The sequence below is a fragment of the Bradyrhizobium sp. USDA 4510 genome, from assembly GCF_054059095.1.
Map to the genome: position 1 here is coordinate 4,932,903 of NZ_JBSSBT010000001.1, position 57,671 is coordinate 4,990,573.

41 protein-coding genes and 3 pseudogenes (2 of these 44 cut by a window edge) are annotated in these 57,671 nt (G+C 63.3%); 20 read left to right on the top strand and 24 right to left on the bottom strand.

Annotated elements, in window-relative coordinates; all coding sequences use genetic code 11:
• The 3 genes in view from ACVMDN_RS23015 to ACVMDN_RS23025 are tightly spaced (at most 25 nt apart) and all read left to right on the top strand, a layout consistent with a single transcriptional unit that may run on beyond the window.
• Nucleotides 1-1,216, top strand: the 3' portion of a protein-coding gene (locus tag ACVMDN_RS23015) for a DUF3604 domain-containing protein (RefSeq protein WP_456834969.1). The gene continues 713 nt to the left of window position 1, outside the view; 1,216 of the gene's 1,929 nt are visible here — the last part of the coding sequence; its start codon lies off the left edge, out of view; its stop codon occupies nt 1,214-1,216.
• Between the two features lie 25 nt (nt 1,217-1,241).
• Nucleotides 1,242-1,790, top strand: coding sequence for a hypothetical protein (locus ACVMDN_RS23020; RefSeq protein WP_141340719.1), 549 nt, complete (start codon nt 1,242-1,244; stop codon nt 1,788-1,790).
• The gene (locus tag ACVMDN_RS23025; protein WP_199805218.1) at nt 1,791-2,120 is read left to right on the top strand and encodes a hypothetical protein; all 330 of its coding nucleotides are present in this window, start codon (nt 1,791-1,793) and stop codon (nt 2,118-2,120) included.
• Here the strand turns inward: ACVMDN_RS23025 and ACVMDN_RS23030 are convergent.
• On the bottom strand, nt 2,066-3,157 hold the full coding sequence (locus tag ACVMDN_RS23030; RefSeq protein ID WP_456834968.1) for a SphA family protein: 1,092 nt from the start codon (nt 3,155-3,157) through the stop codon (nt 2,066-2,068). The genes ACVMDN_RS23025 and ACVMDN_RS23030 overlap by 55 nt on opposite strands.
• Before the next feature lie 460 nt (nt 3,158-3,617).
• Here ACVMDN_RS23030 and ACVMDN_RS23035 point away from each other — a divergent pair, with 460 nt between their 5' ends.
• From ACVMDN_RS23035 to ACVMDN_RS23045, 3 genes are all read left to right on the top strand, one after another.
• A complete protein-coding gene (locus ACVMDN_RS23035; protein ID WP_456834967.1) occupies nt 3,618-4,532 on the top strand; it encodes a formylglycine-generating enzyme family protein in 915 nt (304 codons plus the stop codon).
• Between the two features lie 32 nt (nt 4,533-4,564).
• Complete coding sequence (locus ACVMDN_RS23040) at nt 4,565-6,205, top strand: arylsulfatase (protein WP_456835863.1); 1,641 nt, start codon at nt 4,565-4,567, stop codon at nt 6,203-6,205.
• 494 nt (nt 6,206-6,699) lie between these two features.
• On the top strand, nt 6,700-9,126 hold the full coding sequence (locus ACVMDN_RS23045) for an arylsulfatase (protein WP_456834966.1): 2,427 nt from the start codon (nt 6,700-6,702) through the stop codon (nt 9,124-9,126).
• Nucleotides 9,127-9,362: 236 nt separating this feature from the next.
• Here the strand turns inward: ACVMDN_RS23045 and ACVMDN_RS23050 are convergent, their stop codons facing one another.
• Both ACVMDN_RS23050 and ACVMDN_RS23055 read right to left on the bottom strand, forming a co-directional pair.
• Complete coding sequence (locus tag ACVMDN_RS23050) at nt 9,363-11,903, bottom strand: sensor domain-containing protein (protein WP_456834965.1); 2,541 nt, start codon at nt 11,901-11,903, stop codon at nt 9,363-9,365.
• Between the two features lie 294 nt (nt 11,904-12,197).
• Nucleotides 12,198-12,359, bottom strand: a complete 162-nt coding sequence (locus ACVMDN_RS23055) for a DUF1127 domain-containing protein (protein ID WP_080583391.1) — start codon at nt 12,357-12,359, stop codon at nt 12,198-12,200.
• Nucleotides 12,360-12,617: 258 nt separating this feature from the next.
• Here ACVMDN_RS23055 and ACVMDN_RS23060 point away from each other — a divergent pair, with 258 nt between their 5' ends.
• On the top strand, nt 12,618-13,961 hold the full coding sequence (locus tag ACVMDN_RS23060; RefSeq protein WP_456814620.1) for an aminotransferase-like domain-containing protein: 1,344 nt from the start codon (nt 12,618-12,620) through the stop codon (nt 13,959-13,961).
• Between the two features lie 90 nt (nt 13,962-14,051).
• Here ACVMDN_RS23060 and ACVMDN_RS23065 read toward each other — a convergent pair whose 3' ends face one another.
• Nucleotides 14,052-14,408 carry a hypothetical protein gene (locus tag ACVMDN_RS23065; protein ID WP_456834964.1) on the bottom strand — a complete coding sequence of 119 codons (357 nt, stop codon included), beginning with the start codon at nt 14,406-14,408 and terminating at the stop codon, nt 14,052-14,054.
• Nucleotides 14,409-14,494: 86 nt separating this feature from the next.
• Nucleotides 14,495-15,115 (bottom strand): hypothetical protein, encoded by a 621-nt coding sequence (locus ACVMDN_RS23070; RefSeq protein ID WP_456834963.1) that lies wholly within the window; start codon nt 15,113-15,115, stop codon nt 14,495-14,497.
• A 70-nt stretch (nt 15,116-15,185) separates the two neighbouring features.
• Between ACVMDN_RS23070 and ACVMDN_RS23075 the strand changes: the two genes are divergently transcribed.
• Complete coding sequence (locus ACVMDN_RS23075; protein WP_016840859.1) at nt 15,186-15,620, top strand: hypothetical protein; 435 nt, start codon at nt 15,186-15,188, stop codon at nt 15,618-15,620.
• Between the two features lie 14 nt (nt 15,621-15,634).
• On the opposite strand, the gene ACVMDN_RS23080 is transcribed toward ACVMDN_RS23075, so the two are convergent.
• A complete protein-coding gene (locus ACVMDN_RS23080; RefSeq protein WP_456834962.1) occupies nt 15,635-18,037 on the bottom strand; it encodes an EAL domain-containing protein in 2,403 nt (800 codons plus the stop codon).
• Nucleotides 18,038-18,184: 147 nt separating this feature from the next.
• Nucleotides 18,185-19,572: pseudogene (locus ACVMDN_RS23085) on the bottom strand (MFS transporter).
• A 617-nt stretch (nt 19,573-20,189) separates the two neighbouring features.
• Between ACVMDN_RS23085 and ACVMDN_RS23090 the strand changes: the two are divergent.
• A complete protein-coding gene (locus tag ACVMDN_RS23090) occupies nt 20,190-21,266 on the top strand; it encodes a lysylphosphatidylglycerol synthase transmembrane domain-containing protein (RefSeq protein WP_456834961.1) in 1,077 nt (358 codons plus the stop codon).
• Nucleotides 21,267-21,369: 103 nt separating this feature from the next.
• Nucleotides 21,370-23,337 (top strand): hypothetical protein, encoded by a 1,968-nt coding sequence (locus ACVMDN_RS23095; protein WP_456834960.1) that lies wholly within the window; start codon nt 21,370-21,372, stop codon nt 23,335-23,337.
• Nucleotides 23,338-23,415: 78 nt separating this feature from the next.
• On the opposite strand, the gene ACVMDN_RS23100 is transcribed toward ACVMDN_RS23095, so the two are convergent.
• A complete protein-coding gene (locus tag ACVMDN_RS23100) occupies nt 23,416-23,982 on the bottom strand; it encodes a DUF2147 domain-containing protein (RefSeq protein WP_057016746.1) in 567 nt (188 codons plus the stop codon).
• A 138-nt stretch (nt 23,983-24,120) separates the two neighbouring features.
• Nucleotides 24,121-25,149 (bottom strand): NAD(P)/FAD-dependent oxidoreductase, encoded by a 1,029-nt coding sequence (locus ACVMDN_RS23105; protein ID WP_057016688.1) that lies wholly within the window; start codon nt 25,147-25,149, stop codon nt 24,121-24,123.
• 164 nt (nt 25,150-25,313) lie between these two features.
• Between ACVMDN_RS23105 and ACVMDN_RS23110 the strand changes: the two genes are divergently transcribed.
• The gene (locus tag ACVMDN_RS23110) at nt 25,314-25,775 is read left to right on the top strand and encodes an acyl-CoA thioesterase (protein WP_092085034.1); all 462 of its coding nucleotides are present in this window, start codon (nt 25,314-25,316) and stop codon (nt 25,773-25,775) included.
• Nucleotides 25,776-25,781: 6 nt separating this feature from the next.
• On the opposite strand, the gene ACVMDN_RS23115 is transcribed toward ACVMDN_RS23110, so the two are convergent.
• A complete protein-coding gene (locus ACVMDN_RS23115) occupies nt 25,782-26,102 on the bottom strand; it encodes a 2Fe-2S iron-sulfur cluster-binding protein (protein WP_016841525.1) in 321 nt (106 codons plus the stop codon).
• Nucleotides 26,103-26,263: 161 nt separating this feature from the next.
• On the bottom strand, nt 26,264-26,641 hold the full coding sequence (locus ACVMDN_RS23120) for an Hpt domain-containing protein (protein WP_076825720.1): 378 nt from the start codon (nt 26,639-26,641) through the stop codon (nt 26,264-26,266).
• Nucleotides 26,642-27,022: 381 nt separating this feature from the next.
• On the opposite strand from ACVMDN_RS23120, the gene ACVMDN_RS23125 reads away from it, so the two are divergent.
• Nucleotides 27,023-33,040: an apolipoprotein A-IV repeat region-like domain-containing protein gene (locus ACVMDN_RS23125; RefSeq protein ID WP_456834959.1), complete on the top strand. Its 6,018-nt coding sequence runs from the start codon at nt 27,023-27,025 to the stop codon at nt 33,038-33,040.
• 220 nt (nt 33,041-33,260) lie between these two features.
• Here the strand turns inward: ACVMDN_RS23125 and ACVMDN_RS23130 are convergent, their stop codons facing one another.
• The 3 genes from ACVMDN_RS23130 to ACVMDN_RS23140 form a co-directional block, all read right to left on the bottom strand.
• Nucleotides 33,261-34,130 carry an MlaD family protein gene (locus ACVMDN_RS23130; RefSeq protein ID WP_028341638.1) on the bottom strand — a complete coding sequence of 290 codons (870 nt, stop codon included), beginning with the start codon at nt 34,128-34,130 and terminating at the stop codon, nt 33,261-33,263.
• A 118-nt stretch (nt 34,131-34,248) separates the two neighbouring features.
• Nucleotides 34,249-35,019 (bottom strand): ABC transporter ATP-binding protein, encoded by a 771-nt coding sequence (locus ACVMDN_RS23135; protein WP_028338275.1) that lies wholly within the window; start codon nt 35,017-35,019, stop codon nt 34,249-34,251.
• A gap of 2 nt (nt 35,020-35,021) precedes the next feature.
• Entirely contained in the window at nt 35,022-36,155 is a 1,134-nt protein-coding gene (locus ACVMDN_RS23140; protein WP_168855022.1) for an MlaE family lipid ABC transporter permease subunit, read from the bottom strand.
• A gap of 141 nt (nt 36,156-36,296) precedes the next feature.
• Here ACVMDN_RS23140 and dgcA point away from each other — a divergent pair, with 141 nt between their 5' ends.
• Nucleotides 36,297-37,298, top strand: a complete 1,002-nt coding sequence (gene dgcA, locus ACVMDN_RS23145; RefSeq protein WP_456834958.1) for an N-acetyl-D-Glu racemase DgcA — start codon at nt 36,297-36,299, stop codon at nt 37,296-37,298.
• Here dgcA and ACVMDN_RS23150 read toward each other — a convergent pair.
• Entirely contained in the window at nt 37,295-38,467 is a 1,173-nt protein-coding gene (locus ACVMDN_RS23150; protein WP_456834957.1) for an MFS transporter, read from the bottom strand. The two genes, dgcA and ACVMDN_RS23150, sit on opposite strands and share 4 nt — an antisense overlap.
• Nucleotides 38,468-38,542: 75 nt before the next feature.
• Between ACVMDN_RS23150 and ACVMDN_RS23155 the strand changes: the two genes are divergently transcribed.
• The 4 genes and pseudogenes from ACVMDN_RS23155 to ACVMDN_RS23170 all read left to right on the top strand — a co-directional run bounded on the left by ACVMDN_RS23155 (nt 38,543) and on the right by ACVMDN_RS23170 (nt 42,154).
• Nucleotides 38,543-39,805: a hypothetical protein gene (locus tag ACVMDN_RS23155; protein ID WP_456834956.1), complete on the top strand. Its 1,263-nt coding sequence runs from the start codon at nt 38,543-38,545 to the stop codon at nt 39,803-39,805.
• Nucleotides 39,806-40,496: 691 nt separating this feature from the next.
• Nucleotides 40,497-40,945, top strand: a pseudogene (locus ACVMDN_RS23160) (Hsp20 family protein).
• An 82-nt stretch (nt 40,946-41,027) separates the two neighbouring features.
• Nucleotides 41,028-41,525 (top strand): Hsp20/alpha crystallin family protein, encoded by a 498-nt coding sequence (locus ACVMDN_RS23165; RefSeq protein ID WP_200844452.1) that lies wholly within the window; start codon nt 41,028-41,030, stop codon nt 41,523-41,525.
• A gap of 95 nt (nt 41,526-41,620) precedes the next feature.
• A complete protein-coding gene (locus tag ACVMDN_RS23170) occupies nt 41,621-42,154 on the top strand; it encodes a hypothetical protein (RefSeq protein ID WP_456834955.1) in 534 nt (177 codons plus the stop codon).
• 892 nt (nt 42,155-43,046) lie between these two features.
• Here ACVMDN_RS23170 and ACVMDN_RS23175 read toward each other — a convergent pair.
• From ACVMDN_RS23175 to thiD, 4 genes are all read right to left on the bottom strand, one after another.
• A complete protein-coding gene (locus ACVMDN_RS23175) occupies nt 43,047-44,036 on the bottom strand; it encodes a threonine/serine dehydratase (RefSeq protein ID WP_456834954.1) in 990 nt (329 codons plus the stop codon).
• Nucleotides 44,037-44,093: 57 nt separating this feature from the next.
• Complete coding sequence (locus tag ACVMDN_RS23180; RefSeq protein WP_456834953.1) at nt 44,094-45,185, bottom strand: glycosyltransferase family 4 protein; 1,092 nt, start codon at nt 45,183-45,185, stop codon at nt 44,094-44,096.
• Nucleotides 45,182-45,994 carry a UDP-2,3-diacylglucosamine diphosphatase gene (locus ACVMDN_RS23185; RefSeq protein WP_026193024.1) on the bottom strand — a complete coding sequence of 271 codons (813 nt, stop codon included), beginning with the start codon at nt 45,992-45,994 and terminating at the stop codon, nt 45,182-45,184. Before ACVMDN_RS23185 ends, ACVMDN_RS23180 begins: the two co-directional genes overlap by 4 nt.
• A 303-nt stretch (nt 45,995-46,297) precedes the next feature.
• Nucleotides 46,298-47,095 (bottom strand): bifunctional hydroxymethylpyrimidine kinase/phosphomethylpyrimidine kinase, encoded by a 798-nt coding sequence (gene thiD, locus ACVMDN_RS23190; protein ID WP_456834952.1) that lies wholly within the window; start codon nt 47,093-47,095, stop codon nt 46,298-46,300.
• A 194-nt stretch (nt 47,096-47,289) separates the two neighbouring features.
• Between thiD and ACVMDN_RS23195 the strand changes: the two genes are divergently transcribed.
• Nucleotides 47,290-47,535, top strand: a complete 246-nt coding sequence (locus ACVMDN_RS23195; RefSeq protein ID WP_016845986.1) for an Lrp/AsnC ligand binding domain-containing protein — start codon at nt 47,290-47,292, stop codon at nt 47,533-47,535.
• Nucleotides 47,536-47,656: 121 nt separating this feature from the next.
• Here ACVMDN_RS23195 and ACVMDN_RS23200 read toward each other — a convergent pair whose 3' ends face one another.
• Entirely contained in the window at nt 47,657-48,592 is a 936-nt protein-coding gene (locus ACVMDN_RS23200; RefSeq protein WP_456834951.1) for a c-type cytochrome, read from the bottom strand.
• Nucleotides 48,593-48,757: 165 nt separating this feature from the next.
• Between ACVMDN_RS23200 and ACVMDN_RS23205 the strand changes: the two genes are divergently transcribed.
• Nucleotides 48,758-49,180, top strand: coding sequence for a CHRD domain-containing protein (locus ACVMDN_RS23205; RefSeq protein WP_456834950.1), 423 nt, complete (start codon nt 48,758-48,760; stop codon nt 49,178-49,180).
• 166 nt (nt 49,181-49,346) lie between these two features.
• Here ACVMDN_RS23205 and ACVMDN_RS23210 read toward each other — a convergent pair whose 3' ends face one another.
• The 3 genes and pseudogenes from ACVMDN_RS23210 to ACVMDN_RS23220 form a co-directional block, all read right to left on the bottom strand.
• Nucleotides 49,347-51,779, bottom strand: a complete 2,433-nt coding sequence (locus ACVMDN_RS23210) for a M10 family metallopeptidase C-terminal domain-containing protein (RefSeq protein WP_456834949.1) — start codon at nt 51,777-51,779, stop codon at nt 49,347-49,349.
• A 45-nt stretch (nt 51,780-51,824) separates the two neighbouring features.
• Nucleotides 51,825-52,979: pseudogene (locus ACVMDN_RS23215) on the bottom strand (IS3 family transposase).
• 1,146 nt (nt 52,980-54,125) lie between these two features.
• Nucleotides 54,126-54,320: a hypothetical protein gene (locus tag ACVMDN_RS23220; RefSeq protein WP_176936988.1), complete on the bottom strand. Its 195-nt coding sequence runs from the start codon at nt 54,318-54,320 to the stop codon at nt 54,126-54,128.
• Between the two features lie 421 nt (nt 54,321-54,741).
• Between ACVMDN_RS23220 and ACVMDN_RS23225 the strand changes: the two genes are divergently transcribed.
• Nucleotides 54,742-55,251, top strand: a complete 510-nt coding sequence (locus tag ACVMDN_RS23225) for a WbuC family cupin fold metalloprotein (RefSeq protein WP_456834948.1) — start codon at nt 54,742-54,744, stop codon at nt 55,249-55,251.
• 1,980 nt (nt 55,252-57,231) lie between these two features.
• Here ACVMDN_RS23225 and ACVMDN_RS23230 read toward each other — a convergent pair.
• Nucleotides 57,232-57,671, bottom strand: the 3' portion of a protein-coding gene (locus ACVMDN_RS23230) for a c-type cytochrome (RefSeq protein WP_456834947.1). 7 nt of this gene lie beyond the right edge of the window; the window shows 440 of its 447 coding nt (coding positions 8-447); the start codon falls outside the window, past its right edge — the gene reads right to left on this strand; it ends in the stop codon at nt 57,232-57,234.

The following is a 57,671-nucleotide window of genomic DNA, read 5'->3' on the forward strand; positions in this document are numbered from 1 at the left end:
CTACGGCAGCGACAATCCGGCCGACCTGTGGAAATGGATGCAAGGCTACGAAGCCAAGACCGGCGGCAGCGTACTGGCGATTGCCCACAACGGCAATTTGAGCAACGGAACGATGTTCCCCGTGGTCGAGGCTTTCGGCAAGGCCCTCGACCGCGACTATGCGGAGCAACGCGCCAAGTGGGAGCGGCTCTACGAGGCCACACAGACCAAGGGCACCGGCGAGTCTCATCCGTATTTGTCGCCGAACGACGAGTTCGCTGCGTTCGAAATCTGGGACAAGGGCAACCTCGACGGCAGTGTTGCCAAGAAGAAGGAAATGCTTGAGTTCGAGTATGTACGTTCAGCCTACAAGAACGGCCTCAAGCTCGAGCAGCGCCTCGGCATCAACCCCTACAAGTTCGGCCTCGTCAGCGGCAGCGATGCGCACACCGCCCTCTCCGCGATGGAGGAGAACAACTTCTTCGGCAAGACCGTTCCGCAAGAGCCGAGCCCGCACCGGATGGGCGCTACCTTCATCGATAACAAGACGACCGGCGTGAAGATCATGGATTGGGAGGTCGGCTCCTCCGGCTATGCCGCCGTGTGGGCTAATGAGAACACCCGCACGTCCATTTGGGATGCCATGCAACGTAAGGAGACCTACTCCACCACCGGCACCCGCGTGATCGTGCGCTTCTTCGGGGGCTGGGATTTCGTGCCCCAGGACGCGGACAATCGCCTGCCGGCCCAGGTCGGCTACAGCAAGGGCGTGCCCATGGGCGGCGACCTGCGCGCAGCGCCGCAGGGAAAGGTACCGACGTTTCTGGTCGCCGCGCTGAAGGACCCGATCGGCGCCAACCTTGATCGCTACCAGATCATCAAGGGCTGGCTCGAAAAGGACGGCAGCGTGAGCGAAAAGGTTTTTGATGTCGTCTGGTCGGGAGATCGCAAGCCCGGCAACGATGGCAAGCTGCCATCAGTTGGCGATACGGTAGACGTAGCGAATGCCACGTGGACCAACACGATCGGCGCGCCCGAGCTCATCACGGTGTGGAAAGATCCCGAATTCGACCCAAGTCGGCCGGCCTTCTACTACGGCCGGGTGATCGAGATTCCGACCCCGCGCTGGACCGCCTACGACGCGAAACGCTACGGCGTCACGCCGTTGCCCGGCACCGCCATGAAGGTCACCGAGCGAGCCTTTACGTCACCCATCTGGTACACGCCGGCGAAGTAGTGCCGGGGCTGAAACGGAGGGCTTCATGCGAAAGCACCGGATTGCCGCAGTTTTCGTGCTCGGCTGGTGCGCTGCCTGGGCGCCGTCCCAAGCCCCGGCTTGCGGTTACCACGATGACGTCACGCTCGCGCGCGGCATGCTGAATTGGACCTACCCCGACGCGCTGCATGTCCTGGGCGCAATGGCGCAGGCGGTGAGCGAGCGGCGGCTTCCGCCCCCGGCGCGTACGCCCGATCTTTGGGCCTATCACCGCACCGTGCGATCGCTCGAACAGTTGGGAGAGCAGCTGCGGATACCGGCGGGTGAGAACGCGCCGATGGCTTTTGCGCTGCTGTTGATAGAGCCGATGTTATGGACTCGCTTCACGCCAGAGGGCGGCGACCTGCATGCGCAAGTTCATGTCTCTGCACCGCCTGTCGGCGAACTCGTCCTCATCAGCGGCGAGGACGTGGTTCGGGAGATAGCCAACCATCGCTTGTCGGTAGGCGACGCCTACCGACACGGCCTCATCCGCCTCTACGGCACGGAAACCGAGGTGTCGCGCTTTCTGCAGTTCTATTGCCGGTGTGCATAAATGCGTTGGGTCAAGTCCAGCAGCAGTCTTGATCCTGCGCTGAACAAAGCGTTGATTTTCGCCGCCATAACCGAAACAGTAACCGGCCTTGCCCTGGTAATCGTTCCGTCACTCGTCGGACATTTGCTGTTCGGTGAAGACCTTTCTGGTATTGCCATTCCGATCGGGCGACTGACCGGTATTGCCCTTATCGCGCTAGGCATTGCTTGCTGGCCCGGTCCGCCGCTAATCGGCATGTCTTCAGCACGGCACCGGTGGCAGCGTCACCGCTATTGCTATTTCGTGAATCTGGGCCTTGTGGATGTCGGCGGCGTTGGCGCCGCGGGCTGAAGATTGAACGTCAGCCAGACGTTCCAGCCTGCTGGCCGATTTTCATTGGCGAATTCGCCGTAGCCCTTCAGGTTCAGATATCCCTGCATGTCTCCGACCGGGAAAATGTAGCCGACCTGCGGGCCGACACCGGCCACGCGCGACCGGAAGCAGCCGACGCGATCGCCGGAGCCGCTGTCGCAGCCGAGCTGCTGATAGAAGTAACCGACGAGGCCGACCTGCCACTGCTTGGTCAGGAACTGCGATGCGCCCCAGTCGAGGTGCATGTCGACGCCGCTTTGATATTGGGTGGAGGGGTTGACGAAGTTGTAGGTGAATCCCAGCACCGTCGAAAATTCATGCCCGGTCTTTGGATCGAAATAGGTGTAGCCGCCGCCCGCGTCGACCGCCCAGTGCCCAATCCCCAAATTCGCCAGGCGGCCCGACTGATAGGCGCCGACCGGAAGGTCGGCGGTGACGTACGTCATGTAATTGTTGACACCGGCATTCCAGCGCAGCGCGAACTGCGGGATCAGGTCGCCGAATGCAATGAGCGAACTGTCGATGCTGTCAAACCGGGAGAAGGGGAACGTGCCGCCGCCTGGTCCCGTCAATGTCCCAACGAGCGATCCCGCCAGCGACGTGGAGTTGGAGCCGTAGGTCGCCAACAGGCTGGCAGAAGCCTGACCGCCCAGCACGGGTGTTGCAAAGGTGTAGGTCCCGGCGACAAGGCCAAGGTTCACATTCGCATTGACGTTCGCGTTGACGTTGGCCGTCAGATTCGCGGGAAAGCGACCAAGCGTGATTTCGCGCGACCGCGCCACGTCGCCGCCAGCGGAAACAGAGGTGTGATAATAAACCGTGGTCACCGACCAGCCCGGCGCCTGCTGGGGAACAGCCGCGAGGCTGCCAAAAAATCCGGGTATCCAAAAGCTGATGCCATTTTCATCGGCCCGAGCCGGTTGGGTGGAAAGCGCCAGCAAAGCGGCAAGCGCCCCAACACTCAAATGCCACTGCGAAAAAAATCTGCGTCCCAAATTCGGTTTAAAGCGCCGCATCGCCGATTCCCCGACTCTCGCGATCCCACCATTGCTCCGGCGGGGTAGAAACTCGGAAAGAATAAGCTGACGCTGCCGTTCGTCCACGCGAATTCGGCACACTTGAGTTCAGCCGGAGGTTTATTGGAAGGTTGTGTCTATGACGCCACAACCCTGGCACTTTTTGCATAGTCATCAGGGCTCTCCACAAGGAACGGGCGACCTGGCTCGATTGATCTAGATCAATGGGAGAAGGTTGTGCCGCTGCGAACGTGCCACCGCTTCAGATGTTCGATTGTCACGTTGACTGACTAAGGTGTAAGCCGCGCTCCTCCCTGGCAGAATCGGCGCTGGAAAGCTGCCGAGAGATTCCTGGAGGCGACGCTCGTAATTTTGAAAACTCGTTCATTGCGAGTAGCCCATGCACGACGTTGGCGTTGCGGCAGACGTACATTTGTCGGATGGGCCCAGTGAGAGGGGCATGGTCTGGATTCCGGGCGGCACGTTCCGCATGGGCTCAGACGGGCGCTATGCCGAAGAGGCGCCGGTCCATCGCGTCTCGATGAGCGGCTTCTGGATGGACCGCACGCCGGTCACCAATCGCGATTTTCGCAAGTTCGTCAACGCAACCGGCTACGTGACGTCAGCGGAGACGCGGCCTGACGCCAGGGACTATCCAGGCGCACTGCCGCACATGCTCAAGGCGGGCTCGCCGGTTTTCACGCCACCGAAGCGTCCGGTCGATTTGCGCGACTGGTCGCAATGGTGGAATTTCAAATTTGGCGCCAACTGGCGCCGGCCATATGGCCCCCGCAGTTCGATCAGCGGCATCGACGATCATCCCGTGGTCCACATTGCCTATCGCGATGTCGAGGCCTATGCGACATGGGCTGGCAAGGACTTGCCGACCGAAGCCGAATGGGCGTTTGCGGCGCGCGGCGGCCTCAACGGAGCCGAGTTCGCCTGGGGCGACGAGCTGATGCCCGGCGGCAGGCCAATGGCGAATACCTGGCAAGGTGTTTTTCCATACCAGAATCTTGGCGACGATGGTCAGGCGCGCACCTCGCCGGTGATGGCGTTCCCACCGAATGGCTACGGCCTTCATGACATGATCGGCAACGTCTGGGAGTGGACCACCGATTGGTGGTCCACCAGGCATGCGCCCGACGCGGCCAAGGCGTGCTGCGTTCCTCAGGATCCACGCGGCGGGCGAGAGCAAGACAGCCACGATCCGTCTCTGCCCAAGATCAAGATTCCCCGCAAGGTTCTCAAAGGCGGCTCGCATCTCTGCGCGCCGAACTACTGCCGTCGCTATCGCCCGGCTGCGCGCCATGCGGACGCGGTGGATACGTCCACGAGCCACGTTGGCTTTCGATGCATCATAAGGAGCAAGTGATGAACGACGACAAGGATAACGCCTCACGCGATATGAGCCGTCGAAATGTTTTGCTCGCGACGACAAGCCTGGCGGCGGCATCCGCATTAGGCGCCGCCGCATCGGTCGAAAAGGCGCTGGCCCAGGCGCAGCAGGCACCGAGCGGCCAGCGGCCCAATATCGTCGTCATCATGGGGGACGATATCGGCATCTGGAATATCGGTGCTTACCATCGTGGCATGATGGCCGGCCGGACGCCGAACCTCGACAAGATCGCCGCAGAAGGCATGCTGTTTACCGATTATTACGCCGAGGCGAGCTGCACCGCAGGCCGCGCCAACTTCATTACCGGCGAGCTGCCGATCCGCACCGGCATGACAACGGTCGGCCAGGCCGGCGCCCCCACAGGCTTGCCGGCGGAGGCTGTGACCATTGCCACCGCGCTCAAGGGCATGGGCTATGCCACCGGCCAATTCGGCAAGAACCACCTTGGCGACAAGAACGAATTTCTGCCGACCGTGCACGGCTTCGACGAGTTCTTCGGTTATTTGTATCACCTCGACGCGATGGAAGATCCGGCCCACCCTGCCTATCCGCAGGAGCTGTTGAACAAGGTCGGCCCGCGCAACATGATCCATTCGTGGGCGACCAATGTGGACGACGCCACCGTGGATCCCCGCTGGGGCAAGGTCGGCAAGCAAAGAATTGAGGACGCCGGAACGCTCTATCCCAAGCGGATGGAAACCGTGGACGATGAAATTCGAGACTTTGCGTTGAGTTTCATTGAAAAGGCCAAGGCCGATAACAAGCCGTTCTTCTTGTGGCTCAATCCGACCCGCATGCACATCGTCACGCATTTGTCGCCGAAGTACGAGGCGATGCGCAACTCCAAGAACGGCTGGTCGATTCATGAAGCCGGCATGGCGCAGCTCGACGACGATGTCGGCCTCGTCATGAAAAAACTCAAGGACATGGGCGTGGATGACAACACCATTGTCATCTTCACCACGGATAACGGCACCGAGGTCTTCACTTGGCCGGATGGCGGACAGACACCCTTCGCGCAGAGCAAAGGTACGGTCATGGAAGGCGGCTTCCGCGCGCCGGCGATGATCCGCTGGCCGGGCAAGGTGCCGGCGGGCAAGGTCGAGAACGGAATCATCTCCGGTCTGGACTGGTTCCCGACCTTGCTGGCGGCTGCCGGCAGCCCGAACATTGCCGAGGAACTGAAGAAGGGCAAGCAGATCGGCGATCGCACCTACAAGTGCCATCTGGATGGCTATAATCAGATGGACATGATCACCGGCAAGGGGCCGTCGAACCGGCACGAAATCTGGTACTTCGGCGAGAGCGAGCTGGGGGCCGTGCGCATCGACGACTACAAGTATCGCTTCATCGACCAGCCCGGGGGTTGGCTGGGCGAAAAAACCAAGGTTGACGTGCCCTACCTGATCAACCTCCGCCTGGATCCGTTCGAGCGAACGGGCTGGCCGGACAGCGGGACCAAATACGGCGCGCAACAATACTTCGACTGGTTCAAATATGAATTCTGGCGCTTCGTGTTCGTTCAACAGGAGGTCGAGAAGCTGGCCATGACCGCAATCGAATTTCCGCCGATGCAGAAGGGCGCGAGCTTCAACCTCGATGCTGTGAAGGCGAAAATCGAGGCCGCCAGGACGGCAATGGCAAAATGAGATTCATGATCGTGTTGGGCGGCGTCCATGCCGCCCAACACCGTCTCGCCTTTCGGCCGGCGTTCGACCAGGCGACTTGACACGTCGGGCAGCTCAGGGACAATCTTCTAATATTCCGAAATTGCGCACGATGCCATTGAGGACGCGGCGGTCACTCGCTCGTCGCACGCCGCGCGGCTTGTTGGGCAGCATCGGCTCGGCAGTCCGGCTCAATCAGGCGCTGACCGACGGCGATTGGTCGCTATGCCCCCAAAGCGGATGCATTGTGTTCACATCGAGTTCTTCAGCTTCTGACCAAAGCGGTCGCGAGACCCGGTTTTGGCCCGAAGTACCAAGGGGCCCTCCGTTGATCTAGATCAAGGGAACAAAGCGGCGCTTCCATTTCGATCCCCCAATGGTTGTACAGCGTCGGGTGAGCGGGGTGACACCTCTCCGTACCACACGTTAGCGGAGGCGTCCGAAAGCCCAAGCGGGTAACAGAAGGAGAGGCATCGATGAATCGCCGTCAGCTTTTTCTTTCCACCGCAAAGGGCGCGCTTGCGTCGGCACTCGGTTGGTCCTGGCTTCGCGAGTCGGCGCAGGCTCAAGAAGTGCTGCCGCTTCCGCGGCCGCCATTCAAGGGAAAAATCGGCACCACCTATAAGGACTCGTTTCCGGACAAGATTCCGATCATTAGTGCACCAAGCGGCGCGCCGAACGTCCTGCTCGTTCTGATCGACGATTGCGGCTTCGGACAATGGGGGACTTTCGGCGGCCAAATCCCTACCCCGAACCTGGACCGGCTCGCAAAGGCCGGATTGCGCTACACGCGCTTCCATACCACGGCGCTATGTTCTCCAACGCGGGCCGCGCTGCTCACGGGCCGCAATCATCATTCCGCCGCAACAGGCAACATTACCGAATTGGGCGACGGCTATCCCGGCTACAGCGGACAGATTCCCAACGGCGCCGCCATGGTGGCAGAGCCGTTGCGCCAGCATGGCTACAGCACAGCCTGGTTCGGCAAGAACCACAATATTGCGGATTGGGAGACCAGTGTGTCGGGTCCCTATGACCGCTGGCCAACCCGGCAGGGCTTTGATCACTTCTACGGTTTCTTGGGGGGCGAAGCGAACCAGTGGGCGCCGGCGCTCTATCGCGACAATACGCCCATCGAGATGGAGGTCCCGAGCGGCCGGAAAGCCGATTACACCCTGAATGAAGCCCTTGCGGATGAGGTGATCAGTCACATCAACAAGCAAAAGTCGGTGACACCGGACCGGCCATTCTTCATCTATTACGCGCCCGGTGCCACGCACGCGCCTCATCACGTGCCGAAGGAATGGATCGACAAGTTCAAGGGGCAGTTCAATCAGGGGTGGGATAGATATCGGGAAGAAACATACCAGCGACAATTGCGCCTGGGCGTGATCCCTGCCGACACCAAGCTGACCCCGCGGCCGGCGGAGATTCCTGCCTGGGATTCCCTTTCCGCTGATCAGAAGCGCATCGCCTCGCGGCTGATGGAGACCTTCGCCGCCTACACGGCCCAAACCGACTTTCATGTTGGGCGCGTCCTCGATGCTCTGGAAGCAGTCGGCCAAACGGACAACACGCTGATCTTTTGGGAGATTGGCGACAACGGCTCCTCGATGGAAGGTACCCTCAATGGCACCTTTAACGAGATGGTCGGCGTTAACGGTCAGCAGGAGGACCCGAGCTATATCCTGGCGCATCTCGACGAGATCGGCGGTCCCAAGTCCTACAATCATTTTCCCGTGGGATGGGCGTGGGCCATGGACACACCGTTCCAATGGGGCAAGCAGGTCGCCTCGCATTTCGGCGGTACGCGCAATCCGCTCGTCATCTCATGGCCCAACAGGATCAAGGACAAAGGCGGCATTCGCACTCAATTCCATCACGCGATCGACATCGTTCCGACGATCCTGGAGGCTGCTCAAATCGAGCAGCCCTCGTTGGTCAACGGGGTTGCCCAAAAGCCGATCGAAGGCGTCAGCATGGTTTACACCTTCGACAACCCGAAGGCTGAAGAGCAGCGTCGCGTTCAATATTTCGAGATGTTCGGCAACCGTGCGATCTACAGCGACGGATGGGTTGCGTGCGTCCGCCATGGACGGCTGCCCTGGCAAAACATCGGCTCGTATGATTTCGCCAACGACAAGTGGGAGCTTTACCGGATTGAGAGCGATTTCAGCGAGGCCAACGACTTGGCGGCTCAAGAGCCCAAGCGTCTGCGCGACATGCAGGACCTGTTCTGGGTCGAGGCAGCAAAATACGACGTGCTCCCGCTGGACGACCGGTTCATCGAGCGCGCCGACCCAAGCTTGCGTCCGAGCCTGATCGCGGGACGCACCGATTTTACCTATTACCCCGGCGCCACGCGGATCCCCGAAAGCTCATCGCCCAACGTGAAAAACCGCTCGCACAGCATCGCGGCGTATATCGATGTTCCGCAAGCAGGCGGTGATGGTGTGTTGATCGCGGCTGGCGGCACCGTTGCCGGCTACGCTCTCTACATCAAGGACGGTAAGCCGACTTACGAATACAACTGGTTTTCCCTGCAACGCTACAAGGTCACGAGTTCGGAGAAGCTCGCACCGGGTCCGGCAATCATTCGCGTGGACTTCAAGTACGACGGCGGTGGGCTCGGAAAGGGTGGCGTAGTCACGCTTTTCGTCAATGACACGAAGGTTGGAGAGGGGCGGGTCGAAAAGAGCGTCTTGGGCCGGTTCTCGGCCGATGAAACTTTCGACATCGGGATGGATACGGGATCGCCGGTCAGCGATGATTACGCGTCGCCCAATCCCTATACAGGCAAGCTCTTAAAAGTGGAGATTCACCTCGCCCCGGTGAACCACACCGAAAACGACATCAAAACGCTACGCAAGGCCGAACTGGCTGCACAATCGGCCATCGAATAGGGATCGATGAGATCGAGGTGCAAGTCAGGAGGCCCGTTGGCTCGCGGCCAAGTATCGGTTCGTGGCCCTTCTCGAACCTCCGGCGACGTCCGCTTTCTCGCGGCTGTCAGGGTGAGAGCGGACATCAAGCGTCCCTCATCCAGCTCCGCTTTATGAGTACACGGCCCAGCTGATTGGTCAGCTGCCACCATCGAGGCAAAGCCACGCACAAAAACAATGCTGCAAGCGGTGTTCGCCTAGAGGCGATTCCGTTGCGGCTGCATCCGGCGCACCTCGCGCTCGATGCTGGCGGCGACCAGCGGCGCCTTGTCGGCGGCGATGGGCGGGGAAAACACGAAGCCCTGCACCAAATCGCAATCGAGCCCGCCGAGCACGTCCAGCTCGGCGGACAATTCGGCGCCCTCCGCCACGACCGTCATGCCGAGCCCGTGCGACAGGGCGATGATGCCGCCGAGCAGCTTGCGCTTCTCCGGCGCGGTGGAAATGCCATCCACGAAGGCCCGGTCCACTTTCAGGCAGTCGAAAGGAAGGCGCGTCAGATAGCCGAGCGAGGAATAGCCGGAGCCGAAATCGTCCAGCGCCAGCCGGGCGCCCAAGCCGGACAGCGCCGTCAGCGTGCGACTGATCCGTTGCTCGGTATGATCCACGAACAGGCTTTCGGTCAGCTCCAGGCAGAGCAGCTTCGCCGGAAAGCCGGTCTCCGCCAGCACGGCCGAGACCGCGGTCTCGAAATCCACGCTCCAGATCTGCGCCGGCGAGACATTGACCGAGATGGAGCGCGGCGGCAGCCCGGCATCCAGCCAGGCGCGGCCCTGCCGGCAGGCCTCGCGCAGCACCCACAGGCCGAGGTCGACGATGAGGCCGGAGCTTTCGGCGATCGGGATGAACTCCGCCGGCGAGATCGGCCCGCGCTCGGGATGGGCCCAGCGTAGCAGCGCCTCGAAGCCGGTGACGCGGCCGGTCTTCAGGTCCACCTGCGGCTGGTAATGGGCCTCGAGGGCGCCGGCCTCCACGGCGTGGCGCAGATGGCGGCCGAGATCGAGCCTTTCATCGACCGCCTGCGCATAGACCGGCTCGAACAGTTGCGCCCGGCCGCGCCCGGCCTCCTTGGCCATGTAGAGCGCGAGGTCCGCGTTGCGCACGGCGGTCTCCGCCGTCGCGCCGTGCTCCGGCAGGCGGGCAATGCCGATGGTGGCGCCGACCGAGGCCTCGCCCTCGGCGAGATCGACAGGGCCGGACAGTTTGCCGACGAGCCGATCGGCAAGCCCGGTCAGCGCGGCGTCGGACGTGTCGCATCCATCCGCCAGCACGGCGAATTCGTCGCCGCCGAGCCGGGCGATGAAGGCGCGCGGCCCCAATTCCTGCCGCAACGCAGCCGCCACCTTGATCAGCAATTCGTCACCGGCGGCATGGCCGAGGGAATCATTGACCTCCTTGAAGCGATCGAGGTCGATGAGCAGCAGCGCACCGGTCCGGCCTCCCTGGGAGCAGCCTTCGGTCAGCGCGGCGAGCTGGCGCGTGAACAGCGCGCGATTGGCAAGGCCGGTCAACGGATCGCTGTAGGCGAGCTGCTCGAGCTGGCGCTCGGCTTCCTTGCGCTCGGTGACGTCCTGCACGGTGCCGATGATGCCGATGACCTTGTCGTGGGCAACCTCCGCCTTGCAGATCACAGCCAGATCGCGGGGCATGCCGTCCGCGTGCAGGATGCGTAGATCCGTGGCCTCGGTACGGCGGGTGAGCAGCACCCGTTTCTGCACCTCCCGGAAGCGGTCGGCGTCGCCGTCCAGGAAATAGGGTCCCATGTTCTCATCGGTCGGCTCGAACGTGTCGGGCAGGCCGAGAAGCTGGTAGAGCTCGGGCGCCCAGATCGTACGGCCGCTGTCCAGCCGGAAGCTCCAGGTGCCGATCTTGCCGAGGCGGTGGGCCTCCTCCAGCGCCCGCGTGCGCTGGTCGAGCAGCGCCTTGGCCGCCCTGAGCTGGGTGATGTCGCTGGAGGTGCCGCGATAGCCGAGAAAGCTGCCGTCATCGGCGAAGATCGGCTTGCCGCTGGTGCAGATGCTGACGCGCGAGCCGTCCTTGCCGATCAGCGTATAGGTGAAGTCGCGAAAAGGGCGATGGGCCTCCATATCGGCCCGGTGCCGCGCCATCGCCTCGCCGTCCTCGGGCGCATAAGTCAGTTCCCAGCGCGCCTTCCTGCCAGCGGCCACCGTCTGGAACGCCGCATTGCCGGCAAGCGATTTGGGATAGGGCAGCAGCCGATGTTCGGCATCGCTCTCCCAGCACCAGTCCGAGGCGGTCGAGACAAAATCGGCCAGCCGTTGCTCGCTCTCCGCCAGGCGCCGCAGCGCGGAGGTCTCCTCCGTGACGTCGCGGACGATGCCGGACACGCGTCGAACCTGGCCGTCCGCGTCGAATTCCGGCTCGCCATGCACCACGCAGTCGAGCAGGCTGCCATCGGAACTGCGGAGCCTCGTCCGCACCGCATAGGGCCGCCCCTCCGCCCAGCAAGCCGCGTAATGCGCCTCCAGAAGCTTCCGGCTTTCAGGCAGATAGCGCTCGCGCACCGTGGCGATGGGGATGTAGCCGTCGGCTGTGTCGAATTCGTAGAAGGCGGCGAGCTCGGGCGATATCCAGAGATCGGTCGCGGCGGCACTCTGCGACTCCCAGTAGCCCATGCGGGCCAACCGGATCGCACAGCGCAGCGATCGCTCCTCATGCCAGCGGCGACGCGCTTCCCGGGTCGGGGCCTGCCCTTGCGACAATTTGCGAGCGGCCATCGGTCCCCAACTCAACGCTAGCGTACGCAGCTAACAGGCTAGCATAGAGCGTCACAACCTTGGAGCGACGGCGGTGACGAGATGGGGCTCTTCCGCTTTTTTGGTGTAGTTTCGGTGAATTCTGCAACCGGCAGTCGGCGCCCGGCCCTAAGGCGCGACGTGATTGGGTTGAATCGTCATCGCGCTTTAGCTCTTTGTTTGGGCATGACCTCCGCGCAAACGCGTCCCGCGTTTGTCGCGAGGGAAAACCGCTTCGCACTTTTCCGGATCATGCATGAGCGCAGCACCGGCATCTTAACGGATCCGCACCAGCTCCAGGTCGAAGTCGCCGGTGACGGCGGTCTCGATCTGGCAGCGCGAGAGTCCGATATCGCGCAACGCCCGGTCATCGAGCTGGCGCAGCGTCTTGATCGCCTCGCGGCGCACCCAATAGGTCGCGAGCGCATCGCCCCACACTCGGAGCAATCGGAGCAATCCGCCCAATGTACTAGGCCGCGCGGGCGCTGCGGCGGCTGAGGATATCGCTGACATTGTCATCTCTCCTTCGCTGCCCATAGACAAAGCTACGCCGTTGGCGCAAATGCTGTTTCAGCGCCTGCGCCGACCGGGACCTCGGATTGCTTGCGCACTCCTCGGTGCAATCATGGGCTTGTTCCCTCTTAAATGATCCGGTACATTGCTCGGAGCAAGTAAAACATTGCTCTCGGTGCAATAATGTCGAGGTTCGAATATCTGAAGCTGGCGGATGCGGTGGCCGCCGAGATCGCCAGCGGCGCGCTGAAGGCGGGCGACCGGCTGCCGCCGCAGCGTCATTTCGCCTATGACCGCAACATCGCCGTCTCGACGGCGAGCCGGGTCTATACCGAGCTGTTGCGGCGCGGGTTGGTGGTCGGTGAAGTCGGCCGCGGCACTTTCGTGTCCGGCGAGGCACGCCGCGGCATCACGGCCCCGACCGAGCCGCGCGGCGCCCGCATCGACCTCGAGTTCAACTACCCGCTGCTGCCGCACCAGGCGACGATGATCGCCAAGAGCCTCGAAGGACTGGAGCGGCCCGAGGTGCTCGAGGGCGCGCTGCGGCCGGCGACCAGCTTTGGCACGCGGGCGGCACGCACCATCTCCTCGGAATTTCTGGCGCGCAAAAGCTGGACGCCAAATCCCGACCAGATCGTGTTCACCGCCAATGGCCGGCAATGCATCGCCGCCGCGCTCGCCGCCGTGGTGCCGCCCGGCGGACGCTGCGGCGTCGAGGCGCTGACCTACCCGTTCGTCAAGGGCATCGCGGCGCGGCTCGGCATCTCGCTGGTGCCGCTCGCGATGGACGAACACGGCGTGCGACCGGATGCGGTGCAGAAGGCGCATCGCGAGGCGCATCTGTCCGCGATCTACGTCCAGCCCACGATCCAGAACCCGCTCAGCATCACCATGCCGCCCGAACGCCGCGCCGAGCTGCTGCGCGTGGTGGAGAAGCTCGGCCTCATCGTCATCGAGGACGGCGTCTACGGATTTCTCGACGATGAGGCGCCGCTCGCCGCGCTGGCGCCCGACAGCTGCATCATGCTCGACAGCCTGTCGAAGAAGGTCGCGCCGGGCCTTGCGCTCGGCTTCATCGTGTCGCCGCCGCGGCTGCGCGAGAGCATCATGGCCGCGGTGCGCTCGGGCGGCTGGACCGCGTCGGGCTACGCCTTCGCCGCGGGGCAGCGGCTGATGGCCGACGGCACCGCCGCCGAATTGTCACGGCTGAAGCGGATCGATGCCGGCCGCCGCCAGCTTCTGGCGGCCAAGCATCTGGCCGATTTCGAAATCCAGACCAATCCGAAGTCGTATCATCTCTGGCTGACCTTGCCGCCGCATTGGCGCTCGCAGACATTGGTCGCGGCCGCGGCGCGCCGCGACATCGCGCTGACGCCGTCGACCACCTTTGCGGCCACGCCGGGGCACGCGCCCAATGCGGTGCGGCTCGCACTCGCCGCACCGCCGATGGAGCAACTCGACCTCGGCCTGCGGACACTGGCGGGAATGCTGAGCGCGACCGAAGAGGATTTTGACTCGACGGAGTGACATCGCACGTTCACTCCGAAGCAGCGCCGCAGTCCAGAATTGGATAGGAGTGGCACTCGCAGCGGCCCATTTCCAGTGAGCGCCAGGGCATCAAAAGCCACAGGCCGCATACGTCTTTCTCACGAGACGAAAATGCGCGCCCTCGGCTACGAAGTCCACATCCATGCACTGGTTGCCTTTGCGATACTCCCCGATCACGCCGCACTGCAGATATTCGAGGTTTATCCGCCAGCGCTTTTCTTGCGGCCAGTAGGTCGCAAAGTCGTGCTGCGCGACCGGCGTTCCCCTGCAGATTCCGGCAACGTATCGCCGCACGTCGGGCGGCAGATTGTCGACGTGATTGGGATCAAGCGGATCATGTTTGTTGCCCACGCTACCCTTGGAAAGAGCCGGCGGGATGCTCAGGAGCACAAGGCATAGAGCCAAAAATGGGGTCCGGATTGTCATCTGACGCTCCAGCCAAAAGCAAATCCGTCGCCGAGTTTACAGCGCGTTGCTTACAACCCGCTTACAGTCCGGCCGCGCGAACCGCTTCACCGATTGCGAACCGCCTTCGGCAGCAGCGCATCGGGCAATTGATCGAAGCTGTAGCGCCGCGGCCGATTGCGCGTGACGAAACCGCCGACCTGCCAGGTGAACAGCGCCGCAAAGCCGACCAGGAACAGCGCCCCCATCCAGTTCGAGGTCAGCAGCGCCGTCAGCAGCAATCCGATCATTGCCACCGCAAGGCAGGCCAGGAGCGCCAGCGCGGCGGTATACGTCTTCGGCCCGAGGCCTCCGACCAGCCTGGCGTTGCTGCCCGCCGCCTGCATCCGGCGATGCAGCTCGACGATGAAGTCGCGGTAGAGATGGCCCTGCGGCGCCACCAGCGTCGCGGTCTGCCAGGTGGTCGAGAGGATCGCGATCCGCCCGCCCTTGGCGTTGTCGATGTCGGCGCGAAACCGCTGCTGCTGCATCGAGACCGGGCGATAGGACAGTTTCACCGCGGAGATGTCGGCATAGTCCCACACGCCCGACCTGCCGGCGATCCGCCACGACAGCCCGTCCTCGGTCAGCTCGAACTGGTGCGCCGAGCCGATCAATGAGGCCTTGTAGGCGTAGCGCAGCGGCGAGCCCTCGCCTGCCTCCGACCGGTCCTGCAACGTTGTTGGCAATCCGCCGTTCCACCTGTTCAAACGCACACGCAGCTTGCGCAGCCTGTCACGGCTATCCTACAAGCGAGCCATGCCCGAGACGACCTATTTTCCGCGCTACCTCATCCTCGGCGGCGCGATGATATCCGGCGTGCTGCTGGCGCTTGCCGTGCACATGCTCGGCGCGCGCTACGGGCTCGATCTCGGCGGCCTGTGGCGCTCCGACAGCCACGAGTTCATGCCGGCGGGCGCCGCGATTGCGTGGTGGCTGATCGCGACCGTCGGATTTTCGGGCGGCTACTTCACCGCCAATCTGATGCACAGCGCGGTGGCCGGCCAGATCCCGCAGCGGATGCGTAACTTCCTGATCGTCGTCGGCGTGCTGATGCTGGCCGGTGCCGGCCAGGCCGCGTCGGCGCCGAGCACGGTCTCGACCATATCCGCCGTGCTCGCCGGCCTTGCCGCCCTGTGCCTCGGCGCGGTGATGGCGTTCTGCGGCGCCTATTTTGCCCTGCGCAAGAGCTGAGCTAGCCCTCCAACTCAGGCGACCGACCGTTCCGGCGTCCTGCGCAACATCTTGGCGACGTCGGCTGCCGGCCGCGGCGGGCTGAACAGATAGCCCTGCGCCTGCGTGCAGCCCTCCCGACGCAGCAGGTCGAACTGGGTATCGGTCTCGACCCCTTCGGCGGTCGTGACGATGCCGAGGCTCTTGCCGAGGCCGGTGACCGCGCGCACGATCGCCATCGAGTCCTCGCGTGTCGCAAGGTCGGTGACGAAGGACCGGTCGATCTTGATCTTGTCGAACGGGAAGCTGCGCAGATAGCTCAGCGAGGAATAGCCGGTGCCGAAATCGTCCAGCGAAATGCGGACGCCGAAGCCGCGAAGCTCATGCAGCACCGCGAGCGTCGCCTCGCTGTTCTGCAGCAGCACCGATTCGGTGATCTCGAGCTCAAGCCGGTCCGCCGACAGGCCCGATGCTTCCAGCGCCGCCTTCACCGACGACACCAGGTTCGGGTTCTTGAACTGCACCGGCGAGAGATTGACGGCAACCGCGACGGCCTCGGGCCAGCCCGCGGCATCCGCGCAGGCCTTGCGCAACACGATCTCGCCAAGCGGAACGATCAGCCCGGTTTCCTCGGCGACAGGAATGAAATTGTTCGGCGCGATCAGGCCACGCAGCGAATGGTTCCAGCGCGCCAGGGCCTCGAAGGCGACGATCCGATCGCCCGCGACATCGCGGATCGGCTGGTAGTAGACCTCGAACTCGTCATGCTCGAGCGCGAGCCGCAGGTCGCGCTCCAGCAGGCGGCGCGCCTGCGCACGCGCATCCATCCCGGTCTCGAAGAAGCGATAGGTGCCGCGGCCGTCGGCCTTGGCGCGGTACAGCGCGAGATCGGCCTTTTGCAGCAATTCGTCGGGATCCTTGCCGTCTTCGGGCGCGAGCGAGATGCCGATGCTGACGCCGATCACGAGCTGATGGCCGCCGATCTCGTAGGGCGCGGCGATCCGCTCGACCACGAGACTTGCCAGCGACGACACGACGGACGGCTCGCAATTGCTGCAGAACTGCACGATGGCGAATTCGTCGCCGCCGAGCCGCGCCACGGTGTCGTGCTCGGTGACGCATTCGCCCAGCCGGCGCGCGACTTCGCGCAGCAGCGCGTCGCCGATCGGATGTCCGAGCGTGTCGTTGATTTCCTTGAAATGATCGAGATCGAGACAGAGCACGGCCAGTTGGTCGGAGCGCTTGGCCAGTCTCGAGGCCTTCTCGAGCTGCTCGCGGAACAGCGTCCGGTTCGGCAAATTGGTCAGCGCGTCATGCCGCGCCATGTGCGAAATCTGCTCCTGTGCCTGCTGCCATTCGGTGATGTCCTCGAAGGTCGCGACCCAGCCGCCGCCCTTCATCGGCTGGTCGACGACGCGGATCGCGCGCTCGTTGCGGCTGACGATCCGCGTCGCGCTGTGGCCGGCCTTTGCCTCGGCGACGAGAGCATTGCAGAACTCCTCGGGATCGCCGTCCCACTCGCCGATGGAATGGAGGTCCTGCAGGACATCGATCAGCAGGCGTCCCTGCAGCGGTATGCGACTGCGCCCCATCATCTCGCTGTAGCGCTCGTTGAACAGCATGATGCGGCCGTCGGCATCGAACATGCACAGCCCCTGCGACATGTTCTCGAGCGCGGTATCGAGCACCACCTTCTGCTTGTGAAGTTCGGTCTTGGCGCGACGGTCGAGGATCGAGGCGATCAGCGAGAGGCCGAGGATCGCGAAGGCCGCAACGGCGGTCATGAACGAGAGCACGCGCGGCGAGACCGTAAGTCCGCCGGAAACGATGGTCGGATCCGGGACGAGCGTCACCGCGCCCATCGCGGTGAAATGATGCGAGACGATCGCGACGGTCAGAAGACCGGTCGCGGCGGCGGTGGTGCCGAAACGTTCGCCACGGGTGGCAACGACGAGCGCGAGCGCGCCGAACAGGCTTCCGAACGCGATCGACGAGGCGACGATGCCGGGCGACCAGACGATGCGCGCGGGCAGCTCCAGCCCGAGCATGCCGGTGTAATGCATCGCCGCGACACCGGCGCCGACGATCGCGCCACCGGCCGCAACCGTCTGCCAGCGTCCATCGAGCGTGGCGACGGCCAATCCGACCGCCAGGATCGCAACCGCGAGCACCAGCGACAGCAGCGTGATGGGAATGTTGTACCCGGCCTCGATGCCGGGATCGTACGCCAGCATGGCAACGAAATGGGTGGCCCAGATACCGCAACCGCCGACCGCCGCATCGAGGCCGATCCAGATCTCGCGGGCCCGCCCCTGCGCAGCGCGGGCACGGTGAAACAGGCTGATCGCGACGGCGCTGGCGAGCAGGCAGATCACCCCGCCGAGGACGACCAACCGCCAGTCATGTTCCAAAGTGAGACAGGTCAGAACGCGATACATATAGGCCCCCTTTATGGACCTATAAGAACAGACGCATTCGTGTAGGAACGGTAACCGCACCGCAGCAAGGTTCCACGCATGGTGAAGAAGCCTTGAATGCAGGCGATCGGGTCAGGGCAACGCGGAGATGCCTCGCTGCGGTTCGTCTCAGCGCCGAGCCTCTGACCATGCGCCGATCCAGATCAGCGCAGCCGCCGCCAGCAACACGCCGGCGGAGATGACGAGGGCCGCATGCAGGCCGGTGATGAAGGCCGCGGACCGGCTGACCATCGAGCCGAACAGCGCGACACCGAGCACGCTGCCGGTCTGCCGGGTCGCGTTCAATACCCCGGCCGCGATGCCGGCATGCTGTGGCCCGGCACTGCCGAGCAGCGCCGATGTCAGGGGCGGCACCAGCAGGCCGAGGCCGCCGCTCATGGCCAGCAATTGCAGGCAGATCGCGAGGTAGCTGGTGCCGGGGCCGATGAACAGCATCGCAAGACATCCGGTGGCGGAGAGAGCGGCGCCGAGCGCGATTGTCGCCGGCGCGCCGATCCGCTCCGCGACATGCGGTGCGATCAGGTTGGCGGGCAGCACGGCGCCAAGCATCGGCACGAACGCGAGGCCAGTGGCGAACGCCGACAGCCCGTTGACCTGCTGGAAGTAGAGGCTGAGCACGAAGATCAGGCCGTAGAACGCGACATTGACCAGGAGGCCGACCAGCGAGGTCAGGGCAAACATCAGGTGGCGGAACAGCGAGAGCGGCAGCATCGGCTGCGGCGCGCGCGCCTCACGCCAGACGAACAGCACGGAGAAGACGGCGGCGAGAGCGAAGCCTGCGATCACGAACGGGTTGCCCCAGCCAGCGCGCCGCCTTCGATCAGCGCGCCGGCCAACGTGCCGAGCGCGGCGATCGCCGCGACCTGCCCCGGCAGATCGAGCCGGTGTTGCTGATGACGCGCGGTTTCGCTGGCAAAGCGCCAGGCGAGCCACAAGCCGGCGAGGCCGATCGGCAGGTTGACCAGAAAGATCGCGCGCCAGCCGACCAGCGCGATCAGTCCGCCGCCGACGAACGGGCCGGCGGTCAGCGCAAGGCTCGCGCCCGCGGCCCAGACACCGACCGCGCGTCCCCGCGCCTTCTCGTCTTCATAGGCATGGCGGAGCAGCGCCAGCGAGTTCGGCACCAGGATGGCCGCGGCCAGCCCCTGCACGCAGCGGGCGGCGATCAGCGTCGCCGCATCAGGCGCGACCGCGCAGGCAACCGATGCCGCGGTGAAGATCGCAAACCCGGCCATGAAGATGCGCTTGGCGCCGATCCGGTCGCCGAGCGCGCCCGCGGTCAGGATGAAGGCCGCAAAGGCGATCGTGTAGGCGCTGACCACCCATTGCAGTTCGGCAACGCCGCCGCCGAGCGAGGCGCCGATCGCGTTGAGCGCCGTGTTGACGATGGTGACGTCGAGCTGCACGACGCCATAGCCGAGACTCATCGCGGCGAGCGTCAACGTCGCCGCGAGCCCGCTCGTTTGCCGATGCGACGTTCCGCGGCGGTCCGGCATGTGCCGGACGTTCAGGGATGTCTGTTGCATGGTCTTGTCCTTGCTCTCGGCAACCAATGCGAGACATAGGCCTTCGTTTCGCCGCAACACTTCGCCACGGATCGAAGTGTGAAATCGCGTGCCTGGCCGATCTGTCCGACGGCGGCCCGCTTGCGCGGCGTTTTGCCTCAATAGACCTACGGACCGCCCTCGCGCGGCTCACTGGCCCGAGCGCAGGGCGCATCCTGCGCATGCGCGCGCCGACTTCACACTTTGGTAAACGTCACAGCCGGCTCAGCCGTCCCCATGCTGACGCATATCGTCCATTCGCCTCGCGCCAGCTAACCCGCATCGACGCCGGGACGGCCGCAAATCGGCAAAAAAGCCGGCGAAACCGCCTGAAACGGCGGAACATGCAGTGGCCCCATCGCGTGTCCTGCGACTCACATTCCGCAGAGCGAGAACATATGTAGCCAATATGACAACGACGCTGGACGAGGGCCGAAGGTTGGCTTGTCAAGGGCTGCACAACGCATCGGTTTTGCCTTATGGGTCATCGCGTACGGTGCGTTTGCCCGTCACCCGTCGCCGTCCGTGACCGGGTCCCACTGAAATTTGCCGCCCCGCCGGGAGGATGAATGCTTCGGCTGCTGACCACGCTCGGGCGTGGTTTCAAGGAAAAGATCGGCTGGAAACGGCTCGGGATCGCCGCGAGCGTGTTGATCATCGCGTTCGCGATCACGTCGCTTGTTCACACCCTGAAGGGCGTCGATACCGGCATCATTCTCACCGCGCTCACCAACATCGCGCCGCACCGGATCGCGCTGGCGGCGCTCTGCGTGGTCGGGGCGTTCTGCACGCTGACCTTCTACGACTTCTTCGCGCTGCGCACGATCGGCAAGATCCATGTCCCCTACCGCATCGCAGCGCTGTCGAGCTTCACGAGCTACACGATCGGCCACAATATCGGCGCCACGGTTTTCACCGGCGGCGCGATCCGCTTCCGGATCTATTCCGATTATGGCCTCTCCGCGATCGACGTCGCCAAGATCTGCTTTCTGTCGGGCCTGACCTTCTGGCTCGGCAATTTGTTCGTGCTCGGCTTCGGCATGGCCTGGCACCCGGCGGCGGCGTCGGCGATGGACCTGCTGCCGCCGGCGATGAACCGGCTGATCGCGCTCGGCTGCCTTGCCGGCATCGGCGCCTATTTCGTCTGGCTCCTGACCGGCGAGAAGCGCCGCGAGCTCGGCCAGAATGGCTGGAAGGTGGTGCTGCCCTCGGCCAAGCTGACGCTGCTGCAGATCCTGATCGGCGTGGTCGATCTCGGTTTCTGCGCGCTCGCGATGTACCTGCTGATGCCGACCGAGCCGCATATCGACTTCGTCTCGCTGGCGGTCGTGTTCATCCTGGCGACGCTGCTCGGCTTCGCCAGCCACGCCCCCGGCTCGATCGGCGTGTTCGACGCCGCGATGCTGGTGGCGCTGCCGGAGTTCAGCAAGGAACAATTGCTGGCGACGCTGGTCGTGTTCCGCATCCTCTACTTCCTGATCCCGTTCGGGATTTCGATCTCGATCATGGGCATGCGCGAGCTCTGGCTCAACGTGGTGCAGCCCTGGCAAGAGCGGAAACGACTAAGCCAAGCCTGCACGGCTTCGGCGACCGTGCGGCAACCGATCGAAAGCCGGCAGCAGCGGGTCAGGCATCTGAAACGGTAACGGACAACGTTATCGGCCCCTGTGCGGGCCCCTCGACCCCGGATTTTCGATCCTCGCGGCCGCTTCTCTTATTTTCGCCGTACCGCTCGCGTCAAACCGCGCCATGATTGGCTTTTTGGTTCGATTTTCGTTTCGGGTGACGGTCTGCAGCGTGCTGCTCGGCAGCGCGCTGGCCGCGGTCTTCGCATCGGCCGCGGAGGCGCAGGACAACCAGCTGCAGATCTCCTGGGAGGTCCGCAACCGCTTCCGCCTGTTCCGCGAGGAACGCGACTTCCGCCTGCATGTCGAAAGCGGGCTTGGCCGCAGCGTGCTGGCCTCGGAACAGACGCTGGAACTGCAAAGCGACGGCCGCGGCTGGGCGCGCAACACCGTGAACCGGCTCTGCATCGACCTGCAGGGCCGCGTCAGCGAGCCCTGCACGCGCGACAACGTCAAGGAAAGCTATCTGACGCCGATCGATCATCCGATCGTCGTACGGCTCACCGGGCCGGTTCCGGTCGGCGCGACCTGTGCCTGGTCGTTCGACGACGGCGACGGGCCGCAATCCTCGACATTCGATTGCGCCGAGCCGATCAACCTGCGCGTCCGCTACGGCCGTACCACGGTCGCGACCGTCGACGTCGCAAGCGGCTCGGACGCCAACCAGCGCGTGACGACGCAGATCGAGGTACGCGACTTGCTGATCGCGGGCCTCGGCGACAGCATCGCATCCGGCGAGGGCAATCCCGACCGCGCGATTGCGCTCTCCGACGAGGGCTTCTGCTTCCGCTCCTATCTCGGCGGGGCGCAATATTACCGGCCGAGCCGCGCCGGCTACAAAGGCGGCCGCGCCTGCGAAGCACCGGACACCCTGACCAACTGGCAACGCCAGAGCGCGCTGTGGCTCAACTCGGCCTGTCACCGGTCGCTGTACAGCTACCAGACCCGCACCGCGCTCGCGCTCGCCGTGCAATATCCGCACATCGCGGTGACCTATCTGCCGCTGGCCTGCACCGGCGCCAGCATCGCCGACGGCCTGCTCGGCTCGCAGCAGGCGCGGGAATGCCTGCCGACGAAGACAGCCAACACCTGCTCGGGCACCGTCAACGGCCAGATCGCGGAGCTGCGCACGGCACTCGCCGCCGCCAAGCGCCGTCAGCCCGACCGCACCCTCGACCTCGTGCTGCTGTCGATCGGCGCCAACGACATCTACTTCTCCGGCCTCGTCGCCAACGTGATCGTCGACACGCCGACCGAGCGCACGCTGTTCAGCCGCGGCGGCTCGATGGCCAGCGTCGAGGATGCCCGTTCGGCGCTGGCGCGCGACCTGCCGGCCGATTTTGCCAAGCTGCGCGATGCGCTGAAGCCGCTGGTCGGCGGCGATCTCTCGCACGTGATCTACACGGCCTATGCCAATCCGGCGCTGGCCAATGGCGGCGCGCCCTGCCCCGGCGGCCGCGCCGGCTTCGAGATCCATCCCTCGTTCAATGCGGATCCCAACCGCCTCGCGTCGGTCTCGAGCTTCGTGCAGAACGAGTTCCTGCCGCAGCTCAAGGCGATCGCGCAGTGCCAGTCCGGCATCATCTGCCGCAATCCGCAGGCCGACCGCATGACTTTCGTCGATGCGCATCAGGACGCGTTTGCGAGCCATGGCTTCTGCGCACGCGCCTCGACCGATCCGGAATTCGACCGCGACTGCTTCGCCGCCAACGGCGACAGCTTCGTCTCGGACATCGTCGCCGCGGCCAACCAGCCGCTGAAATGCGGCCGCAGCGCCGGCGAATACCGCGCCTATCTGCCCCGCGCGCGCTGGATCCGCGACGCCAATGACAGCTACTTCACGGCGATGACCTACCCGCAGGGCCTGCCGTCCTCGATGCAGCCAAGCGACATCCACGACGCGACATGGGGCATCCTGTCGGCGGTGTATGGCGGCGCGGTGCATCCGAGCGCCGAAGGCCATGCCGCGATGGCCGATGCGGCGGTCCCCGCGGCCACCACCGTGCTGCAGTTGAATACCGCTGTGCCCGAAGTGATTACCGAGCCGGTCGCACCACTGCCGATGCCGATTGCACCGACGGGACAGCGCTGAACGCTCACGCTGCCACGCAAGAGCGGAGCGTGAGCCGCGCAGATTGGAGCGTTAGCTGCGGATTGTAGAGAAGAAGTGTTAGTGCCGCTTCGTCGCGGGCACCGGCGCCGCCGGCTTCGCCACGGCGGCTTGCGCCGGCAGATATTTGGCGACGATCGCGGGATCGAGTTGGGCTACCGCGGTGTCAGGCAGCCGGGTCCAGACCTCATCCTTGCCGAACAGCGAGATGCCGAGAAAGCCGCGCATGGTCAGCGTCTGACCATCGGCGCTCAACGTCATCTTGGCCTTGTAGACCTTGCCGTTGCGCGGATCGAGCACGTTGCCGCCTTCATAGGCGAGCCCGTTGCGCTTCATGTCGCGGATGAGGGGAATGCCGAGCCACGGCATGTCCTTGCGATCGTCGGTGCATTTCGAGCAAACCGGATTGGGCGGGTCGCCGGGCGATGAGAACATCTTTGCGATCATGCCTTCGAACAGGCCATTGCGCTCGATCACCAGGAACCAGCCCTCGGGCTTGCCGTCTTCGATCTTTTGCCACAGGCCGGCAGCCGACGGGTCGGCCGCCGAGGCCGCAAGCGGAGCAGCTAGCGCAAAGGCCGTGGCGATCGCGAGGATCAGCCGAAGTCTGGATAGCGTGTTCCGCATCATCATCACCTGATCAATCGACCAACTCGACTACAAGCAGACTACGGCCATTTCACGGAGCGTTCCAGTGCCCGCGCCGCGCAGGAGCCGCGCAGGAAGTTGCCCATGGCCCTGGCATTGGTCTCTGCCCGAGTGAAATCAGTTCACCCCGAGCTTCTTCTGCAGACTCGATGACGAGGTTGTGTATTGGAACACCAGCCGCTTGTCCGGATACACGTAGCGGTGCGCCTTCTGCGCCATCAGCGCACCCTCGTGGAAGCCGGAGAGAATGAGCTTGAGCTTGCCCGGATAGGTGTTGATGTCGCCGATCGCGAAGATGCCTGACACGTTGGTCTCGAACGCCGCGGTGTCGACCGGCACCAGATTGTTCTCCAGCGCCACGCCCCAGTTCGCGACCGGGCCGAGCTTCATGGTGAGTCCGAAGAACGGCAGCATCGTATCGCAGGCGATCGTCGAGACCGCATTGTCGTTGCCCTTGAGCGCCGCGCCCGAGAGCTGGCCGTTGGCGCCTTCGAGCCCCGTGACCTGGCCGATCTTCAGATCCATCCTGCCGTCGGCAACGAGCGCACGCATCTGCTCGACGCTGTGCGGCGCCGCGCGGAAATCGTCGCGCCGGTGCAGCAGCGTGATGCGCTTGGCGATCGGATGCAGATTGAGCGTCCAGTCGAGCGCGGAGTCGCCGCCGCCAACGATCAGGATGTTCTTGTCTCGGAATTGCTCCATCTTGCGCACGGCATAAAACACCGACGTGCCTTCATAGGCCTCGATGCCCGGCACCGGCGGGCGCTTCGGCTGGAACGAGCCGCCGCCGGCCGAGATCACGACGACCTTGCACTCGAACTCCTTGCCGGCATCGGTCTTCACGCGGAACAAGGGATCGCCGATCTTCTCGATGCTCTCCACCATCTCGTTGAGATGGAAGGTCGGATTGAACGGCTTGATCTGCTCCAGCAGCTGTTCGGTGAGGCCCTGACCGGTGACGAAGGGAATTCCGGGAATGTCGTAGATCGGCTTCTCGGGATAGAGCTCGGCACACTGCCCGCCGATCTTGTCGAGGATGTCGACCAGATGCACCTTCATGTCGAGCAGGCCCAGTTCGAACACGGCGAACAGTCCGCAGGGGCCCGCGCCAATAATCAGCACATCGGTCTTGATCGCTTCGCTCATGTCCGCTTCTTTTCAGTTGAAATCGACTGGACGGCTTTTTCGCCTGTCCAGCCAAGTGGGCCGGATCGCGACATGCATAATAGGGACAGCGGCTGGCGCGGCAACCCCTTGCCGAGCCTGCGCAAGTCGGCTGTATGGGCGGGAAACCGACGGAGATCCCCCTCGTGAATGCCCCTGTTCGTGCTGACGATGCGCCGCGCCTGGAAGACTTTCCCTACCGCCTGTCCGACAATGTGCGCTTTGCCGATCTCGACCCCAACGGGCACGTCAACAACGCCGTCTATGCGAGCTATTTTGAAACCGGCCGCGTCACGCTGGTGAAGGACCGCAGCATGGGGCTGATGCCGGCGGGGCTCGGCTGGATCATGGTGCGCCTCGACATCCATTTCCGCGCCGAGCTGCACTGGCCGGGTCAGATCGAGCTCGGGCTCGGTCTCGTCAAGTTTGGACGCACGTCGACCACCTTCGACCAGGTGGTGTTTTCGGAAGGCAGATGCGTGGCGTCGGCGAAGGCGGTCACGGTGATGATCGATGAGGCCACGCGCAGGCCGGCGCCACTGCCGGCGGAGGTCAAGCAGAACTTCCGCCGCTGGGTCCGTCGCGGAGTGAATCCGGACGGCGAATAAGAGATCTTAGGCCTGCCGCTCCGGCGTCGACACGACCAATCCGTCGAGATCGTCGGTCACCTTGATCTGGCAGGACAGCCGCGAATTCGGACGCACGTCGAAGCCGAAATCCAGCATGTCCTCTTCCATCGGTGACGGCGCGCCGACCTTCTCGCGCCAGGCTTCATCGACATAGACATGGCAGGTCGCACAGGCGCAGGCGCCGCCGCATTCGGCTTCAATGCCGGGAATGGCGTTGCGGATCGCGCCTTCCATCACCGTCGCGCCGTTCTCGATGTCAACTGTGCGTTTCTCGCCGGAATGGTCGATAAAGTGGATTTTGGCCATGATTGCTCGTGCTGCCGGAATGCGCCGGACGATGGATGGAAAGGTCCCGGGCAGTCGTATAACGGGTCGGTCCGCACAGCGCTAGCGCGGAGACCGAAAACCTGCCCGCCTGTTGGGATGCCGCCCAAGCTGTCGCGGCGGACCGCCGAGACGCCGGACGCCTAGGAGCGGCCCAGGATCAGCTCGATCGCCGTGCGCGCCTCGGCAATCGCGGCGCCGAGCGCGGCAAGCGGCTGGGCCGCATCGGAACCGCCGCTCAGCGCGGTCTCCAGCTGGGCAGCAGCCTCGGCGACGCCGAAGGCGCCGATCGCCCGCGCCGATCCTTTCAGGGTGTGGGCATGGGTCGCCGCCTCGGGCGGCAAGGCGGCCAGTTCACCGAGGATCCGGGCCGACTGGGTCGAGAACATGGCCAGCACTTCCCGCTCGAGCCCCGGATCGCCCAGCGTCATGCGCTGAAGATGATCGACGTCGATCGGCCCGGCGCCGGGCGCCAGCGGCGGCGATTGCGTCCATTCGACCCGTTCGAGGTGAAGCGGCATGGCCTGTCCCTGTCGTCTCCGCCGGCCCTCGCCGGCGGATCGTTGCCCCAGCCAATCACGAAACTGGTTAACGGATTGTTGTTGGGATGATCGGCAAAACCGCCCGATTCTGGACAATTTCCGGACACAATCGGCGCTCTACAGCCGGAATTTCGAGTGCCCATAAGGCCTTATGGCGCAAAGCTGTTAACGATGATTAAGAAAGTATTAATCGCAAGCATTTCATTCGCATCGCTCTCCCAATAGGATGTTTGCGGATGTAGCGGACAAGCCGCCCAGGGGGCCGGCTTGCGCTCCGCTTGTGGGCACCGGCTTCGAGCTTGCGTGGGGACGATCGCAGGCTCGCCGACGCGTAAAATAGTGAGAGGGCTCAGACTGAACATGGCGAACACTCCCAAGAAGGTCAAAGATCCCACCGAAGTCGCGCTTTCTGCCATCCAGGAAGCCCTCAACATCAGCGAACAGGGCGCGGAGAATCGCAGCCCCCTCAACGAAGGCGCCGCGCCGCCGAACCTGCCGCCCGCCGCCGATTTTTCAGCCACATCGTTCGAGTCCCGTCCGAGTAATACCGATCGTTCCGCGTTCGAGCCGATCGAAGAACCGCGCGCGCCGCGCCGCGCCGCCAATGATGATCGCGAAACCATCGGCCAGATGCTGCAGACGCTGCAGGGAGGACGCGCGCGCAACGCCTTCACGCTGTTCTTTGTCTGCTCCGGCGCCTGGCTGCTGGGCGGCGTCATCCTCACCATCGCGGTCTGGCCGGCCCTGCAGGCCTCGATGGCCCAGGGCACCGGCGTCCTGGTGCTCGCCGGCCTTGCCGCGCTGTTCGCCGTGCCGATCCTGCTGTTCTACTATCTCGCCAGCCTCGCCGCGCACGGTCAGCGCATGCAGATGATCGCGCAATCGATGGCGCAGGTCGCGATGCGATTCTCCGAGCCGGAAAACGCCGCCGCCGATTCCATGGTGACGGTCGGCCAGGCGATCCGCCGCGAGGTCGCGGCGATGGGCGACGGCGTCGAGCGCGCGATCGCGCGCGCCGGCGAGCTCGAGACCCTCGTCGCCAACGAGGTCGCGGCGCTGGAACGCGCTTATTCCGACAACGAGGTGCGCATCCGCGCGCTGCTGCAGGACATCGCCCACCAGCGCGACAACCTGGTCGGCCAGGCCGAGCAGGTGCGCAGCGCGATCTCCGGCGTGCAGATCGACCTGCGCCACGACATCGCGCTGATCTCGGACGCGATCGCCTCGCGCGTCGACGAGGTCGCCAAGAGCATCACCGGCGCGCTGGAAGAGCGCGGCCAGCACATCACCACCGCGCTGAGCCATGCCGGCGACAACATGATCCTCGCGCTCGGCGAGCGCGGCGGCGACCTGCTCGACCGCCTCGAGGAGGCCAGCGCCGAGACCACGCGCGCGGTGATGGACGCCTCCGAGCGGCTGACCACCAGCCTCAACTTCAAGACCGGCCATGTCCATGACGAGTTCGTCGATCTGGCCGATCGCGTCCACGAGTTGCTGAACGAGCGCATCGACCGCATCACCGGCGAGTTCGAGCAGCGTTCGTCTGTCATCGTCGACGGCATCTCCGACCGCACCGAAGAGGTCCACGACTCCCTGAAGAACTCCGCCGACTCGCTGCTGCTCGAGCTCGAGCTGCGCAGCAACGACCTCGTCAGCAAGATCGACGATGCCGGCAACCGCCTCGCCGGCCAGATCATGACGTCCGGCGACAAGGCAAGCGAGGCGCTCGACGTCACCGTCAATTCGCTGGTCGCCAAGGTGGTGGGCCAGACCGAGACCGCGCACGACTCGCTGTCGCTGCAGATGAGCGCGTTCGACGACCTGGTGAAGAACCACGGCAGCGAGCTCGCCGAGAAATTCGCCCGCGACTCCGGCACGCTCGGCGCGCTGATCACCCGCCACATCTCGGAATTCGACCGCACGGTGAAGACCTTCGGCGGCGACATCGTCGAGCGCATGGGCCAGCGGACCCAGGACATCGCCGACAGCCTGAAGACCTATGTCGACACCTTCGACCACCGTGTCACCAGCAACAGCGGCGAGATCACCGCCTCGCTCGACCAGCGCCTGCTGCAGTTCGAGACCACGCTCGGCAGCCGCGTCACCAATCTCGACGCCTCGCTGACCGACAAGCTGTCGTCGTTCGACAGTTCGCTCGCCAGCAAGATCGGCTCGTTCGACGGCCGTCTGCAATCGCTCGATGACGCGATCGACGGCCGCATGAAGTCCCTCGAGGTCACCTTCGAGAGCCGCGCCAAGTCGGTCACCGAGACCATCGACGGCCATCTCGGCACGCTCGCGACCCAGCTGACCGACGGCGCCTCCCAGGCGATCCAGTCGATCGACTCGCGGCTTGGCCTGCTCACCACCACCCTGACCGAAGGCACCGTGCAGGCGATCGCCGCGGTCGACCATCGCATCAACGGCGTCACCGAGACCATCGACGGCCACAGCGTCCGCCTGGTCGACACCCTCAACGGCCACAGCACCCGCCTCGCCGACACCATCAATGGTCACAGCGCGAACCTGACCGACACCATTTCGGCGCGCTTCGCCGACATCCAGCAGGGCATCGAGAGCCGCGTCGGCGTCATCGCCAGCGACATCGACACCCGCGTCGCGCAATTCGAGGACCTGCTGGGCTCGCGCGTCGAGGCCGTCGCCGGCCGCATCGAGAGCAGCGGCCGCCAGGCGAGCGAGGATCTGATGTCCCGCGCCGAGCTGTTGTCGTCGAGCATCAAGTCCCATGTCGAGGACGCCGAGCGTTCGCTGACCAACCTCGTGGTCAACACCAGCGAAACCATCCAGACCGGCGCGCGCACGGCGCAGCAGGCGCTGCTCACCGTGTCCGCGGACGTCGGCAACCAGCTCAAGCTGAGCTCGGCCGAGGTTGAGAGCGTGCTGACCGCCGTCGGCACCAGCGCCGCCAACTCGATCCTCACCAGTGCCCGCGACGCCCAGGTGTCGCTGGTCTCGGCCTCCGGCGACGTTGCCTCGCAGATCAAGGCACTGTCCGAGGATGTCGAACGCACGCTGCAGGCGGCCGGCAGCGCCACCGCAGCCTCCGTGCTGTCGGGCGCCCGTGACGCGCAGACCACGCTGGTCAGCGCCTCTGTCGAGGCCGCAAGCCAGGTCAAGTCGCTGGCCAGCGATGTCGAGCAGTCGCTGTCGATGGCCGGCTCTGCCGCCGCCGAGGCGATCATGACCGGTGCCCGCGAGGCCCAGACCACGCTGATCTCGACGTCGACCGACGTCACCGGCCAGGTCAAGTCGCTCGCCAGCGACGTCGAGCGTTCGCTGTCGATGGCCGGCTCCGCCACCGCGGAAGCCGTCGTCGCCTCCGCTCGCGAAGCCCAGAGCACGCTTGCCGGTGCATCCACCGAAGCCGCCAACCTGGTCCGCACGCTCGCGGCCGACGTGCAGCACTCGCTCTCGACCGCCGGCTCTGCCGCCGCCGAGGCAATCATGACCGGCGCCCGCGAGGCCCAGACCACGCTGATCTCGACGTCGACCGACGTCACCGGCCAGGTCAAGTCGCTCGCCAGCGACGTCGAGCGCTCGCTCTCGATGGCCGGCACCGCAACCGCGGAAGCCGTCGTCGCCTCCGCCCGCGAGGCCCAGAGCACGCTGGCAGGCGCGTCGACCGAAGCCACCAACCTGGCCCGCACGCTGTCGGCCGACATCGAGCGCTCGCTGTCGATGGCGGGCTCCGCCACCGCGGAAGCCGTCGTCGCCTCCGCTCGCGAGGCCCAGAGCACGCTGGCAGGCGCATCCACCGAGGCCGCCGATCTGGTCCGCTCGCTGGCGGCCGATATGGAGCGTTCGCTGTCGATGGCCGGCTCCGCCACCGCGGAATCGATCACGTCAGGCGCGCGTGAGGCCCAGAGCACCCTGGTCAACGCGTCGACCGAGGCCGCGACCAAGGTGTCGGCGCTTGCCGCCGACATCCAGCGTGCGCTGTCGATGGCCGGCTCCGGCACCGTCGAGATGCTGACGGCCGGCGCCCGCGAGGCGCAGAACACCCTCGTCACCGCGTCGACGGAAGCAGCCAACCATGTCAAGTCGCTGGCCGTCGATGTCGAGCGCACCCTGACCTCGGTCGGCACCAACACCGCGCAGGCGATCCTCGGCAGCGCCCGCGAGGCCCAGAGCTCGTTCGTGGCGACCTCCAGCGAGGCCGCAAGCCAGATCCGCGAGATCTCCGCCGAGATCGAGCGGTCACTGACCACGGCCAGCGCGGAGACTGCGCAGACCATCCTGGGCAGCGCCCGCGAGGCCCAGAGCTCGTTTGCGGCGACCTCCGCCGATGCCGCCGCCCAGATCCGCACGCTCTCGACCGATATCGAGCGCGCGCTGGGTGCGGTCACGGCCAAGACAACCGACAACATCCAGACCTCGGCGCAGAACGCGCAGGCCGCGCTGATCACCATGTCCAACGAGGTCTCGACCAAGGTCAAGACGACCTCCGCCGACATCGAACGTTCGGTGCTGTCGGCCTCCAGCGCCTTCGGCTCGGCGATGACCGGCAAGACCGACGAGATCGTCACCTATGTGCAGCAGCAGACCGAGCGTCTGTCGCAGATGGTCGACGGCCGCCGCGGCTCGCTGGTCGAGGCGCTGACCGCCAAGACCACGCAGCTGTCGAGCGACATGGATCGCGCCACCGCGGATGCGCTGAAGGCGATCGAAACCCGCGGCCTCGCCTTCTCGCAGTCGATGTCGGCCCACGGCAGCGATGTCGCGCGCAACATCACCTCGGCCGGCGATCAGGCGACCGGCGCGGTGGCGAAGTCGCTCAAGGAGCTCGAGCAGGCTTCGCGCGCGGCGATCGACCAGTCGCGCCAGGTCTCGATCTCGGCCGTCACGGAGATGCAGGAGACCAGCAAGATCCTGCGCACCGATACGGTCGCGCTGTTCGAGCGGCTGCGCGAAGGCAACATCCTCTTGCAGGAAGTGTTGACCGGCGCCCACGACAACCTCAACTCGCTGGAGCGCGCGCTGGTGACCCGCGTGGCCGACTTCGTGTCCGCCATGAACGACGTCACCTCGCGCAACGGCGTGGCAACCCAGACGCTGGAAGACCAGCTCACGGTGTTCAACAGCAAGACCGGCAAGGCGCTGGAAGATCTCGGCGCGCTGTCGAGCCAGTTCGAGACCCATGGCAAGGCGCTGATCGATGCGGCTGCCGTGGTCGAGCAGGCCAACCGCTCGACGACGGCCTCCGTCAGCGAGCGCAAGTCGGCGCTGGAAGCGCTGGTCACGACCATCGACCTTCGCACCACCGATCTCGACCAGCGGCTGTCGCGCTTCACCGGGCTGCTCGATGAATCGCTCGGAGCGGCCGAGGAACGCGCCCGCGACATCGCCCGCGTGGTGGCGGAGACCGCAGGCGCCGGTTCGGCTGCGATCAGCAGGCAGTTCGAGGCGGTGCGCCTGGCGGCCGAGAACGAGCGTCAGCAGACCGTCGACGCCATGAACGACCTCTACCAGCAGAGCAACGCCGAGACCGATGCGATGTTCAAGGAATCGACGGAGAAGTTCTCCGCGATGGTCACGGCGATGAAGCAGATGGCGAGCGAGATGCACAACGAGCTCGAGGCCACCCGCAACGAGCTTCGCCGCGGCGTGCTCGAGATGCCGCAGGAGGCCGCCGAGAACACCGCGCAGATGCGCAAGGTGATCGTCGACCAGATCGAGGCGCTGGCCGAGCTGAACCGCATCGTCGCTCATCACGGCCGCGGACTCGACGTGGTCTCGACCAACCGCGCCAGCGTTCGCCACGAGGAGCCGGTGGTGGCTGCCGCCGGCGGCCGCGGCGATGTGCGCATGCGGGACAACGGCAACAGCGCCTCGACGCTGCCGCCGCCGGATCTCGGCATGGCGAGCTCGCGCCGCACCGAGGCCCCGTCGGTCAGCCCGGCAGGCTCCGACAACAACGGCGACGGCTGGCTGTCCGACCTGCTCAACCGCAGCGACGCACCGCCGCCTGCCCCGCAGAGCCGCGACGCCCAGCAGCGCCCGCGTCCGCAGCAGCAGCCGGTCAATCCGCTGGAGTCGCTGTCGCTCGACATCGGCCGGCTGATGGACCGCACGCTTGCGGCCGAGATGTGGGATCGCTACCAGCGCGGCGAGAACAAGGCGTTCTCCAAGCGCCTCTACACGCCGGCCGGCCAGAAGGCCTTCGATGAGGTGGCCCGCAAGTATCGCGCCGACCGCGGCTTCAAGCAGACGGTCGACCGCTACATCGCGGAGTTCGAGCGCCTGCTCGACGAAGTCGCCCGCGACGGCCGCGGCCAGCAGGAGCTGAGCAGCCACCTGACCTCGGAGACCGGGCTGGTCTACACCCTGCTCGCGCACGCCGCGGGACGGCTGGGGTAAGCCGGCAAAGTAAGCGTGTAGCGAATGGAAACGGAGGCCTCACGGCCTCCGTTTTGTTTGGGTGGGATTGGAAAATTCGCGTCGACGAAGACTCGACAGGGTCATTCCGGGGCGATGCGAAGCATCGAGCCCGAATCTCGAGATTCCGGGTTCGGTCCTACGGACCGCCCCGGAATGACTGTGCGACCAGAGTGCAGCGAACCTGTTCGCCATTCGCCCTTTATTGCCGCCGCCGCGGCCCGGGCGCGGTCGCCGGAGCCGGCGCGGGCTCGGGTGCGGCGTTGTTGCTGCCGCCGAAGATCACCCGGCTCGGGTTGCGGTCGAAATTGTTCACGGCGCGGCTGATGTCGGACAGCGTCCTGCGGCCGTCGTTGATCAGGAGATTGGATCGCTTGTCGAGATCCTCGGCGAGTTCGCGGATCGACTTCACCATCAGGTTCAGCTCGCTGCCATTGTTGCCGCCCGCGATCGCATTGAGGCCCAGCATCAGGCTGTCGGCCTTGCCCATCACGCCGTCGACCTTGAGCATGACGTTGTCGATCTTCTCGGAATTGCGCGCTAAGGCCTGGGTGAAGACCTCGAGATTCTTCAGTGAATTCTTCACCGACTGCTGATTGTCGGCGACGATGCGGTTGACGTTTTGCAGGGTGGCGCGGATCGCCTCGGTGACGTCCTGCAGCGCATTCGGGTCGGCGGTCAGAACCGGGATGCCATCCTCGTCCAGCGGCACCGGCGGGGCGGCCTCCTCGCCGCCCTTGAGCGAAATCGCGGCGACGCCGGTGAGGCCCTGGAACTCGAGACCGACCAGGGTGTCCTTGCGGAGCGGTGCGTTGTTCTCGATCATCGCCAGCGCAACCACGCGTCGCGGGTTGTCGAGCTTCACCGAAACCACTTCCCCTATCCGAATACCGTTAAAATTGACGTTGCCGCCGTTGCGCAGGCCTGACGCGGGCCCTTCGAAGATCACCCGCAGGGGGCTGCGCTGCTTGGTCGTGTGGAGGCTCTGGAACCACAGCACGAAGCCGAATGCGGCGGCGATCACCGCCAGCGTGAAAGCCCCGATCAAGACGTAGTTCGCCCGCGTTTCCATCAATTACTCGCGTTAATCACTCTTGGGCCCTCGCGCAGCCGGCTGCGCTCGAGCCCATCGAATTCCTGTTGGCGCATGATCTCGTCCGAAAATCGGCTCCAGGTTTCGGGATCATGGGCTAGGCCACAACGGCACGGGCGCGCTTGCCGTTGAAATATTGCTGCAGCCATGGATGCTGCGACGCCTTCATGTCGGCGATCGATCCTGCAGCAATGATCTTACCGTTCCCTAAAACGGCGATACGGTCGCACGCGGTGTAAAGACTGTCGAGATCGTGGGTTACCATGAAAACGGTCAGCCCCAAAGTGCGTTGCAGGGTGCGCACCAGCTCGTCAAACTCGCCGGCGCCGATCGGATCGAGACCCGAGGTCGGCTCGTCGAGAAACACGAGCTCGGGATCGAGCGCGAGTGCCCGCGCCAGCGCGACGCGCTTGATCATGCCGCCCGACAATTCCGACGGATAACGATCGGCGACTTCCGGCTTCAGCCCGACCATCACGAGTTTCGCCACCATGATCTCGTCGAGCAGCCGCTGCGAGACGCGCAGATACTCGCGCGCCGGAAACTGGATGTTCTGGCGCACCGTGAGCGAGGAGAACAGCGCGCCCTGCTGGAACAGGATACCCCAGCGCCGTTCGACGGCGCGGCGCTGCGAGGTGCTCGCGGCGTCGAGATCGACACCGAACACTTCGATCCGGCCGGCGACCTTCGGCACGAGCCCGATGATGGTGCGCGTCAGCACCGACTTGCCGGCGCCCGAGGGCCCGACGAAGCCGAGGATCTCGCCGCGCCTGACGTCGAGGTTGAGGCCGTCGAGCACCCGCGTGTTGCCGAATTGGACGGTAATGTCGCGGACCCGGATGATGGCGTCGTTGTCCTCTTCCGCCATGATCACATCCCGATCGAGGCGAAGAAGATCGCGAACACGCCGTCCATCACGATCACGAAGAAGATCCCTTTCACCACCGATGCGGTGGTGTGCTGTCCGAGCGACTCCGCCGAACCCTGCACCGCCAGGCCTTCGACGCAGGCGACGATACCGATCACCGCCGCCATGACCGGCGCCTTGACCATGCCGACGATGAAATGGTCGATCGATATGGCATCACGAAGGCGGAGCAGGAAGGCCTCCGGATCGACGCCGCCATAGAGCCAGGCCACCAGGCCGCCGCCATAGAGCGCGGCCATCGCGCCGAGGAAGGCCAGGATCGGCAGCGCCAGCACCAGCGCCAGCATGCGCGGCAGGATCAAGACCTCGATCGGATCGAAGCCCATGGTGCGCAGCGCGTCGATCTCCTCGCGCATCTTCATCGAGCCGAGCTCGGCGGTATAGGCCGAGCCTGAACGGCCCGCGACCATGATCGCGACCAGCAGCACGCCGATCTCGCGCAGCACCAAGACGCCCAGCATGTCGACGACGAAGATGTCGGCGCCGAACCTGCGGAAATGGAAGATGCCCTGCTGCGAGATGATGCAGCCGATCAGGAAGGTGATCAGCACCACGATCGGCACCGCGCGCCAGCACACCTGCTCGAGGTGATGCACCGTCGAGGTCAGGCGGAAGCTGCGCGGATGGATCAGCACGTTCCCGGCGGCCGCCAGCACCGCGCCGAGCATGTCGACGAGGCCGATGATGGTGCCGCCGATCCCGGCCACGGTGCGCCCGATCTGCTCGAGCATGCCTGAGATCGACAGCCGGTCGCTGACGACCCCGGGCGCGGGGCCGACGCGGCGGACCTCGTCGACCAGGCTGGAATAATTGGCCGACAGGCCCGCGATCTCGGCTTCGGCGGTGGCGTCGCTCAGGCTGCGGCGCAGCCGCTCGATCAGCCAGGCGCCGAAGGTGTCGAGGCTCGCGACCTGCGACACGTCGATGAAGATGTGCGGCCGGCTGCCGCGCAGCTTCTCCGCATCGGAGACGATCCGCTCAAGCGCAGGAGCAAAGCGGGCCGTCCAGTTGCCTGCCGCGCACAACGCCAGTCCTTCGCCTTGGGCTATCCGCTCCAGTGTCGGGTCGCCGCTCACCTCTAACCCACCCCTCAAGCCGGCTGGCTGCCGCTAACGCTGATCTCCGGCGCTGCCGGATCGGCTTGTCGAATCTGTCGCTAAACAGCCATAGTTGGTTGCGCGTCGCAAGCTACGGTTCAGGAAATAGTAGACTTTAAAATGACTTCCACCCCTCCCGGAGCGATTTCCCTGAGCAGTCGGATCGAGCGCTGGCCGATCGCGGGGACCTTCACGATCAGCCGCGGCACCAAGACCGAGGCTGTCGTCGTGGTGGCCGAGGTGAGCCAGGGCGGCCTCACCGGCCGCGGCGAATGCGTACCCTACCCGCGCTATGGCGAAACGCCCGAGGCGACGCTGCAGGCGATCCAGGCCCTACAGGCGCCACTCGCCAATGGCATGGACCGGATCGCCTTGCAGGCCGGGATGGCTGCCGGCGCCGCCCGCAATGCGCTGGATTGCGCGCTGGCGGACCTGGAGGCCAAACGCGCCGGCAAACGGATCTGGAACCTGCTCGGCCGGCCCGCACCGGAACCGCGCACCACCGCCTATACGATCTCGCTCGGGACGCCAGAGGCGATGGCGGAAGCCACCGCGAAGGCCGCGCATCGCGCGCTGCTCAAGATCAAGCTCGGTGGCGATGGCGACGCCGCGCGGATCGCCGCCGTACGCAAGGCGGCGCCGGCAGCCGAACTCATCGTCGATGCCAATGAAGCATGGACCGAGGACAACCTTGCCGCCAATCTCGCGGCCTGCGCCGATGCCCGCGTCACCCTGATCGAGCAGCCGCTGCCGGCGGGCAAGGACGAGGCGTTGGCGCGGATTAGGCGGCCGGTTGCGGTCTGCGCCGACGAGAGCGTGCACGACCGCGGCTCGCTTGCCGGCCTGCGCGGCCGATATGACGCCGTCAACATCAAGCTCGACAAGACCGGCGGACTGACCGAAGCGCTGGCGATGGCGGATGCCGCCCGCGCGCTCGGCTTCGAGATCATGATCGGCTGCATGGTCGCGACCTCGCTCGCGATGGCACCGGCGATGCTGATCGCGCAAGCCGCGCGCTTCGTCGATCTCGACGGTCCGCTGCTGCTGGCGAAGGACCGCGACCACGGCCTGCGCTACGAGGGCAGCCTGGTCTATCCGCCCGACGCGGCGCTCTGGGGCTAATCGGTGAGACGCTTACGCGCCAGCCACATCACGAGCCCGCCCGTGGCCGCCATTGCCGCCATCATGTCGTAGACGCCGAGCCCGAAGCGCGCATAGACCATGCCGCTGACGATCGCCGTGGTGCTCGCGACAATGCCGCCGCAGGCGGTGAGATAGCCCTGCGCGCGCGCCATCACGTGAACCGGCACGTGATGCACCATCAGGCCCATGATGCCGACCTGGGTCAGGCCGAAGCTCAGTCCATGTCCGAGCTGCACAACTGCAAGCACCGCAAGCGGCGGGTCCTGCGCGGTGATCGCCCAGCGCGCCGCGGCACTGGCGGCCGCGATCATCACCAGCACAGCCGACGGCAGCGTGAAGCGCGGCGAGGCCGCAAACAGCACGATCTCGGCGATCACGCCGAGCACCCAGAGACAAGCGATCGTCAGGCCGCTGAAGCCGGCCTGCTGCCAGGCAATCGATGCGAAGATGTAATAGGCGCCGTGGCTGCCCTGGATCAGCGCCGAGGATACGATGATGGGGAGGAAGGTGGGATTACGCAGCAGTTTTGGCGCGCCGGCCGCAGGTGTGGCGGCTGCCCCTGGGCGGCCCAGCGGCCGCAGCGTCAGCCCGACCAGCGCGCCGAGCGCCGTCACGGCCGTGATGATCCAGATCAGGTCGACCTCGGCGACATAGCGGAGCAGGAAGCCGCTCAGCAGCGCGCAGACCGCGAAGGCGGCCGAGCCCCAGAGCCGCAGCGGTCCGTAGCTGAGGCCGAATTGCCTGACGCCGCGCAGCGCATAGGCGTCGGTGAGCGGCACCATCGGGGTCCAGACGCAGCAGGTCAGCGCATAGATCACCAGCAGCACGAACGACTGATGCTGGGTGCCGATCACGGCAAAGCCGAACGCCGTGGCGAATCCGGTGGCGATGATCGCCCCGCGCAGCATCTGACGCCGCTCCGCCGCCGCGGTGACCAGCGGCAGCACGGTGAAGCGCGTCACCGGCGGCACCGCGGTGATGATGCCGATCCAGGTGGCGTCGATGCCGACCGCCTTCAGCCACACCGTGAAAAACGGCAGATGAACCCCGGTCATGCCGAACAGCGTGGCATAGAATGCCGCTAGGCTGCGCGCGAATCGCCGCGATGCAATCCTTGCTGCAATGGGGATTTGTGATTCGGAAGACATCAATTCAATTGCGATTCGCGCGATATCGTGGTGATCGTTAGCGTAACGCGCAGTGATTTGCGCGGAGAGATTGTGATGGCCGAAGAAGCATTCGCCCTGTCGCCGATATCCGCCCGCGCGGCCCTGCCGAGCGAGGAGGACTATGCCGCGATCAGCGCGGCCTTCATGGAGACCTCGCGGGGCCGCTGGTTCCTCGGCGAATACGCCAAGCGCAACCGCAATGCCGATACCCGCATGGTGCTCGATGCCGTGGCGCGGATCGAGGAAAGCCTCAGCGCGCAGCGGCAAGCCGCCGCGGCGGCGATCAGGGACGAGCAGCTGGCGCAGGCGCTGGCCGCCCTGCGCGGCGCGATCGAGGCCGCCCAGGCCTCCGCTATCGCCGCGCTCGACGGCATCAGCTTCGAGCAGAATCTCGCGCCGGTGCGCAAGGGCGTGCGGGTGATCAGGGAGATCTCCTGGCGGCTGCGCGAGATCGGCAATGACGGCCGGATCTGCGACATCATCGATTCGCAGGTCAGCGCGATCGAGGCCGGTGCTGCCGAGGTCTCGATGGACGACGCCAAGGCCGTGCTGGATGCCGCTTTCGCTGCGCTGGCCCGCCGCCTCAGCGAGTTCGATCCGGACAAGGCGGCGACGCCTGCGGCCGAGCCAGATGTGGCCGAGGCGCCGGTTGCGGAGCCGCCGGCAGCCGCCCCTGCACCGCCACCGGTGGCCACGGCCGCTACGCCGCCAGCGCCGCCTCAGGAGGCCGCTGCGGCGCCGATCGTCGAAGCCGCGATTCCCGCCGCTGTGCCCGGCACTGAGGCCGCTACGGCCGTGATGCCGCAGCCGAGCGAAGCATGGCTCAAGGCTGAAGCCGCGCTGGCCGAAGCCGAAGCCGCGGAACTCGCCCGCGTCGCCGACGAAGCGACGGCCGACGCCCACGACGAAGCGGTGCTCGACCTGATTGCGATGGAGATGGGCGCGCCCGATCCGATCGACGAAGAGGCGATCGCCGAGGAAATGCGCGCCGCCGAGGAGATGCGCGTCGCTGAGGCGATGGCGGCCGAGCCCGAAATGGTTGCGCCGGCCATTCAGCCTGAGCCTGCACCGGCGCCCGCGCCGAAGGTCAAGGTCGAGCCCGCACCGGTCGCTGTAGCGGCGGTTGCCGAAGCGGCAGCACCCGTGCCGCCGCCTCTCCCGCCCGTCGTTGAAGCGGCCCCTGCTGCAGCGGCGGTTTCGCTCGGCTCGACCATCATCGCCAGCGGCCTCCTGAAAAGGCCGAGCGTCGCGGCCAACGATCCACTCGCGCCGATCCGTCGCATGAGCCAGGCCGAGAAGATCGCGTTCTTCTCGTAAGGCGGTGGCGTTCGTCCCTCACATAGCGCAGAGCCATCGCATACGCACTTGCGACCTTCTGCAGCTCACATGTCTACGTCGTCATGGCCGGGCTTGTCCTAGCCATCCACATCTTCCCTGCGGCACAAGCCCGGGCATGACGAGCTATGGAATGTGAGCAGATGGGCAATGCGAGGGCCTGCCGTCGCAGGGGCGCTTTGCCAAAATATCGAAAAAACAACCCCATGCAAAGTAACCGGCGGCCGCGCGCTCGAATACTGGATCCCCGCGGAGGACTTGCCGGCGTTCAATGCTGTGATTGTCGGTCCAATCGAGATCATCAGCCGCTTCCCTTGAGTCCACGGCTGGCGCGAACGACGCTTGCAACAAGCAGTTCGACGAATTGAAGCGGCTTTAGTGAACTCGCTCGCGTCCCGACAAAACCGAAATCGTCAACTCACAAGAGGAACTTGGGGCAAACTGCACGAACTCAGTTCTGGTGCGGGTCAAAATAGCCGAGCTAAGCCAATCCAAAAAAATTTTGCTGGCGCCCTTGAAACTGATTGCCGCTTTTCTAATTGGATTTCTGCCGCTTACGGCGGTGCCGGGCGCCAGGTCGGGCTCGGCAGAGCGAACAGGGCGCCGGACAGGTGTCTTGCACCGAATGTCTTGCGCTCCTTCGTACCCATCTTGCTCTCAGGAGGATTTGGCTATGAGGACGTACGATTTCACTCCCCTGTGGCGTTCGAGCATTGGATTCGACCGCCTCTTCGGTCTTCTCGACGAGACCCAGCATCGGTCCGAAGACACTTACCCGCCTTACAATATCGAGCGGCTCGGAGAGGACCGTTACCAGATCTCGGTGGCGCTGGCTGGCTTTAGTCAGGATGAGATTCTGTGACGGCCGAGCAGAACGTCCTGACCGTGGAAGGTCGCAGGGGCGACAAGGACCAGCACGAATACCTCTATCAGGGTATCTCGGCGCGTCCGTTCAAGCGACAGTTCAACCTTGCCGACTACGTGCAAGTAAAGACGGCAACGTTCGACAACGGTCTGCTACGGATCGAGCTCGTGCGCGAAATCCCTGAGGCCATGAAGCCTCGGCGCATTGCCATCGGAAGTGGCGCTCCTGCCGGACAAATCACGCAGAAGGCGGCCTGAGCCCGCTTCATGATGTTGGGTCAAGTTACGCACGGACGATAGCCGTCGGTGCCGTGATCAGCTGCATGTCAAGGAGGATATCATGGGTATTCGGGATCTTGTTCCCTGGACGAAAGGTCAAGAACTCTCAACGGGACGTGAGGCGTTCGATCCGTTTCTCACGCTTCACCGCGAGATGAATCGCCTGTTCGATGACGCCTTCCGCGGCTTCGGCTCATTCGGTCGCGTCAACACTCCGTTGATGGAGGGCCAGTTTAACTGGCCACGCCTAGAACTGAATGAGACCGATAAGGAGGTTACGGTTTCCGCCGAACTCCCAGGTCTCAACGAAAAGGATGTTCGGGTTGAAATCACCAATGGCGTCCTTTCGATCCGGGGCGAGAGGAAAGCCGAACGCAGCGACGATTCAAAGTTCGTCAGCGAGCGGTACTACGGCGCTTTCGAGCGCCAGATTCCGCTAAATGGCGTCGAGGAAGACAAGGCGAAGGCCGACTTCAAGAACGGCGTCCTCACCGTGACGCTGCCGAAGTCTGAGCAGTCAAAGTCGAATGTCAAGCGTATCGCGATCAACAGCAACTGAAGCCAGAAGTCGGCGGCGCATAACCGTCGCCGACCTCTATCCCGGCCTCTATCAACCCCGTCTCTGGACGAAAGGAGAAAGCAGGAGACACTGCCATGAGCCAGGTCAATCGTAACGCCAACATCAATGAACCGCTTTTTCATTCAGTATCCCACTACAATTCACCGGGCGATGTATTGAATGACTCTGGGCTCTCGACGGACGAGAAGCGTGTCATCCTCTCGTCCTGGGCGTCGGATATGTACGTCGTCGAATCCCAACCGGCTCTTCGGGAGGTGCCCGGCATTCCGCACCGGTTGCGCCTTGCCGAGATCCTGGCGGCGCTGAAACGTCTGGACGACGAAAGTGATCCGCCGCCGCGCGCCGGTATGGCCATGCGGACACCTCGTTTCAGCAAGCCTGTATGTGCCGTTTCCGATTCCGAACGACATGCTGCGTCGAGGCGGCACGGCCCGCTGAGGATATCTCGCGCGAATGCTCGGTGGACCCGCGAAGCAAATGTACGGCGGTACCGAAGGCTGTTAGACACTCAACTGACGGACGCCGAACGTAGCTTCATCAAGCGGCGTCTTGTCGAGGAATTAAAAGGGTTGATCGCCTCCAACAGCGAACATCATCATACAAACTGAAGCCCGGAGTCGACAGCGGACGATCGACAAGGCGGCGTGACTTCGACACTGTCCGATGAAAGGCGAGAGAGATGGCGGCAGATCCATTAGCCCAAGCAAAGATAGGCACGGAGGCCCTTGCGCTGTGTATCGCAGGGGTCTTGTGCGAACGCGATCCATCGCTCTTGTCTGGATTGCAGGAGAGTGCGAAGGCGCTTCATCGGATCCTCGATGATCGTGGAGATCATGAGGCGGCAGCAATGGTCAGCGCATTTAGCCGGGCGCTAACTGATCCGGCATTCAAGCGTCCTTCAAACTAAGCATGATCCGGAAAAGTGCGAAGCGGTTTTCCGAAAAGATCACGCTCAAACAAAAGAGCTAAAGCGCGATGATGATTCAACCCAATCTCATCGCGCTCTAGCCAGCCGACTGATCACTTGCGGTCGGCCGTCATCGTGGCTGCCACTGCCAGGATTGAACTGGCAAAGACATTTCCAAACAAAAGAAGCCCAACGACGTTTCGATCTAGGCGCTAACGAGATTCGAACAACAACGCGGATCACCAACGCGCCCTGCCGCTGGCGCGCAAGCCCAATCTGCCGATCGAGCAGCCGTTCAAGCGCGTTCGCCTCGAGGTCAACTCAACGACCGACGGTCGGCAGGCGCCGTGGGAAAGCTCGTCGCTGACTTCTGATTTCTATTTCTTCGGCGATACCGCGGCAGGCACACCAATCAGCCGGACGAGATCAGGTGACGGCCACACCGCCGTCCGTTCAAGTTCATCAAGCTCGCACTTCGGCCGAGTTGGCGGCGGCCATCGTGGCGGCTTCAGGCACTGATCCGTCGTGCAGCGCAACGAAACGGGGCAGAAGCGACCACCGCCCTGCCCGCGCCTCTTCTCAACATGCTGGCGTCAGGCGACGAGTTTCGCGAACAGGTCGGCGTCGACATTGCCGCCCGACAGCACGATGACGACGTTCTTGCCCTTGGCATCGATCCGCCCGGCGAGCAGCGCGGCGAGCCCGACCGCGCCACCGGGCTCGACCACGAGCTTGAGTTCGCGGTAGGCAAAGGCGACGGCAGCGCCGACCTCGTCGTCTGAGGCGCTGACGCCATTCGCGAGCAGCTTGCTGTTGATGGCGAAGGTCAGTTCGCCCGGCATCATCGCCATCAGCGCATCGCAGATGGTGCGCGGCGCAACCGCATGCGCCTCGCGATGGCCGACCTTGAGCGAAAGGGCATGATCGTCATAGCCCGCGGGCTCGGCGACGATCACCTGGGCCTGCGGATATTTCGCCTTCACAGCGGTCGCAACACCCGCGATCAATCCGCCACCTGAAGCCGGCGCGACCACGATGTCGGGCGTCAGTCCGAGCGCGGCCATGTCCTCGGCGATCTCACGGCCGGCGGTCCCCTGGCCCGCGATCACGAAGGGATCGTCGTAGGGGCGCACCAGGGTCGCGCCGCGCCTGCCGGCAATGCCGTTGGCGATCGCTTCGCGGTCGTCGCGATCGCGGTCGTAGAGCACGACTTCGGCGCCGTAGGATTTGGTGCGCTCGCGCTTGGTGATCGGCGAGTCCGCAGGCATCACGATGGTCGCCTGCATGTTGAGGATCTTGGCCGCCGCGGCAACGCCTTGGGCGTGGTTGCCCGAGGAGAACGCGACGACGCCGCCGCTCCGCTTGTCCTGCGGGATCGAGGCGAGCTTGTTGAAGGCGCCGCGAAACTTGAACGATCCGGTCCGCTGCAGCATTTCGGGCTTGAGGAAAACCTGGCTGCCGACGCGTTCGTTGAGAACGGGGAAGGTCAGGAGCGGCGTGCGCACCGCGAACGGCGCGACCACCCTTGCGGCGGCATCGATGTCCGCGACAGCGACGGGTGGATTGAGAACGGTGTCCGTCATTCGCGATTTGTATCGCGGCGGGGCGCAGCCCGGCAAGACGATTTAGCGTGAATTTGTCTAGTGCGAGATCGGCTGGCTGGCCGGCAGGGCCACAAAATGGTGCTCCTCGGCACCGAATTCGAGCGCCTCCCCCTCGCCGTCCGGCGGCGCGGGGCGGACGTTCATGCAGCGATCGATGAACACCTGGGCCGACGCCTGCCAGGTGTGGAGCGCGGCAAAATCGACGCAGGCCTGCCGCGGGATGCTGAGCGCCTCCAGGCAGGCATGGCGCAGATCCTCGTCGAGCACGCCGACCGGCGCCGCGCCGATCACGTCGCGGGGACCGGTGACCGGAAAAGCGGCAACCGGCAGGCCGCTCGCCAATGCTTCAAGCAGCACCAGACCAAACGTATCGGTACGGCTCGGGAAAACGAACACATCGGCCGCGGCGTAGATCTCAGCCAATTCTTCCCCATGACGAGCACCGAGGAACACGGCGTCCGGATATTTCCGCTCCAGCGCCGCCCGCGCCGGGCCGTCGCCGACCACGACCTTGGTTCCCGGCAGATCGAGATCGAGGAAGGCCGCGAGATTCTTCTCCACCGCCACCCGGCCGACGCTGAGATAGACCGGCTGCGGCAGGCAGAGATCGACGTCGCGCGGATGGAACAGTGAGGTATCGACGCCGCGCGACCACAGCACCACGTTGCGGAAGCCGCGCTGACGCAACTCGGCCGCCAGCGCCGGGGTCGCCGCCATCACCGCCCGGCTCGGCCGGTGGAACCAGCGCAATGCGCGCCACACCCAGGCTTCCGGGACAGGCGTCCGCGCCGAGACGTATTCGGGGAAGCGGGTATGGAAGCTCGTCGTGAACGGCAGGCCGCGCTTGCGGCAATAGCGGCGCACCGCAAGCCCGATCGGGCCCTCGGTCGCGATATGGATGCTGTCGGGCCTCGCCGCCTCGATCAGACTTGCGACCTTGGCCCGGTAGGGCAGCGCCAGCTTCAGATCGCGATAGCTCGGCATCGCGAAGGTGCGGAACTCGTCCGGCGTCAGGAAGCTCACCTCGACGCCGAGCGATTTCGCCGCCTGTGCCATCATGGTCAGCGTGCGGACAACCCCGTTGACCTGGGGATGCCACGCATCGGTCGCGACCAGGATATGCGTCATGCAGCGCGTGCCGTCACTCGCGGAACCGGCGCGATCCGGCGCACCGGGTCGGTCCAGGTGATGATCTCGAAATGGCCGTCCTCGTGCTCGGCGAGCGCGGTGCAGCTCTCCACCCAGTCGCCGCAATTCATGTAGCGGATGCCGTGCTCGTCATGAATCGTCGCGTAGTGGATGTGGCCGCAGATCACGCCGTCGCAGCCGTGGCGCCGCGCCTCGCCGGCAAGCGTCGCCTCGAACGCGCCAATATAGTTCACCGCCTTCTTGACCTTCAGCTTGGCCCATTGCGACAGCGACCAGTACGGCACGCCGAACATCTTGCGGAAGAAGTTGACGAAGCGATTCATCTGGATCGCGAAGTCGTAGGCCTTGTCGCCGAGATGGGCGAGCCAGCGCGCGTTCTGCACCACGAGATCGAAAATGTCGCCGTGGATCACGAGGTAGCGCTTGCCGTCGGCGCCGGTGTGAACGGTGTTCTCCACCACGTCGATGCCGCCGAAATGCGTGCCGTAATATTTGCGCAGGAACTCGTCGTGGTTGCCCGGGACGTAGATCACCTTGGCGCCCTTGCGCGCCTTGCGCAGCATCTTCTGCACGAAATCATTATGGGTCTGCGGCCAGTACCAGTTCGACTTCAGCGCCCAGCCGTCGACGATATCACCAACAAGGTAGATCGTGTCGGCATCGTGAGAACGGAGGAAGTCGAGCAGGCGGTCGGCTTGCGAACCGCGGGCTCCGAGATGGACATCGGAGATAAACAAAGTGCGAAAGTGCCGCTCGGGACTTTCTTCACTCAAGGAGTCACTTCCCATGCCTGTGCACCTAACAGATTCCTATGACAAGGCGATGACGATCCCTGCGACCCAAGGCCCCACAAACAGTTAACGAGAATCAGCAGTACGCCGCTTCTCTGCGGATAACAGCAGCGTGCGACAATCTGGCGACATCGGCGGTCGCGGCTGTGGGGAAGAGGCGTTGTGTTGCCTGCACAGCGCGATGGAACAGCGAAGCGATCGAATGCGTAGCCCGGATGGAGCGAAGCGCAATCCGGGGTCCTGCATCCGCGGATGAACTGGTCCCGGATTTAGCTGCGCTCCATCCGGGCTACAAGAGCGTCAGTAATATCCGTGGAAGTGATGCACCGGCCCATGGCCGTGGCCGACGGCGAAGCGATCGGCTTCGGCGATCGCCTGCGTGATCCAGGCCTTGGCGTTGCGCACGGAGGTCTCCATGCTCTCGCCCTTCGCGAGCCCTGCGGCGATTGCCGAGGACAGCGAGCAGCCGGTGCCATGCGTATTGGCGGTCGCAATCCGCGGCGCAGCTAGCGCGATGCTGTGCTCGGCGTCGATCAGATAGTCGATGCTCTCGGCGCCGTGCCCATGGCCGCCCTTGACCAGCACCGCGCGACATCCCATCGCCAGCAATCGCTTGCCTTGTCGCTCGACGTCGGCCTCGCTTGAGGCAACCGGGTCGTTCAAGAGCGCCGCCACTTCCGGCAGGTTCGGCGTGATCAGCGAGGCCAGCGGAAACAGCAGGACCTTCAGCGCATCGACCGCCTCGGCGGCAAGCAGCCGATCACCGGAGGTTGCGACCATCACCGGATCGAGCACGACATGGCGCGGCGCCCAGCGCCTCAGCCCATCGGCGATCGCTGCGATCGTGTCGGCCTGCGCCACCATGCCGATCTTGACCGCGCCGACCTCGAGGTCGGAGAACACCGCATCGATCTGGGCGGCGACGAATGACGCGGGCACCGGATGGATGCCGCTGACCCCCATGGTGTTCTGCGCGGTCAGCGCCGTGATCGCGGAGGCGCCATAGACCCCGAGCGCGGCAAAGCTCTTGAGGTCGGCCTGGATGCCCGCCCCGCCCGAGGAGTCCGAGCCGGCAATGGTGAGCGCGACCGGCGTCATCTTGCAGCGCCAGTGGTTGATACGAATGAGACCATCACGAACAAGACCATGGCCTGTCCTAGCCCGGCCGCCGATCGGCAGCAAGTTCGCCTGACTTACCGCAAGTTGGCCTCACCTTGCCCCCCTGCCTCGCCCCCTTGCCTTGGCCGCCCGTTTTGGGCCTATAGTCGCGGAAATCCCCGGAGACGACTTTGATGGTTCCTTTCTTCGTCCAGATCAAATGCAAGCTCGGCCAGTCCTACACCGTCGCCAACGCACTGGCGGAGGCCGAGATTGCGTCCGAGATCTATTCCACCGCGGGCAACTACGACCTCCTGGTCAAGTTCTACGTCGACCACGACACCGACATCGGCCATTTCATCAACGAAAAGGTTCAGGTGATCCCGGGCATCCAGGACACCCTCACGATCATCACCTTCAAGGCGTTCGGCGCGAAGTAGGACGCGCCCGCGAGAGCATGATGAGATGAGGTCGAGCTTGAACGGCATCGAGAGTTCACCTCTCCTTTGGGAGAGGTGAACCGAAACCGCGGCGAGCCGATTCAACCAAACCCATCCCGCTTTACAACTCCTTCTCCTTCTCCTTCTTCACCGGCTTCGGCGGTCCCTCGACCGGCGGCAGCGACTTGATGTACTCGGCGATCGCGTCGCGGTCCGACGACGACAGTCGCGAGGTGTTGCGGATCACGCGCACCATGGATCCGCCCGCGCTATCGCCGTCCGGCGTCTGGCCGCTCTCGAGGAAATAGGCGATATCCTTCACACTCCAGTCCGAGATCCCCCTCGGCGTGATGTTGGGCACCCAGCCTTCGCCCTCCGGATTCGGACCACCGGCGAAGCGCTGCGCGGTGACGATGCCGCCGAGGACATTGCGCGGGCTGTGGCACTCGGCGCAATGGCCGAAGCTGTTGACGAGATAGGCGCCGCGGTACCAATGCGCCGAGCGGCTTGCATCCGCGATGAACGGCTTGCCGTTCATGAACAGGAATTTCCAGACCCCGACATTGCGCCTGATGTTGAACGGAAACGGCAAATCATGGTCGCGCACCTTGCCGGCGACCGGCGGCAAGGTCTTCAGATAGGCGAACAGGTCGCGCACATCGCTGACCCTGGCGTGCTGATAGGACGGATACGGAAACGCCGGGAAATAGTGCGCGCCCGACGGCGAGGTGCCCTTCATGACCGCGGTGACGAAATCGGCCTCGCTCCAGCGGCCGATGCCGTCGTTCGGGTCGGACGAGATGTTCGGCGCGTAGAAGGTGCCAAATGGCGAGGGGATCGCGAGCCCGCCGCCGAGCTTCGTGCGGTCGTCCTGCTTCGGCACGGCATGGCAGGAGGAACATCCCCCGGCATTGAACGTTGTGAGGCCGTTGGCCAGGTCAGGCTGATAGGCAGGCAGCGCGTCGGCGGCAACGGTCGTGGGGATCGTCAGCCACCAGAACACGCCAAAGCCGATTGCGCCGGCCAGAATCGCCAGGAGGAAAATTCGTCGCAGCATTCACCGATCCGTCATTGGTCGCGTCAGTTCATGGACCAGTATGATGGCAACCAGTCGGACAAGCTCGCATCAAATTTGCCGCACCCACGATCATTTGGGGAATAAATCCGAAAAGCTGCTGTTTGAAGATTGCAACCATCCTGTGACGTCAAAGGGGAGAGAACCATGTCGAACAAGACCTTGCTTGCCACGCTGACGCTCGGCGCCGCCATCGCCCTCGCCGGTCCGGCCTTTGCCGAGAAGTTCACGGCGAAGCTGGACAGCAAGAGCGAAGTGCCGCCGAATTCCAGCGCCGCCACCGGCACCGCCGACATCGACTATGATGCCGCCAGCAAGAAGCTGAGCTGGAAGCTGACCTATTCCGGCCTGTCGGGTCCGGCCACCGCCGCGCATTTCCACGGCCCCGCCGAGGCCGGCAAGAATTCCGGTGTCGCGGTCGCCATCCCGAACGCGACGTCGAGCCCGGTCGAAGGCAGCGCAACATTGACCGACGCGCAGGCCGCCGATCTGCTCGCAGGCAAGTACTATGTCAACGTTCACACCGCGGCCAATCCGGGCGGTGAGATCCGCGGCCAGGTCACGAAATGAGCTAAATCAAACTGATAACTTGAGCTGTCCATCAAGACCAGCGACGGTATTTCTGTTTTATGCGGAGCTTCGTCTCTCAAGAAGGGTTCGCCGAAACGACGACCCCTTCCTTAGATTGCTTAGCGCGTTGTTCCAGACCAGGGATTCGATGAATTTCTGATACGTTTCAAATATGAAACATATCGCCCACGCCAACTCCTCCATGCCTCAAGATGTCGGCACCTGGCTCCTGATCGAAGTTGCCAACGTACCATCCTTGCACATCGACGCCAGCGGCCGCCCAGCTGCCAGCGTACACGAACGAGGAGCCGGTCGACAAAAACATATCTGCTCCAGATACTCCAGGGAGATACCTGAAAATATCGTCCTTTCCATCACCGCTGAAATCACCAACGTACCACTTTCCGCTATTTCCGGCACCAGTCCAACTACCAGCATCGACGAATGAGGAGCCAGTCGACAAGAAGACGTGTGCGCCGGATACTCCCGGCTCGTACCGGAGAATATCCGACTTACCGTCACCATTGAAATCTCCGACGAACCATCCCTCACTACCGTTGCCAGCGGGTGTCCAATCGATCGGATCGGTGAAATTAGTACCGTTTGAGAGCAGCACCTCCGCTCCCGAGACGCCGGCATTGTACCGGAATATGTCATCTTTGCCGTCGCCGTTGAAGTCGCCAACGTACCATTTCCCGTCATTGCCCGCTGGCGTCCAATCGGTCGGATTACCAAACGAGCTGCCATTGGAGAGCAGAACCTCAGCACCGGAGATGCCTGGATCATACCGGAGTACGTCGCTTTTTTCGTCACCGTTAAAATCACCAACGAACCATCCCTCGCTGCCATTACCAGCCGGCGTCCAACTTTTAGTGCTTCCAAAGTTCGCTGAGGCATTTAACTGAACTTCCGCCCCCGACACCCCCGCAGAGTAGGAAAAGATGTCGTCCAAGCCATCGCCATTGAAATCACCGACGTACCAATGACCATCATTGTCGACTGACGTCCACGCGCCGCTGTAGTGAAATTGCGTAGGCTCGACGAATACGCCGTAGGTGCCCGTATTCGAACCAAACGCGCTGGCATCGACGTAGTATAGTCCGGCTGTACTTGGATTGAAGATGATACGAGAATTTAGCCCGGGCCCACTGTCATCATCTGTCGCAACTAAGATCCCTGACGCATCATGAAGATTTAGGAGTGGGTCCAACAAGGTGCCCGTCTCGGTTGCCGTGCCGCTCTCACGGATTGTGTAAGACTGCCCTACGCTTAACGCAGTGCTGAACCAATCATGATCGCCAACGAATTGCGTGCTGCCGGTTAAGAATGCGCTATTCGAGTTTAGGGACGCTTTTGTACTAGGACCACCTATCCCGTCATCCACGATAGTAACGTCGTTAAAAATGAACTCTTCGATGCTATTCAACGTATCAGTCCCTTGGGCATTGCCAGAGACCGCATAGTGGTGATTGTCACCTTCAGTGATCGCGAACTGGCTCAGTGACCCGGCAAAAACGACGGCATCAAATCCGCCGTTTCCCGAAAGTATGTTGTTGATTGTGTTGCCATAGAGCGTGTCGTTTCCGCTTCCGCCTACCGCGTTTTCAATGACCACTCCCGCGGCAATAGCAATGTTGTCAGTGTCGCCGCCAGTGCTCGAAAAATGACCAATATCAGTACTGTTGTTTACTCGTAGATCGATGACTTGGTTTTGCGAATAACTCGAAAAGTCGAAGGTATCAGTACCGCCCGCATCCCATACCGCGAAGACGGCATGCTGATTTGACGATGTGATGCTGTACACGCCTCCGACAGTTGAATTGAATCCGTACACGTCGTCGCCGGCCCGAGTGGAATTATTTGAGCCGTAGAGCCGTTGGATCGCCGCGATGTCATCAAGAGCGGGCGTTTCGTTGTAGACAGAAAATGCCCCCCCTGTATTAACTTCGCTGAAATAACTCATCACCGAGTATTGTCGGGTATCCTCAATGTACGCCGCATTGCTATTGTAGGTAATTGTTTGGCCAGGTCCCGCGTTGTACGCCCCTGGGTGCTCCAACCCGAGCGCATGACCGATCTCGTGGATCATCGATTCCCACTCGTATGTACCTGGGTTGACGGCATCCGCGTTTGCGAAAGCTAGATTGAAGAAGACGTCGCCGTCCGAACTCGTAGCCACCTGGTTGTTTGAACTAGGGTAAAACGCGAACGCTTCGGAGCTATCGTTTGGATCGTTATAATTCCGGAAGAGAATAGTTGCGTTGTTGGTGTTGCCCTGATCGGAAAACGTGATTCCGGAGACACTGGACCAAAATGCCAAAGCTGCTCGCGCGGCCGCCTGCTCTGAAGCCATAAACGCGGAAAACCCACTGACATTGTGGCCAGTAACGGAATAGCCAGCTGCGGACGACGCGAACCCGAACGTAATGGGACCCGTTGCGACTCCAAGTGTGGTGCCCCAGTGATAGTTATCTCGGGTGATCTGGACACCCGCTTGGCTGATCGTCTTGTCAGACGTCGGGTTTGATATGGGATCACCCAGATCAGCCGAGCCAAAACCATCGACTATGAAAAGATCGTCGCTCAAAATATTCTTCATCAGAAGCCCTCATCTTGGCCTGCACCCGGTTTGCATGACACGGGGTTAAGCTAATCCAGCTTTCCGTTCGAACTCCATAGGACTCAGATAATCGATCGTCGAGTGCCTTCGTTCGGGGTTGTAGAAGCGCTCGATGTAGTCGAATACATCCGCTCTTGCTTCGTCGCGTGTCCTGTAGGTCCTGTTGCCGATGCGCTCGGTCTTCAGGGACGAGAAGAAGCTCTCCATTGCGGCATCGTCCCAAACGTTGCCGGATCGGCTCATTGAACAGACGACACCGTGGTCAGTCATCAGCCACTGGAACTGCTCGCTGGTGTACTGGCTGCCGCGATCGGAGTGATGCAGCAGCGCATCCGGCCTGCCGCGTCGCCAGATCGCCATCACCAGCGCATCGGTAACAAGTTAGGCGGTCATCGCGGCACTCATTGACCACCCCACCACCCGCCGCGAGAACAGGTCGATGACGGCAGCCACGTAGAGCCAGCCCTCCGCTGTCCAGACATAGGTGAAGTCGGCGATCCAGCGGCGGTTGGGAGCGGGCTTTGAAGGTGCGGTCAAGCACGTTCGGAGCAGCGGCGGCGGCCTGCCGCTCACCCAAATCGGGCGGCAGCCGACGCCGGCGCGGGCGTGCCTTAAGCCCTTGCTGCCGCATCAATCGTTCGATCCGGTGCAGTCCACATCGTGCACCTTCGGCCAGCACGTCGTGCCACACCTGCCTGGCGCCATAGGTGCGATCACTGGAAAGAAAGCTCATGCGCATCTTCACACTCAGCTCCTCGTCGCTCCGGCTGCGCTCGCTGCGCGGCCGCGTCAGCCATGCATAGAAGCCGCCCCGCGAGACACCAAGCGCTCCGCACAACCACCCCGCCGGCCAGATCCCCCGGTGCTTCGCGATGAAGGCGAACTTCATGTCGATTCCTTCGCGAAGTAGGCCGCGGCTTTTTTTAGGATATCGCGTTCGGCCTTCAGCTTGGCAACCTCTCGCTTGAGCTGCGCGATCTCCTGTTGCTCCGGCTTCATCTGGCCGTGGCCCGGGAATGCATGCTGCGGATCGTCGGCCAGCGCCTTGACCCAGTTGCGCAGCTGCGACACGTGAACGCCCAGGTCTTGCGACGCCTGCGCATAGGAGACGCCGCGCTCCTTGATCAGCCGAACCGCCTCAAGCTTGAACTCGCGCGTGAACTTCCGACGCTTCTCCATGGTCTGCCTCCTGCTCCATAAATACCTTATCGGGGGTCTTCGGAACCGGGTGCAGGCCATCTCTTCAATGTTTAACTGAAACCTTCCTTCGCTTTCTCGGGCTTGCAACGGCTTTTCGCACGCAAGCTCAAGGGGGCACGCTCGATCATTCGAACTGATGCAATAATTCATCGCGCATCAACGTTGTCAGAGTTCGCTACCGGCCCAAACTGCATGGCTATCCGAGGTTCGGTGCTATTGGTCCTTTCCGAAATTCGATATGTCAGTGCCACCAGCACCATACCCAAGAGAAAGTCTGTATCGCTCGTAACGCGGCAACGATAGAGATCCGACCTCTGTGCGTCATACGCCGTTTAGGCTATGATCCAAGAAGACTGAGCTCACCGCTCCGGTCACGAACAAACCTGTGCGACCAGACAGCCGCGTGCTTCACAGACTATGTGGCATCATTCGATCGGACAACTTTGTTCGAGAAAATGCAAGCAGCGGCATGGATGCCGCGCGTGTATCCAAGTCGATAACCCAGCCAGTAACCCAGCCCAACGCCGGCCGCCGCCGGCAAGAATAACTCAACAAACACCTCGGTCGCCCCCTCGTGACCGCAAAATGAAACTTCTCTATATGCACACACCAAGTGTGGAACATTGCCGTCAATAACTTAGGTTATTTCCGCCGTTGGGGGAAGCACAGCGCGCCGGCCAGCCGAGGATTCGAGATTATAGCCCAAATGGGCCACGACAATTGAGCTACCCAAACTCTAATGGATCGAGAGTTGCGGTCGGGTCTTTTTGATGCATTGCATCATTGCAGTTGCCGTTGATGGCCGCTCTGCTAGGCTTGCCTGATTTCAGGAGAGGACGAGGCCGCCGCGGCTAATTCGTCCGTGTCCACGACATTGCAAGAATGAATTGGATCGGTCCGATCTCGATATTGGTTATGATCGCACTTTTAGTAGCGGTCGTAACGGACGCTTACCTGACAAAATGCACACGAAGGACAATATACGTGCCCTTCATTTTGCACGCCCGAGTCATATGACGCCGCGTAGCAGACTCTAACGATGCTGCATGTCACTGCTTGCAGGCTCGCTACCGCGGTCCAACCTGAGCACACGTTTCAATCCGGAAATTCGACTGCTGCTTTTGCTCAAGAAACGCAACCCAACACGATCAACTGTGCCGCTTTTGCAAAGCAGCCGGACGGCACATGGTATTTGGGGTTCCGCCGACTTTTGGCGTTGGAAAAACCACATCGATAATTGTGGCTCTCCACGCGGAAAAAGCCGGTCCAATTGTACGCCGTCACAATGGCGGGTGCGGCATCGGGTGCCTTGACCGCCATGTCGTCGGCGCTAACACGGGCGCGGCGAGTCCGAACATAGCTGCATCGATGCCGCCGCAGAGCTACAATTTCTGTTGTTTCGGCGCGACCATGCGTAAGATTGGCGCAGCCGGGGAGTGAGCCAGCAGCCCAAAACGTCATCCACCCATCGGAGGACAATCTGCTACGCGCAACAATTGCGGGAGCTCCCGCAAATTGGTGAAGAAGGGGATGAACGAGAACGTACGATTGGTCGACGCCGACGAAGTCGAGGCCATTGCGGCCGGCTGGAATCCAACATCGCACACGCCGAGGCCCGAAGCTAAGTCTGGACCTATAGAAAATGGAGCAACGGGCCGGGCATCGCCAGCCAACGCGCGTACGGCAGCGGCGCACATTGTCCGTTCATTGCCGTTAACGACGTAGAGAGGATCTGACATCAATGTTCTCTAACTGGCCGCACACAGTGGGACCGATCCAACTCGTTGGAGGCAGCGCAGGCGATGAACTGCTCGAGGCCGCGACGTCTGCGACACGGCTCCGAACACACATGCTCTTGCACGAGAGCCACGCGGATCGGGTGCAACGGCTCATCATCAGCCTTCAGCGAGGCACATACATTCAACCGCACAGGCATCCCGAGCAATGGGAGCTAATCGTGCCGCTACAAGGCACATTGGCCGTCTATGTGTTTTCCGACGCTGGAGCCATCACGGAGAGGTTCGAGATTGCCGCAGGCAATACGAGAGTAATAGAGATACCGGCAGGCTTTTGGCATACGCTCGCACCTGTCTCCGAACGCGTGCAGATGCTCGAAATAAAACCAGGCCCGTTTCGGCCAGCAGAATTCGCGCCTTGGTTCCCCTCAGAGAGCACAACGATGGCGGCGCTCGCCACGGCATGGCTGGCAGATGCGAAGCAAGGCGATCGATTTGCAGACTTGCCCGACTAATTGGCACATCGGCCTGCGCGGCGCGCTGCGAATGAATATGGTTCTACCCGATAATGATCGTCCACTAGACACAATCAACGCAGTAGCTTCGTATTCCAAATCGGTCGTCCGAAACCGTACGATGTCCAATCTCCAAGCGAAGCTTGAACGATTTGAGCGCCATACTGACGAATCCGAGCTGATCGCGAGCGGGTCGCTGGAAGGGAGTAACGCGAATTATCAAGCGACTGGGTGCTCGCTATAGCGCCTTGGCGAAGAACATGGGGGCCGTGATCGTCAGTGCGCCGGCGGTGGAACCGACCTATGGAATTGAACCATATCCGCGCCCTTGTACAAGGCGTTAGCCCCAGCGCATCAGGCATAAACAGGAACTCCTTTCAGTTCGTGAACGTGCGGGGGCCACTCACTACATGCGACGAGGCATTATTTTTCAGGCCCACCTAGGCAACCTGAAGAGCATTATGCGACGGCCCTCCCAGTCCCTGCCGAGCCTGAAGGCGAAAAAGGAAATCAGGCCGACCTTGGCAAAGCGCCGCCCTGGCGGCAAGGGGGCGATAACAAGCATTCTGCCTTCTTCATCGCTCCTACAACTTGGTGCTGATGCATGACTATCCAGCTCATTCTTGCATTGCGTTCAACGTGATCACTCTCGCGGCGGCGGCAAGATTGAAGAAAATGGTACGTATGCAATCATGCCTGCAAGAACTGGATGAACTTCCGAGCGCACATTATGGTTCCGGCCCAGTACATCTGGTCCATTAGGCCAATATGTTCAATTCCCGAGTGGCTGACCTCCGTTTGGTAGACCTCATCCAAGAAAGTGCTGTGGCTTGCGAGCAGTTACCGACCTTCGAGGAACCGTCACCGTGTGCTTTGTTGCGTAGCGCGAAAGGATGCGACGGGCATGCTTATTCACAAACGAATCTACCCTTGGATGCGTCAACCGATAGCCTAGAATTTTCGCGCACCGGTTTCTATTGTTGGTCAGACGAAACGCCTGTCGAGCGTCGGTCGACGTCCAAAGATCCGCCAATCAGGCATAGTTATCTTCAGCTTCATATTGGATTGCCCGCAGCGCGGAAGACTGGCCTGATAGCGCTCGACTGTCCGATCTTGAGCAGCAATACAAATGCAATGTCTGCGGCAGGGTAGGCGTGGACATCCAACCGAATTTCGAAACTATCGTTCGCGACGCCAAGAAAGCACGAGCTCGCTTCGGTCGTGGCCAGACGACAAACGGCCGGACCATGTTGATCCAAGATGAATAAACTCTGCGTGGATGCGGGAAGCGCCTTGGTGCTTTCCCGTCATACAGCTGTTCGTCACATAAACGCGTTTCATCGAACAAATGACATCTATTTGTTCAATCCAATCGTCTCACACTTCTGATTATCGACAGGCGCCCCTGGGCGTCAGTGGCGGCTGTCTAACGGTCGCGCAGCAGTCGGTTCGTCCAAAAGTCTTGCCGGTTTATTTAGTCACGGCCCGTTCGGCGCGTGACCGCCGCAAGTCTTCGGCAGTGACGCGGCGTAGGAATCTCGATTATGCGAGCGGGTATGTCCTTAGGGCAGAAATCGCGCTGCGGCGAGTACCAGACACGATTGCAAAGTCCGGGCGGCAACATCGATTTCACTCCCGACAAGACCCACAACGCAAACATGCTGCGGCTTCAATCATTGCAGGCCACGATCGACAGTTCTCATGGAAAGGCAGGGCGAGGTTACATTATGGTCTCTCGACCGGAGGAGCCATTAAGATGGTCCACATAGAATGGAGAGCACTAGCCGATCTGTTCGACTTGATCGAGACCAAATCCCGGAAACACAACAGCAACGAGCCGCAGAGGATCAACCTCGACTGCAATAACGCCGTTGCCGCGCTTAGTCTGCCCGACCGTGCCGAGGAGCAGGGGCCGGCGACTAGGTCTAGTACAGATCGCGGCGATTTTTTGAGAATCCTTGGCATCAAAGCAAATGACAATCAACTCCTCTTGAGGCGATAGGTCTCGTGGCAGCCGCCGCACTGCTTGAACAGCGGCGGCATTTCCGCCTTCAGCGTGTCGAGGTCCTTGACCTTGCCTTTGGTATCGGCGACGGCCTTAGCGTAGCTCGCGATGTGCTGCTCGAAGCCGGCCTTGTCTTCCCAGATCTTCGGCGCGGCGGAATAGTCGCCATCCGGCTTAAGGCCCTTGCTGCTTTCCGGGAACAGCGTCGGCAGCTTCTTGGCAGTATCTTCGAACTTCACCAATGCAGCATCGACCGCTGCCTGGTCATAGGGCTTCTCGCCCTTGATCATTGCCGCTATCGCGCCCGCGTTCTTGCCGGTTTCCTTCATCTGGGCCTGGGTCTGCTTGACCTGATTCTGGTCGGCCACGACAGCACCAGCACTCAACGCAAGCATTGCAGCAACGACGACAATCC

What these genes read in the sequence shown, in the direction of transcription:
- ACVMDN_RS23130 (WP_028341638.1), bottom strand. Translation starts at nt 34,130, where the DNA reads ATGGAAACGCGGGCGAACTACGTCTTGATCGGGGCTTTCACGCTGGCG.
- ACVMDN_RS23035 (WP_456834967.1), top strand. Translation starts at nt 3,618, where the DNA reads ATGGTCTGGATTCCGGGCGGCACGTTCCGCATGGGCTCAGACGGGCGC.
- ACVMDN_RS23080 (WP_456834962.1), bottom strand. Translation starts at nt 18,037, where the DNA reads ATGTATCGCGTTCTGACCTGTCTCACTTTGGAACATGACTGGCGGTTG.
- ACVMDN_RS23020 (WP_141340719.1), top strand. Translation starts at nt 1,242, where the DNA reads ATGCGAAAGCACCGGATTGCCGCAGTTTTCGTGCTCGGCTGGTGCGCT.
- ACVMDN_RS23120 (WP_076825720.1), bottom strand. Translation starts at nt 26,641, where the DNA reads ATGCCGCTTCACCTCGAACGGGTCGAATGGACGCAATCGCCGCCGCTG.
- ACVMDN_RS23200 (WP_456834951.1), bottom strand. Translation starts at nt 48,592, where the DNA reads ATGCTGCGACGAATTTTCCTCCTGGCGATTCTGGCCGGCGCAATCGGC.
- ACVMDN_RS23065 (WP_456834964.1), bottom strand. Translation starts at nt 14,408, where the DNA reads ATGACAATCCGGACCCCATTTTTGGCTCTATGCCTTGTGCTCCTGAGC.
- ACVMDN_RS23225 (WP_456834948.1), top strand. Translation starts at nt 54,742, where the DNA reads ATGTTCTCTAACTGGCCGCACACAGTGGGACCGATCCAACTCGTTGGA.
- ACVMDN_RS23095 (WP_456834960.1), top strand. Translation starts at nt 21,370, where the DNA reads ATGATTGGCTTTTTGGTTCGATTTTCGTTTCGGGTGACGGTCTGCAGC.
- ACVMDN_RS23100 (WP_057016746.1), bottom strand. Translation starts at nt 23,982, where the DNA reads ATGCGGAACACGCTATCCAGACTTCGGCTGATCCTCGCGATCGCCACG.
- ACVMDN_RS23090 (WP_456834961.1), top strand. Translation starts at nt 20,190, where the DNA reads ATGCTTCGGCTGCTGACCACGCTCGGGCGTGGTTTCAAGGAAAAGATC.
- ACVMDN_RS23165 (WP_200844452.1), top strand. Translation starts at nt 41,028, where the DNA reads ATGGGTATTCGGGATCTTGTTCCCTGGACGAAAGGTCAAGAACTCTCA.
- dgcA (WP_456834958.1), top strand. Translation starts at nt 36,297, where the DNA reads ATGACTTCCACCCCTCCCGGAGCGATTTCCCTGAGCAGTCGGATCGAG.
- ACVMDN_RS23115 (WP_016841525.1), bottom strand. Translation starts at nt 26,102, where the DNA reads ATGGCCAAAATCCACTTTATCGACCATTCCGGCGAGAAACGCACAGTT.
- ACVMDN_RS23135 (WP_028338275.1), bottom strand. Translation starts at nt 35,019, where the DNA reads ATGGCGGAAGAGGACAACGACGCCATCATCCGGGTCCGCGACATTACC.
- ACVMDN_RS23155 (WP_456834956.1), top strand. Translation starts at nt 38,543, where the DNA reads ATGGCCGAAGAAGCATTCGCCCTGTCGCCGATATCCGCCCGCGCGGCC.
- thiD (WP_456834952.1), bottom strand. Translation starts at nt 47,095, where the DNA reads ATGACGCCGGTCGCGCTCACCATTGCCGGCTCGGACTCCTCGGGCGGG.
- ACVMDN_RS23030 (WP_456834968.1), bottom strand. Translation starts at nt 3,157, where the DNA reads ATGCGGCGCTTTAAACCGAATTTGGGACGCAGATTTTTTTCGCAGTGG.
- ACVMDN_RS23050 (WP_456834965.1), bottom strand. Translation starts at nt 11,903, where the DNA reads ATGGCCGCTCGCAAATTGTCGCAAGGGCAGGCCCCGACCCGGGAAGCG.
- ACVMDN_RS23170 (WP_456834955.1), top strand. Translation starts at nt 41,621, where the DNA reads ATGAGCCAGGTCAATCGTAACGCCAACATCAATGAACCGCTTTTTCAT.
- ACVMDN_RS23060 (WP_456814620.1), top strand. Translation starts at nt 12,618, where the DNA reads ATGTCGAGGTTCGAATATCTGAAGCTGGCGGATGCGGTGGCCGCCGAG.
- ACVMDN_RS23045 (WP_456834966.1), top strand. Translation starts at nt 6,700, where the DNA reads ATGAATCGCCGTCAGCTTTTTCTTTCCACCGCAAAGGGCGCGCTTGCG.
- ACVMDN_RS23105 (WP_057016688.1), bottom strand. Translation starts at nt 25,149, where the DNA reads ATGAGCGAAGCGATCAAGACCGATGTGCTGATTATTGGCGCGGGCCCC.
- ACVMDN_RS23210 (WP_456834949.1), bottom strand. Translation starts at nt 51,779, where the DNA reads ATGAAGAATATTTTGAGCGACGATCTTTTCATAGTCGATGGTTTTGGC.
- ACVMDN_RS23125 (WP_456834959.1), top strand. Translation starts at nt 27,023, where the DNA reads ATGGCGAACACTCCCAAGAAGGTCAAAGATCCCACCGAAGTCGCGCTT.
- ACVMDN_RS23220 (WP_176936988.1), bottom strand. Translation starts at nt 54,320, where the DNA reads ATGGCGGTCAAGGCACCCGATGCCGCACCCGCCATTGTGACGGCGTAC.
- ACVMDN_RS23175 (WP_456834954.1), bottom strand. Translation starts at nt 44,036, where the DNA reads ATGACGGACACCGTTCTCAATCCACCCGTCGCTGTCGCGGACATCGAT.
- ACVMDN_RS23150 (WP_456834957.1), bottom strand. Translation starts at nt 38,467, where the DNA reads ATGTCTTCCGAATCACAAATCCCCATTGCAGCAAGGATTGCATCGCGG.
- ACVMDN_RS23180 (WP_456834953.1), bottom strand. Translation starts at nt 45,185, where the DNA reads ATGACGCATATCCTGGTCGCGACCGATGCGTGGCATCCCCAGGTCAAC.
- ACVMDN_RS23025 (WP_199805218.1), top strand. Translation starts at nt 1,791, where the DNA reads ATGCGTTGGGTCAAGTCCAGCAGCAGTCTTGATCCTGCGCTGAACAAA.
- ACVMDN_RS23040 (WP_456835863.1), top strand. Translation starts at nt 4,565, where the DNA reads ATGAGCCGTCGAAATGTTTTGCTCGCGACGACAAGCCTGGCGGCGGCA.
- ACVMDN_RS23195 (WP_016845986.1), top strand. Translation starts at nt 47,290, where the DNA reads ATGGTTCCTTTCTTCGTCCAGATCAAATGCAAGCTCGGCCAGTCCTAC.
- ACVMDN_RS23075 (WP_016840859.1), top strand. Translation starts at nt 15,186, where the DNA reads ATGCCCGAGACGACCTATTTTCCGCGCTACCTCATCCTCGGCGGCGCG.
- ACVMDN_RS23185 (WP_026193024.1), bottom strand. Translation starts at nt 45,994, where the DNA reads ATGGGAAGTGACTCCTTGAGTGAAGAAAGTCCCGAGCGGCACTTTCGC.
- ACVMDN_RS23205 (WP_456834950.1), top strand. Translation starts at nt 48,758, where the DNA reads ATGTCGAACAAGACCTTGCTTGCCACGCTGACGCTCGGCGCCGCCATC.